Annotated in this window: 63 protein-coding genes (2 of these 63 only partly in view); 52 read left to right on the plus strand and 11 right to left on the minus strand. The window is 38.1% G+C overall.

Features of this window, described 5'->3' with window-relative positions; genetic code table 11:
- The 3 genes from SFB89_RS01170 to SFB89_RS01180 all read left to right on the plus strand — a co-directional run.
- Positions 1 to 575: the 3' portion of a sulfite exporter TauE/SafE family protein gene (locus SFB89_RS01170; RefSeq protein ID WP_331775123.1), read on the plus strand. The gene continues 169 nt to the left of window position 1, outside the view; the window shows 575 of its 744 coding nt (coding positions 170–744); its start codon lies off the left edge, out of view; it ends in the stop codon at positions 573 to 575.
- Between the two features lie 69 nt (positions 576 to 644).
- On the plus strand, positions 645 to 1,010 hold the full coding sequence (locus SFB89_RS01175) for a rhodanese-like domain-containing protein (RefSeq protein WP_331775124.1): 366 nt from the start codon (positions 645 to 647) through the stop codon (positions 1,008 to 1,010).
- Entirely contained in the window at positions 1,007 to 1,864 is an 858-nt protein-coding gene (locus SFB89_RS01180; protein WP_331775125.1) for a radical SAM/SPASM domain-containing protein, read from the plus strand. Before SFB89_RS01175 ends, SFB89_RS01180 begins: the two co-directional genes overlap by 4 nt.
- Here SFB89_RS01180 and SFB89_RS01185 read toward each other — a convergent pair.
- Positions 1,851 to 3,332, minus strand: coding sequence for a SulP family inorganic anion transporter (locus SFB89_RS01185; RefSeq protein ID WP_331775126.1), 1,482 nt, complete (start codon positions 3,330 to 3,332; stop codon positions 1,851 to 1,853). The genes SFB89_RS01180 and SFB89_RS01185 overlap by 14 nt on opposite strands.
- 192 nt (positions 3,333 to 3,524) lie before the next feature.
- On the opposite strand from SFB89_RS01185, the gene pyrC reads away from it, so the two are divergent.
- The 4 genes from pyrC to SFB89_RS01205 are packed head-to-tail and all read left to right on the plus strand — an operon-like array spanning position 3,525 to position 7,161.
- Entirely contained in the window at positions 3,525 to 4,532 is a 1,008-nt protein-coding gene (gene pyrC, locus SFB89_RS01190; RefSeq protein WP_331775127.1) for a dihydroorotase, read from the plus strand.
- Positions 4,522 to 5,181 carry a response regulator transcription factor gene (locus SFB89_RS01195; protein WP_331775128.1) on the plus strand — a complete coding sequence of 220 codons (660 nt, stop codon included), beginning with the start codon at positions 4,522 to 4,524 and terminating at the stop codon, positions 5,179 to 5,181. The genes pyrC and SFB89_RS01195 overlap by 11 nt, the downstream gene beginning before the upstream one ends.
- Positions 5,135 to 6,037: a sensor histidine kinase gene (locus tag SFB89_RS01200; RefSeq protein WP_331775129.1), complete on the plus strand. Its 903-nt coding sequence runs from the start codon at positions 5,135 to 5,137 to the stop codon at positions 6,035 to 6,037. Before SFB89_RS01195 ends, SFB89_RS01200 begins: the two co-directional genes overlap by 47 nt.
- A gap of 8 nt (positions 6,038 to 6,045) precedes the next feature.
- Entirely contained in the window at positions 6,046 to 7,161 is a 1,116-nt protein-coding gene (locus tag SFB89_RS01205; RefSeq protein ID WP_331775130.1) for a PilZ domain-containing protein, read from the plus strand.
- Here SFB89_RS01205 and SFB89_RS01210 read toward each other — a convergent pair.
- Both SFB89_RS01210 and SFB89_RS01215 read right to left on the minus strand, forming a co-directional pair.
- Positions 7,158 to 8,537, minus strand: coding sequence for a PhoH family protein (locus SFB89_RS01210; protein ID WP_331775131.1), 1,380 nt, complete (start codon positions 8,535 to 8,537; stop codon positions 7,158 to 7,160). The two genes, SFB89_RS01205 and SFB89_RS01210, sit on opposite strands and share 4 nt — an antisense overlap.
- A 158-nt stretch (positions 8,538 to 8,695) precedes the next feature.
- Positions 8,696 to 9,496, minus strand: coding sequence for a transporter substrate-binding domain-containing protein (locus tag SFB89_RS01215; protein WP_331775132.1), 801 nt, complete (start codon positions 9,494 to 9,496; stop codon positions 8,696 to 8,698).
- Positions 9,497 to 9,602: 106 nt separating this feature from the next.
- Between SFB89_RS01215 and SFB89_RS01220 the strand changes: the two genes are divergently transcribed.
- Both SFB89_RS01220 and SFB89_RS01225 read left to right on the plus strand, forming a co-directional pair.
- On the plus strand, positions 9,603 to 10,340 hold the full coding sequence (locus SFB89_RS01220) for a UDP-2,3-diacylglucosamine diphosphatase (protein WP_331775133.1): 738 nt from the start codon (positions 9,603 to 9,605) through the stop codon (positions 10,338 to 10,340).
- Positions 10,337 to 11,089 carry a patatin-like phospholipase family protein gene (locus SFB89_RS01225; RefSeq protein ID WP_331775134.1) on the plus strand — a complete coding sequence of 251 codons (753 nt, stop codon included), beginning with the start codon at positions 10,337 to 10,339 and terminating at the stop codon, positions 11,087 to 11,089. The genes SFB89_RS01220 and SFB89_RS01225 overlap by 4 nt, the downstream gene beginning before the upstream one ends.
- 22 nt (positions 11,090 to 11,111) lie before the next feature.
- Here SFB89_RS01225 and SFB89_RS01230 read toward each other — a convergent pair whose 3' ends face one another.
- From SFB89_RS01230 to SFB89_RS01240, 3 genes are read right to left on the minus strand one after another with little or no spacing between them, the layout of a single operon-like run.
- Positions 11,112 to 12,077, minus strand: coding sequence for an amino acid ABC transporter permease (locus SFB89_RS01230; RefSeq protein WP_331775135.1), 966 nt, complete (start codon positions 12,075 to 12,077; stop codon positions 11,112 to 11,114).
- A gap of 1 nt (position 12,078) precedes the next feature.
- Entirely contained in the window at positions 12,079 to 12,879 is an 801-nt protein-coding gene (locus SFB89_RS01235; RefSeq protein ID WP_331775136.1) for a transporter substrate-binding domain-containing protein, read from the minus strand.
- A gap of 26 nt (positions 12,880 to 12,905) precedes the next feature.
- A complete protein-coding gene (locus SFB89_RS01240) occupies positions 12,906 to 13,643 on the minus strand; it encodes an amino acid ABC transporter ATP-binding protein (RefSeq protein ID WP_331775137.1) in 738 nt (245 codons plus the stop codon).
- A gap of 189 nt (positions 13,644 to 13,832) precedes the next feature.
- On the opposite strand from SFB89_RS01240, the gene SFB89_RS01245 reads away from it, so the two are divergent.
- From SFB89_RS01245 to SFB89_RS01355, 23 genes are all read left to right on the plus strand, one after another.
- Positions 13,833 to 14,732: a DMT family transporter gene (locus SFB89_RS01245; RefSeq protein WP_331775138.1), complete on the plus strand. Its 900-nt coding sequence runs from the start codon at positions 13,833 to 13,835 to the stop codon at positions 14,730 to 14,732.
- Complete coding sequence (locus SFB89_RS01250) at positions 14,725 to 15,198, plus strand: hypothetical protein (protein ID WP_331775139.1); 474 nt, start codon at positions 14,725 to 14,727, stop codon at positions 15,196 to 15,198. The genes SFB89_RS01245 and SFB89_RS01250 overlap by 8 nt, the downstream gene beginning before the upstream one ends.
- Positions 15,199 to 16,044: a deoxyribonuclease IV gene (nfo, locus tag SFB89_RS01255; protein ID WP_331775140.1), complete on the plus strand. Its 846-nt coding sequence runs from the start codon at positions 15,199 to 15,201 to the stop codon at positions 16,042 to 16,044.
- 15 nt (positions 16,045 to 16,059) lie between these two features.
- Complete coding sequence (locus SFB89_RS01260) at positions 16,060 to 17,283, plus strand: OmpP1/FadL family transporter (protein ID WP_331775141.1); 1,224 nt, start codon at positions 16,060 to 16,062, stop codon at positions 17,281 to 17,283.
- Position 17,284: 1 nt separating this feature from the next.
- Positions 17,285 to 18,862 (plus strand): long-chain-fatty-acid--CoA ligase, encoded by a 1,578-nt coding sequence (locus tag SFB89_RS01265; protein WP_331775142.1) that lies wholly within the window; start codon positions 17,285 to 17,287, stop codon positions 18,860 to 18,862.
- Between the two features lie 35 nt (positions 18,863 to 18,897).
- A complete protein-coding gene (locus SFB89_RS01270) occupies positions 18,898 to 20,631 on the plus strand; it encodes an ATP-binding protein (RefSeq protein WP_331775143.1) in 1,734 nt (577 codons plus the stop codon).
- 105 nt (positions 20,632 to 20,736) lie between these two features.
- Positions 20,737 to 21,126 carry an NAD(P)H-quinone oxidoreductase subunit 3 gene (locus SFB89_RS01275; RefSeq protein ID WP_331776031.1) on the plus strand — a complete coding sequence of 130 codons (390 nt, stop codon included), beginning with the start codon at positions 20,737 to 20,739 and terminating at the stop codon, positions 21,124 to 21,126.
- Positions 21,108 to 21,617 (plus strand): NuoB/complex I 20 kDa subunit family protein, encoded by a 510-nt coding sequence (locus tag SFB89_RS01280; RefSeq protein WP_331775144.1) that lies wholly within the window; start codon positions 21,108 to 21,110, stop codon positions 21,615 to 21,617. The genes SFB89_RS01275 and SFB89_RS01280 overlap by 19 nt, the downstream gene beginning before the upstream one ends.
- Positions 21,617 to 22,414, plus strand: a complete 798-nt coding sequence (locus tag SFB89_RS01285) for an NADH-quinone oxidoreductase subunit C (protein WP_331776032.1) — start codon at positions 21,617 to 21,619, stop codon at positions 22,412 to 22,414. The genes SFB89_RS01280 and SFB89_RS01285 overlap by 1 nt, the downstream gene beginning before the upstream one ends.
- A gap of 2 nt (positions 22,415 to 22,416) precedes the next feature.
- A complete protein-coding gene (gene nuoD, locus SFB89_RS01290; RefSeq protein WP_331775145.1) occupies positions 22,417 to 23,643 on the plus strand; it encodes an NADH dehydrogenase (quinone) subunit D in 1,227 nt (408 codons plus the stop codon).
- Between the two features lie 9 nt (positions 23,644 to 23,652).
- Positions 23,653 to 23,886 carry an NADH-ubiquinone oxidoreductase subunit E family protein gene (locus SFB89_RS01295; RefSeq protein WP_331775146.1) on the plus strand — a complete coding sequence of 78 codons (234 nt, stop codon included), beginning with the start codon at positions 23,653 to 23,655 and terminating at the stop codon, positions 23,884 to 23,886.
- 1 nt (position 23,887) lies between these two features.
- Complete coding sequence (locus tag SFB89_RS01300) at positions 23,888 to 24,712, plus strand: hypothetical protein (protein ID WP_331775147.1); 825 nt, start codon at positions 23,888 to 23,890, stop codon at positions 24,710 to 24,712.
- Complete coding sequence (locus SFB89_RS01305) at positions 24,712 to 27,183, plus strand: NADH-quinone oxidoreductase subunit G (RefSeq protein WP_331775148.1); 2,472 nt, start codon at positions 24,712 to 24,714, stop codon at positions 27,181 to 27,183. The genes SFB89_RS01300 and SFB89_RS01305 overlap by 1 nt, the downstream gene beginning before the upstream one ends.
- Positions 27,180 to 28,172 carry an NADH-quinone oxidoreductase subunit NuoH gene (gene nuoH / locus SFB89_RS01310; RefSeq protein WP_331775149.1) on the plus strand — a complete coding sequence of 331 codons (993 nt, stop codon included), beginning with the start codon at positions 27,180 to 27,182 and terminating at the stop codon, positions 28,170 to 28,172. Before SFB89_RS01305 ends, nuoH begins: the two co-directional genes overlap by 4 nt.
- A gap of 9 nt (positions 28,173 to 28,181) precedes the next feature.
- Entirely contained in the window at positions 28,182 to 28,796 is a 615-nt protein-coding gene (gene nuoI / locus SFB89_RS01315; RefSeq protein ID WP_331775150.1) for an NADH-quinone oxidoreductase subunit NuoI, read from the plus strand.
- 7 nt (positions 28,797 to 28,803) lie between these two features.
- Positions 28,804 to 29,346, plus strand: a complete 543-nt coding sequence (locus SFB89_RS01320) for an NADH-quinone oxidoreductase subunit J (protein WP_331775151.1) — start codon at positions 28,804 to 28,806, stop codon at positions 29,344 to 29,346.
- On the plus strand, positions 29,343 to 29,645 hold the full coding sequence (gene nuoK, locus SFB89_RS01325) for an NADH-quinone oxidoreductase subunit NuoK (protein ID WP_331775152.1): 303 nt from the start codon (positions 29,343 to 29,345) through the stop codon (positions 29,643 to 29,645). The genes SFB89_RS01320 and nuoK overlap by 4 nt, the downstream gene beginning before the upstream one ends.
- Before the next feature lie 2 nt (positions 29,646 to 29,647).
- Positions 29,648 to 31,504 (plus strand): NADH-quinone oxidoreductase subunit L, encoded by a 1,857-nt coding sequence (nuoL, locus tag SFB89_RS01330; protein ID WP_331775153.1) that lies wholly within the window; start codon positions 29,648 to 29,650, stop codon positions 31,502 to 31,504.
- A gap of 9 nt (positions 31,505 to 31,513) precedes the next feature.
- Positions 31,514 to 33,040 carry an NADH-quinone oxidoreductase subunit M gene (locus SFB89_RS01335; RefSeq protein ID WP_331775154.1) on the plus strand — a complete coding sequence of 509 codons (1,527 nt, stop codon included), beginning with the start codon at positions 31,514 to 31,516 and terminating at the stop codon, positions 33,038 to 33,040.
- Positions 33,040 to 34,527 carry an NADH-quinone oxidoreductase subunit NuoN gene (gene nuoN / locus SFB89_RS01340; RefSeq protein ID WP_331775155.1) on the plus strand — a complete coding sequence of 496 codons (1,488 nt, stop codon included), beginning with the start codon at positions 33,040 to 33,042 and terminating at the stop codon, positions 34,525 to 34,527. The genes SFB89_RS01335 and nuoN overlap by 1 nt, the downstream gene beginning before the upstream one ends.
- A gap of 63 nt (positions 34,528 to 34,590) precedes the next feature.
- The gene (locus SFB89_RS01345) at positions 34,591 to 35,631 is read left to right on the plus strand and encodes a threonine aldolase family protein (RefSeq protein ID WP_331775156.1); all 1,041 of its coding nucleotides are present in this window, start codon (positions 34,591 to 34,593) and stop codon (positions 35,629 to 35,631) included.
- A 28-nt stretch (positions 35,632 to 35,659) separates the two neighbouring features.
- Positions 35,660 to 36,295: a LysE family translocator gene (locus SFB89_RS01350; RefSeq protein ID WP_331775157.1), complete on the plus strand. Its 636-nt coding sequence runs from the start codon at positions 35,660 to 35,662 to the stop codon at positions 36,293 to 36,295.
- A gap of 21 nt (positions 36,296 to 36,316) precedes the next feature.
- Entirely contained in the window at positions 36,317 to 38,704 is a 2,388-nt protein-coding gene (locus SFB89_RS01355) for a tetratricopeptide repeat protein (RefSeq protein ID WP_331775158.1), read from the plus strand.
- Here the strand turns inward: SFB89_RS01355 and miaA are convergent.
- Both miaA and SFB89_RS01365 read right to left on the minus strand, forming a co-directional pair.
- Entirely contained in the window at positions 38,696 to 39,595 is a 900-nt protein-coding gene (gene miaA, locus SFB89_RS01360) for a tRNA (adenosine(37)-N6)-dimethylallyltransferase MiaA (protein WP_331775159.1), read from the minus strand. The genes SFB89_RS01355 and miaA overlap by 9 nt on opposite strands.
- Positions 39,592 to 40,830: an NAD(P)/FAD-dependent oxidoreductase gene (locus tag SFB89_RS01365; protein WP_331775160.1), complete on the minus strand. Its 1,239-nt coding sequence runs from the start codon at positions 40,828 to 40,830 to the stop codon at positions 39,592 to 39,594. The genes miaA and SFB89_RS01365 overlap by 4 nt, the downstream gene beginning before the upstream one ends.
- Positions 40,831 to 40,935: 105 nt before the next feature.
- On the opposite strand from SFB89_RS01365, the gene mqnP reads away from it, so the two are divergent.
- The 20 genes from mqnP (at position 40,936) to purF (ending at position 56,302) form a co-directional block, all read left to right on the plus strand.
- Positions 40,936 to 41,820 (plus strand): menaquinone biosynthesis prenyltransferase MqnP, encoded by an 885-nt coding sequence (mqnP, locus tag SFB89_RS01370; protein WP_331775161.1) that lies wholly within the window; start codon positions 40,936 to 40,938, stop codon positions 41,818 to 41,820.
- A gap of 5 nt (positions 41,821 to 41,825) precedes the next feature.
- Positions 41,826 to 42,359, plus strand: coding sequence for a hypothetical protein (locus tag SFB89_RS01375; RefSeq protein ID WP_331775162.1), 534 nt, complete (start codon positions 41,826 to 41,828; stop codon positions 42,357 to 42,359).
- A complete protein-coding gene (locus SFB89_RS01380; RefSeq protein WP_331775163.1) occupies positions 42,356 to 42,862 on the plus strand; it encodes a DUF6115 domain-containing protein in 507 nt (168 codons plus the stop codon). Before SFB89_RS01375 ends, SFB89_RS01380 begins: the two co-directional genes overlap by 4 nt.
- Before the next feature lie 29 nt (positions 42,863 to 42,891).
- Positions 42,892 to 43,572: a uracil-DNA glycosylase gene (locus SFB89_RS01385; protein WP_331775164.1), complete on the plus strand. Its 681-nt coding sequence runs from the start codon at positions 42,892 to 42,894 to the stop codon at positions 43,570 to 43,572.
- A 125-nt stretch (positions 43,573 to 43,697) separates the two neighbouring features.
- Entirely contained in the window at positions 43,698 to 44,666 is a 969-nt protein-coding gene (gene moaA, locus SFB89_RS01390; RefSeq protein WP_331775165.1) for a GTP 3',8-cyclase MoaA, read from the plus strand.
- A gap of 2 nt (positions 44,667 to 44,668) precedes the next feature.
- Entirely contained in the window at positions 44,669 to 45,076 is a 408-nt protein-coding gene (locus tag SFB89_RS01395) for a hypothetical protein (RefSeq protein ID WP_331775166.1), read from the plus strand.
- A gap of 6 nt (positions 45,077 to 45,082) precedes the next feature.
- Complete coding sequence (locus SFB89_RS01400; protein WP_331775167.1) at positions 45,083 to 45,751, plus strand: 16S rRNA (uracil(1498)-N(3))-methyltransferase; 669 nt, start codon at positions 45,083 to 45,085, stop codon at positions 45,749 to 45,751.
- Positions 45,752 to 45,890: 139 nt separating this feature from the next.
- A complete protein-coding gene (gene rpmE / locus SFB89_RS01405; protein ID WP_331775168.1) occupies positions 45,891 to 46,091 on the plus strand; it encodes a 50S ribosomal protein L31 in 201 nt (66 codons plus the stop codon).
- 15 nt (positions 46,092 to 46,106) lie between these two features.
- The gene (rsmI, locus tag SFB89_RS01410) at positions 46,107 to 46,931 is read left to right on the plus strand and encodes a 16S rRNA (cytidine(1402)-2'-O)-methyltransferase (protein ID WP_331775169.1); all 825 of its coding nucleotides are present in this window, start codon (positions 46,107 to 46,109) and stop codon (positions 46,929 to 46,931) included.
- A gap of 33 nt (positions 46,932 to 46,964) precedes the next feature.
- Positions 46,965 to 47,648 carry a 23S rRNA (guanosine(2251)-2'-O)-methyltransferase RlmB gene (gene rlmB / locus SFB89_RS01415; RefSeq protein ID WP_331775170.1) on the plus strand — a complete coding sequence of 228 codons (684 nt, stop codon included), beginning with the start codon at positions 46,965 to 46,967 and terminating at the stop codon, positions 47,646 to 47,648.
- Positions 47,641 to 48,528: a hypothetical protein gene (locus SFB89_RS01420; RefSeq protein ID WP_331775171.1), complete on the plus strand. Its 888-nt coding sequence runs from the start codon at positions 47,641 to 47,643 to the stop codon at positions 48,526 to 48,528. The genes rlmB and SFB89_RS01420 overlap by 8 nt, the downstream gene beginning before the upstream one ends.
- Positions 48,522 to 49,337, plus strand: a complete 816-nt coding sequence (locus SFB89_RS01425; RefSeq protein ID WP_331775172.1) for a hypothetical protein — start codon at positions 48,522 to 48,524, stop codon at positions 49,335 to 49,337. Before SFB89_RS01420 ends, SFB89_RS01425 begins: the two co-directional genes overlap by 7 nt.
- Positions 49,338 to 49,405: 68 nt before the next feature.
- Entirely contained in the window at positions 49,406 to 50,620 is a 1,215-nt protein-coding gene (locus SFB89_RS01430) for an LL-diaminopimelate aminotransferase (protein ID WP_331775173.1), read from the plus strand.
- Positions 50,620 to 51,888, plus strand: coding sequence for a homoserine dehydrogenase (locus tag SFB89_RS01435; protein WP_331775174.1), 1,269 nt, complete (start codon positions 50,620 to 50,622; stop codon positions 51,886 to 51,888). The genes SFB89_RS01430 and SFB89_RS01435 overlap by 1 nt, the downstream gene beginning before the upstream one ends.
- A complete protein-coding gene (locus SFB89_RS01440; protein ID WP_331775175.1) occupies positions 51,889 to 52,212 on the plus strand; it encodes a YraN family protein in 324 nt (107 codons plus the stop codon).
- Between the two features lie 98 nt (positions 52,213 to 52,310).
- Positions 52,311 to 52,628 carry a thioredoxin gene (gene trxA / locus SFB89_RS01445; RefSeq protein ID WP_331775176.1) on the plus strand — a complete coding sequence of 106 codons (318 nt, stop codon included), beginning with the start codon at positions 52,311 to 52,313 and terminating at the stop codon, positions 52,626 to 52,628.
- Between the two features lie 82 nt (positions 52,629 to 52,710).
- Positions 52,711 to 53,157 carry a hypothetical protein gene (locus SFB89_RS01450; RefSeq protein ID WP_331775177.1) on the plus strand — a complete coding sequence of 149 codons (447 nt, stop codon included), beginning with the start codon at positions 52,711 to 52,713 and terminating at the stop codon, positions 53,155 to 53,157.
- Positions 53,158 to 53,173: 16 nt separating this feature from the next.
- Positions 53,174 to 54,106 carry a thioredoxin-disulfide reductase gene (gene trxB / locus SFB89_RS01455; protein ID WP_331775178.1) on the plus strand — a complete coding sequence of 311 codons (933 nt, stop codon included), beginning with the start codon at positions 53,174 to 53,176 and terminating at the stop codon, positions 54,104 to 54,106.
- 7 nt (positions 54,107 to 54,113) lie between these two features.
- Entirely contained in the window at positions 54,114 to 54,881 is a 768-nt protein-coding gene (gene dapB / locus SFB89_RS01460) for a 4-hydroxy-tetrahydrodipicolinate reductase (RefSeq protein WP_331776033.1), read from the plus strand.
- Positions 54,882 to 54,964: 83 nt separating this feature from the next.
- On the plus strand, positions 54,965 to 56,302 hold the full coding sequence (gene purF / locus SFB89_RS01465; RefSeq protein ID WP_331775179.1) for an amidophosphoribosyltransferase: 1,338 nt from the start codon (positions 54,965 to 54,967) through the stop codon (positions 56,300 to 56,302).
- A gap of 3 nt (positions 56,303 to 56,305) precedes the next feature.
- Here purF and SFB89_RS01470 read toward each other — a convergent pair whose 3' ends face one another.
- The 3 genes in view from SFB89_RS01470 to hisIE are tightly spaced (at most 1 nt apart) and all read right to left on the minus strand, a layout consistent with a single transcriptional unit that may run on beyond the window.
- Positions 56,306 to 56,848: a DUF2393 family protein gene (locus SFB89_RS01470; protein ID WP_331775180.1), complete on the minus strand. Its 543-nt coding sequence runs from the start codon at positions 56,846 to 56,848 to the stop codon at positions 56,306 to 56,308.
- Between the two features lies 1 nt (position 56,849).
- A complete protein-coding gene (locus tag SFB89_RS01475) occupies positions 56,850 to 57,386 on the minus strand; it encodes a DUF2393 family protein (RefSeq protein ID WP_331775181.1) in 537 nt (178 codons plus the stop codon).
- Positions 57,379 to 57,671: the final stretch of a bifunctional phosphoribosyl-AMP cyclohydrolase/phosphoribosyl-ATP diphosphatase HisIE gene (gene hisIE / locus SFB89_RS01480; protein WP_331775182.1), read on the minus strand. 391 nt of this gene lie beyond the right edge of the window; 293 of the gene's 684 nt are visible here — the last part of the coding sequence; the start codon falls outside the window, past its right edge; its stop codon occupies positions 57,379 to 57,381. The genes SFB89_RS01475 and hisIE overlap by 8 nt, the downstream gene beginning before the upstream one ends.

A 57,671-nucleotide genomic window follows, 5' to 3' on the forward strand; every position in this document is an offset into this window, starting at 1 on the left:
TGAGTGCGAGCGTGATGAATTTCTATCGCGGGGTATTAGATTTTAAATTTGTACTGCCGTTGGTACTCTCTATTTTGATTTTTACCCCTATTGGCGCCTATTTTTCTCAATATGTTGATCATAAGATTTTGATGTGGATGCTGATAGTTTTTTTATTAGTGAGTGCGACGTTGATGCTCTTTTATAAAAAAGAGGCCAAAGCACAATATACCAAACGTTGGATTTTATACCTTCTTGGTGCCGTTGTTGGTACGATTTCTGGGATGTTAGGGGTTGGTGGTGGTGCCTTGTTGATGTCCCTTTTGATACTGCTTGGTTTTGATGCGAAAAAAGCAGCCTATGGGGTGAGCTTTATCATTCCCTTTTCTTCTTTTGGTGCTTTTGTGACCTATTTGCAATTTGTCAAGATGGATTGGATTCTCCTAGCCGATGTGACGGTGGCTGCATTAATAGGAGGCTATTTGGGTGAAAAAATTATGCATTTCAAACTTTCACAATCTCAAATCAAAAAGTTAATCGGATTGGTACTTTATTTGATTGCGACCAAAATGATTTTAAAATTAGTGACATCATGATGCCCATCTGGTTCTAAAAATCGCTATAATATGCCAAATTTTTGAAAATTACAAAATAGGAGTAACGCGATGGACCAAGTAATACGTGAAGTGATGCCAAAAAATATGGCAAAAATTCGTATTGATGTGGAGGAGTTTATCACACTTTTTAATGAAAAAAAGATTGAAGTTATTGATATTAGAATTCCCAAAGAGACAGCAATCTGGCAGATGAACTTTGGGCTTAAAATCCCTGCACACGAGCTTCCTGACCATTTAGATACATTGCCAAGAGACAAAGAGTTGATTATCGTTTGTCCTTATACCGACCGCTCTAATATGGCACGATTTTATCTGGCATCCAAAGGTTTTAAAGTACGCTATCTTTATCCTGGATTGATGGCCTTGATGGATCGCCTCAAAGGGGGATTAAGCAACGATTTGATTCTATCATGAGCTTTCATAGAGCCTATATTGAAATTACCAATATTTGTGGACTTCAATGTACTTTTTGCCCTACTAAAACAAAACCTACGTGTACCATGGATTTGGATTTTTTCACCCAAGTACTCCGCGAGGTGCGCCCCTATACTAAAGAGGTAGCCTTGCATGTCTTTGGTGACCCCTTGGCGCTTTCAAATCTCAATGATTATCTTGATATCGCTCAAAGTTTGGGGATTAAAGTGATGATTACAACCAGTGGCTTATTTCTCAAAAATCACAAAGATTTGTGTCATCCAAGCATCCGACAAATCAATATCTCACTCAATAGTTACAATAAAAATACCATGCGCTGTACTTTTGAGGAGTATATGGCTGAGGTGCTAAGGGTATGCCAATCGCGTGTTGATGAGGAAGTTTTTATCAATCTGAGATTGTGGAATTTGGATAAATTAAACAGTGAAGATGCCTATAACAAGAGGGTACTCTCTCTTTTGTCTGAGTATTTTCATGTTAAAATAGATGATAATATTATGCAAAATCCTCCCAAAACACTGCGTTTAGCCAAGAAGATTTTGGTACATTTTGATCATTACTTTGAATGGCCAAGTCTGAATAATCCTCATTATGGCGATGGATTTTGTCACGGTCTGAGTGCGCAACTTGCGATTTTAGCAGATGGTACAGTGGTGCCTTGTTGTTTAGATGGTGAGGGGGTGATTCATTTGGGAAATTTGCATCATGATAGATTAAAAACCATACTCAATGCTCCAAGAGCACAAGCGATTATCGAAGGATTTGCCAATCACAAAGCCGTCGAATCGCTGTGTCAAAAATGCTCATTTAAAGCCCGATTTAATAATCCCTAGCTACTTTATACGTCGGATTATCTACCTCATGAGTGCAAAATCGACCCGCATTTTGCAAGGCTTCGATGCAGTCATCACTGAGGTGGCGGAGTTTGAGGCTTTTGCCAAGTTCCGTGTATTTTTTCGTGACCTTATCAATCGCTTCCACGCCGCTTGAATCCATCACGCGGGTATTGGTAAAGTCAATAACGACATTTTGTGGATCTTGTTTGGCATCAAAGATATCATTGCTAAATTGCGTGGCGGAACCAAAAAAGAGGGGACCGTTTAATTCATACACTTTGGTGCCATCTGCTTCTATTCGTGTACGTTTGGTGAGTTTGGCTTGTTGATAAGCAAAGACAAGTGCTGAGATGACGACACCTGAGAGTACGGCGATTGCAAGATCAAAAAAGATAGTAATAATCGTCACAGTGATGAGAATAAAGGCATCGGCTTTGTGCATTTTCTGAAGTCGTGCGACACTCGCCCACTCGAAAGTCTCGATGGAAACCATAAACATAATCCCCACAAGTACGGCGATAGGAATGGTTCCGATGATAGATGAGAGTTGTACGACAAAGGTGATGAGCAAAATCGCCGCGGTGGCACTGGAGAGTCTTGTGAGACCGCCTGAGGTGAAGTTGATAATCGATTGCCCAATCATCGCACATCCTGCCATCCCGCCAAAGAGACCACAGGTGGCATTGCCAATTCCTTGTGCGACGCACTCTTTGTTACCACTTCCTCGCTTTTCACTCATCTCATCAAGTACGGAGAGGGTAAGCAGGGATTCGATTAATCCAACCAAAGCCAAGATCACCGAATAGGGCAAAATCGTTATCAAAGTATCAAGGTTAAGAGGGGCATTAGGGAGCGCAAATTTTGGCAACCCACCACTAATATTACCCAAATCGGCTACAGTTTTTGTCTCAATCCCTGAAAAATAGACGACTAAGGTTAAAATCACGATGGCGACCAAACCGCCTGGGATGGCTTTGGTGTATTTGGGTAAAAAATACATAATCAGCATCGTGGTGAGGACTAAAAGGTACATACTCTCATGTGCTTCTTTGAAAAATCGAAATTGACTCATCGCAATGACCACGGCCAGTCCATTGACAAAACCAAATATTGCAGGTTGTGGTACAAAACGGATTAATTTTCCCAATCTCGCCAACCCGATTGTCATCTGAATCAGTCCGGTTAATATGGTCGCCCATAAGACATACTGTAAGCCATGACTTTGGGCCAAGGAAGCAAGGACGACGACCATAGAACCTGTTGCACCACTAATCATACCCGGTTTCCCGCCGATGAGTGCGGTGATAAGTCCTAGGATAAAAGCGGTATAAAGTCCCACAAGTGGACTAAAATTTGCTACTAACGAAAAGGCAATAGCCTCAGGTATGAGTGCGACAGCAACAACGGAGCCTGAAAGCAGGTCATTTTTGGTATTAGATACGTCATAATTTTTGAGTGTAAACATCAATGGGTTCCTACTTTTTGTAATGAATTTTGTTATAAATATGAATCGAATGCTTGAAGTTCGCTTTAAGAGTCATTTAAAAATGCCGCGAATTCTAACGAAGTTTGGATTAATTTTTACTAAATAAAGCTTAATTTTTCATATTACTTTGATGATTTGGTATAATATACAATCATTTTAAGGAATACCATCATGACACTAACGCTTCACTCGCCACTTGATATGCATCTTCATCTTAGAGATGAAGCGATGCTAAAAGTCGTCGCACCTTTGAGTGCCACTTCATTTGCCGGAGGGATTATCATGCCCAATCTTGTTCCTCCTATCACAACCATCAGTGCCTTGGTTGCGTATAAAAAGCGCATCATAGAGGCGATGGGTGCACACGATTTTGAGCCGTTGATGACGCTCTTTTTTAAAGATAGCTACGATTTTAAATTTTTAAGTGAAGCCAAACCTTATATCCATGGACTCAAACTCTACCCCTCAGGTATCACGACCAATTCACAAGGTGGAGTGAGTAATATGGATATAGAAGCGCTTAGGGAAACATTTGAGGCGATGATTGCGCTCGATATTCCTCTTTTGGTGCATGGAGAGAGTGATGGTTTTGTGATGGATCGTGAGCGAGAATTTGGCCTTGTATATGAGAATTTTGCCCAAAATTTTCCCAAGTTGAAAATCATTATGGAGCATATCACGACAAAAGAGAGCGTGGCCTTGCTGGATCGGTATGAGAATCTTTATGCGACGATCACCTTGCACCATCTGTTAATCACACTCGATGATGTTGCTGGTGGTATGTTGCAACCGCATCTTTTTTGTAAACCAATTGCAAAAAGACCCGAAGACCGCGAGGCACTTTTAGATGTTGCATTACGGGCCCACCCAAAAGTGATGTTTGGCAGTGATTCAGCGCCGCATCCCATTAGCAAAAAAGAGTGTTGTGGTTGCGCTGCGGGAGTCTTTACCGCACCCATTGCGTTGCAAGTCTTAGCAGAGATTTTTGAACAACACAATCAATTGGAACATTTGCAAGCTTTTGTGAGTGATAATGCGAAAAGGATTTATCATTATAGGCCTTTGGAAAAGAAGGTGATTTTAGAAAAAAGCCCTTTTTTGGTGCCTGCTTCTTATGATGGGGTGGTGCCAATGATGGCAGGGCGTAACATTTCATGGAGTATTCACAGTGTCGTGTAAAATTTTAGTATTAGAAGATAATAAACTGTTGCTTGAAACGCTCGAAGAGTTTTTGAGTGATCATGGTTACATCGTCAAAGCAGTAGATCGGGGAGTCGATGCGCTGAATGCCTCTTTTGCAGAGAGTTTTGATCTGTTTTTACTTGATGTAAAGGTGCCCGATATGAGTGGGTTTGAATTTTTAAAAAGCCTGCGTGATGCTGGCAATAATACTCCTGCGATTTTTTTGACTTCATTGACCGATAAAGAGAGTTTAACCAAAGGGTTTAATTTAGGTGGCGATGATTATATCAAGAAGCCTTTTGATTTGGATGAACTTTTGTTGCGTGTTCGCGCGATTATGGAGCGTATGTGTCATAAAAACAAGCAAGTGAAAATTGATGAGAATTTTACCATTGATTTAGATCGCAAGCGTCTTATCAAAAATGGTAAAGAATTAAATCTCAATCTCAAAGATTTTCAATTATTATGCTTACTGGTCGAAGATCGCGGAAAAGTTGTGACGACGGATATGATTGTAGATACACTTTGGAAGCATGATGAGGCAAATATCGGATCGATTCGAGTGTATGTGACAAATTTGAAAAAAATATTTGGAAAAGATGCGATATCAAATATTAGAGGCATTGGTTACCGATTTGAAAAATAGCGATCAAAAGCTTTTGCTGTTAAATACTTTTTTTGTATTTTTTCTGACGATGGTGTTTGCTTTATGTTTTTGTTCCTTTGTGGATTTTGATGTTTTTGCGACTCATCGTTATACGATTATTGTCATTTACTGTATTGTTGTGATGATATCGAGCTACTATTTATCAGCATTTTTATTGTCTAGATTTTTTAAGACCAATAATCTTTTGAAACTATTACTTAAAGATACCTTACATGAGTTAAATATCCCTCTTTCTGTCATCAAAGCCAATACTCAAATGCTGAAAAGCCAGACAGATAAGGATAAAACCTTAAAAAAACTTGAAAGAATAAATCTTGCGTGTGATGAGCTGTATGGATTGTATCAAGATGTGGATTATTATATAAAAAAAGAGACAAAATATGAAATTAGAGAGGCATTTTTTTTGGATGATTTAATTCATGATGAAAGTGAAAAATTCAAAGTGCTCTATCCTCATGTTGCTCTACGCCAAGAGGTTGAAAAGCTTCAAATATATACCGATCGAAGAGGTTTTGTCAAGGTTATTAACAACTTGATTGCTAATGCGCTGAAGTACAATCAAGACGATCATGATGTCTTCATCTACACCAGAGGAAATAATCTCATCATAGAAGACCATGGTGTGGGGATGAGTGAGTCTGAACTTTTTGTGATATTTGACAGATATTATCAAGGGAACAGTAAAAAAGATGGCTTTGGAATCGGTTTGAGCATTGTCAAAGCGTTCTGTGATGAATATAAAATACAAATCAAGATAGAATCGCAACTTGGCAAAGGAACAAAAATTTACCTAGATTTAGATAGAATACTATCACAAATTAAAAATGAGAGATAGGGAAGGAAATGGATAGTGCTTTTATAAAGAGTTTTGATACCTTTGTCGATGGTTTTAGAGGTGAATTTGAGAGTTTTCTAAGATTGCAGTGTGATTTATACGGTTATACCATGCCTCATGATAATTGCACAATTTTGGCTCAAGATATACTCAATAATATCGCAAAAAAAGATATTGATATTACCGATGACAGTATTGAGCTTTTTATCAATATCACCGGGCATCATTCGATGTCAGGATTTCTTCTCAGTAAAAGCCTATTGTATATTCTCGAAAATTATACACTTTTTTTGAAACAACATCCTGATCACAACTTTGAACATATTGGGGCATGTTTGCACTATTTTAGCAGATTTTCCTACCTTTTTGAGCAAAAAACACGTGAAAAAGAGGAGTTGAAAATTGCCGCTGTTAACTTCTCCACCAATAATGAAATCGCAATCAAAAATAATATTATAGAAATTTTTGAACAAATGAAACAAGACAAAAAACCCGTCACCTTTATGAACCTGTATCAAGGTATTCCCATCAGTTATGAAGGAAAGATTTTGGATATTGGTGATGATACGGTTGTATTTGAAGTCTCAAATGAGCTTCAAGAAATCGCGATGAAACTCAAAGGTAAAGCGCACTTTATCCAAAACGAATACCTTCTCAGACATGTGAAAGCCGATGTCGTTTACAGCAATTTTTATGACCATACCGTGACCTTGAGTAATTTTGTCTATCTTCTTAATATGCCCGCTATCAAAAGAGAGTTTGTGCGTATTTATCCTGATTTCTTTGTGAACGTGACCTTGATAGGGCATGAGAGCGAACAGATAAATGGTAATTTATATGACTTATCTCAAAATGGCATGGGACTGATTAGTAGTTATAATCCTGGATTTTATATCGGGGCTAAGGTGATTGTATCGTTTTCATTGACCTATGGAAGTTCAGAACACGAAATACGCACCAGTGGTGAAATCGTGAATATTTTAGATTATGAAAATGCCTACCGATATTGTCTTAAAATTTTTCCAAACGAAGAGCATTTGGTAGATATCATGGCATATATTGCGCAAAGAAAAAAAGATATTATCGAAACATTGCGCACGGAATTAAAAGAATATCAATTTTAATTTTTGGACTTATTTTCATAAATACGTTCGCTAAATTCTGCAAATTTACCTCTGACGGCTGTTTGTAAATCTATCGCAAAAATATTTAACTCTTGAGTCGGATTTTGTGTCTCTTTGATGAGGCTGGTTAGGCCATTGTTATATTTATTGAGATAGAGATTGTCGATTTGTCGATTGGAGCCGATGACGATGGCCATACAACTGTTGTCAAGTCTTGAGAGGATGAGCTGCGTGGTGCTTTGGGAGCTGTTTTGCCACTCATCCAAAATCACAATCGCATTGCTAAGTGTCCGTCCTCGTGCCTCTCCTGGCCATAATTTTTCGATACGGTACTTAACCATCAACTCCTCTACTTTGGTTTTGATAATATCTACATTTTCTGTGGTTTCTTGTTTTTTGAGCATAAATTTTGCGATAAATTCTAAAGTATCATAAAGGGCCATATTATAAACACGAAATTTCTCTTCATTACCAGAGAGGTATCCAATATCTGCCCCTTTATCGAGGCTTTCGATTGAATTTCTAGTATAGACGATTTTATCGTATGCCCCCTGAGATATTAATCGCATCGCACCATAAAGGGAGAGGAGTGTCTTGCCACTTCCTGCTTTGGCATCGACGACGATGAGATCATAAAGATTACTAGAGATTGCTTTCATGAGGAGTTTTTGATTGATATTGACCGGTTTGATTTTATATCCTGTAAAATCATTTTTGGTGTGTAATAAAATCTTTTTATTATGGATGATACCATACTCTTTTTTGCCCTCTTGCGTCCAAAATTCATAACTTTTATTGCAATGGCGATATTCTGGATCAAGGGTATCAATAGCATGCTCATTGAGCGTTTCTAATGTCTCTAAGTCTACTTCAAGTTTCTTGAAGAGTTCGATTTTTGGTACTTCAGCACGGTCATCACGAAGCGTCTCGGTTTCGACTTCTTTAAGCAATGCGAAAATCCTCGCATAGACATCAATGGACAAAAAGGTAACGGGATAGTTTTTATAATACTTTTTTGCGAGTTCGGCTACTTCGATAATACGTTTGTCATTGCTCTCTGCGATATTGTTATCTGTCAGCGGGGTGTCGTAACGATCTTTTGAGATGATGTCAATAATGATGGTTTGATTGGACATGCGCACGACTTTAAATCCATCATTTTGTTCTATCTTTAACACTGCGGCATTGGCTAAAAATCTAGCAAATTCTCGGGCATTATATCCCACATCATCAAGGAGCTTTTTCTTATTTTCCACTTCGATGAGAACCGTCTCTGCGATGACGATGATATTGGTGCCCTCTTGCGAGAGGTTGGTGATATTGTAAAGACCTTGTAAAATAATGTTGGTATCAACGATAAATATTTTTTTATTCATGATAAGATTATACAATAACTCCGCTCAGAAACTATCATGATAGTGTTGCTTTTTTATGATAGATGGGTAAAATGTGTAAAAACCAGAGTGAAGAAGAGGGTGGGGATAAAGTGACGACCAAAGAGGATCGTCACTTTGTTTGAGTTTTTAGGGCAAAATTATAACACTCTTTTTTGCCATGCGGAATCATTAAACCATTTGTTATACATCTTTTGATAGAGGCCATCATTTTTGATTTGATTTAAGAAATTATCCAACCAGTTGATAAAATCTGGATCTCCTTGTTTGATTGCAAAGCCTAAAGGCTCATAGGTTAAATCATGGTCTAAGTGAACGATTTTACCTTTACCTTTTGTGGCATAGAAGATAGCATTAGCAGGTTTATCATAGATAAAAGCATCGGCTTTGCCATTGATGACTTCTTGTGCCGCATCTGATTGCGAGTCAAATGTTCTGACTTTTGCATGTTTGAACATTTTTTTGGCGACGATTTCACCGGTTGTACCAATTTTTGTGACGATGGTGTATTGTGGTTTGTCAAGATCTCTCCATGTTTTGTTTGCAAATTTTTTCTGTGCTAAGAGTGTTTGTCCGACGCTAATATAAGGGGTTGCAAAACTGACTTGAAGATTTCGTTTTTGGGTAATGGTCATCCCGGCAATAATAATATCGTATTTTCCTGCTAATAACCCTGCAATAATTCCATCCCATGCTGTTGGAACGATGACAAGTTTCACTCCCATGCCTTTGGCCATGGCGCGTGCGATATCGATATCAAAGCCAATCAGTTTGCCTTTTTTGTCTTTCATCTCAAATGGCATGTAGCCCGGATCCAATCCAACACGAAGTTCCCCTCTTTGTACGATAGCGTTCAAAGTAGATTTTTGCCACAAATTGATATCATCAGCCATCGCATGAATGCCCAACATCAATAATAATGCAACCAAAACTTTTCTCATTTTTTCTCCTTATCTATTTTATGTAGAATCAATTATACAATAACTCTATGGAGAAAGTAAGTGATTTGTTGCTGTTTTGTAATCAAAACAGTGTAAAGTGTCACATATGAAATACAAAACGATATTTATATCTGATATGCATCTTGGTACACGGTTTGCAAGGGCAGAACTTTTTTTAGATTTTTTGAGAGAAAATGAGTCTGATACCTTGATTTTTGTAGGAGATATTATCGATGGCTGGGCGATTAAGAGAAAATTCAAATGGGCACAATCTCATTCTGATGTCATACAAAAAGTCATCAGAAAGGCGAGAAAAGGAACCAAAGTCCACTATATCACCGGCAATCATGATGAATTTTTGCGCCCCTTTGTGCCCCTTCGTATGGGGAATAATTTGGAAATCAAAAATGAGATGGATTTTTATGCCCTCAATGGCAAGCGCTATCTCATCACGCATGGAGATTTTTTCGATAGTATTACTATGACTAAAAGATGGCTAGCAATATTGGGCGATATTGGGTATGATTTTGTTTTGTATATTAATCATGTGCTTAATATACTAAGAAATAGACTTCACATACAAAGACAATGGTCGCTTTCCAAATACGTGAAGGATAACGTCAAAAGCTCCATTAGCTTTATTACCAACTTTGAGGAGGTGTTATCGATGCATGCAAAAAGACAAGCGTATGATGGCGTGATATGCGGACATATTCACAAGGCTGAATCTCGTATGATAGATGATATTGAGTATCTCAATTGTGGGGATTGGGTTGAATCTTGCACCGCTTTGGTAGAACATTTTGATGGGACTTTTGAGATTGTTGATTGGTTGCATCGATGACATCCATCACCCTAGCACTCTCAGGAGGTGCAGCAAGAGGGGCGTATCACTTGGGTGTTTTAGAATACATCGATCATCATGATATTTGTGTTGAGGCCATCTGTGGGACTTCGATTGGTGCTATTATTGCTGCGAGTTACTTCAGTGGTGTCACACCGAAAGAACAGCTTGAGATTATCAAATCCAAGGCATTTCGTGAGATATTTTCTTTTCATTATTTCAAAGGCTCACTCTTCCAAATAGAAGGTAATCATGAACTCTTAACACGATGGATCCCTACCAAAAATCTGGAAGATTTGAACAAACCTTTATATCTGACAGCGGTGGATCTTTATAGTGGTAAAAATCTCTATTTTGACCATGGTGACATTAAAACACTCTGCATGGCCTCTTCTGCCTTGATTCCATTTTTCCCTCCGGTTTCGTATCAGGAGTATCGTTTGGTTGATGGCGGGGTGAAAGATCACATGCCAATGCAACCACTGAAACAATATTATTATCCCATTGTGGGTGTCAATTTGCATCCTCTGTTGCCCAACGATGGAAAACAAACATTGTGGAGTACGGCCAAAAGAGCGCTATTTTTATCGATTTACGGGCATAGTGTTGAGGCAAAAAATATATGTGATTTTTATATCAGTTCTGATGAGTTAGCCAAATACAGCCTTTTTTCTTTTAAGCATTTTGATGAGCTTTTTACCATGGGGTATCATGAGGCTGAAAAAGTGTTGGATACTATTGTAGAATAAAATGAGACGGATGTAACGAGTGTTACATTCCGCCTTGTGTTTTCATACGATTTTCTAATTTTCTTCCCAATACTGAGAGTGCAAAGGTGACCGTAAAATACATCGCTGCGACGATGAGCCATGTCTCAAACGGTGAAAAGGTATTGGCAACAATTTCCCTACCGACTTTTGTGAGATCGGTGATGGAGATGACTGATACCAATGATGAATCTTTGACGAGCGCAATGATTTCTCCTACTAAGGTTGGCAATGCGCGTTTAAAAGCTTGCGGCATGATGATGCTTGACATGGTTTGAATATAGTTCATGCCCAAAGATTTAGCCGCCTCATATTGACCTTTATCGATAGATTGGATTGCTCCTCTTAGCACTTCAGCAATATATGCGGCATAAAAAAGTCCTAAAGATATGGCTCCTGCCATAAACCTTTCGAGATTGAATATGGTGGCGATTATAAAATAAAAGATGAAGATTTGCACCAAAAGGGGTGTCCCTCTGATGACTGCAATATACAAGGTCGCGATATCTTTTAAAAACTGAAAACTCGATATCCGCATAAAGGCTAATATAGAAGCCAGAATAAAAGCAATGACAACCGCCATGCCAGAGATCTTCAAGGTGACTAACAAGCCATCTATCAAAGGACCTTTTGTCCACGTTTGATATGTTGCTAAATTATCATTTTGATAGACTTCATCTCCAGAATCGACAATAATTTTGTATTTTTCTGGAATGTCCAGGGTTTTAGGACCGTCTTCTCCTCGAATCACAATTTTTCTGTTGTCCACTTTGATAGTACCATCAAATGGAGCCTCAATGGCTACAGTTTTTTCATAGGCAAAGTATTTCGGAACACTCGTCCATTTCCATATGTAATTCATATTGGATGCGGCAATAAAGAGTGAGTAGCCAAGTAATACGTAAAAAGCAATGGCCACAAAGTGACCAAATACTTTATTTTCTAACAAAGGTTTATGTTTTTTAGACAAATTACATTACCTTTTTTTGCCATGCGGTACTATTAAACCACTTGTCATAGATTTTTTTGTAAAGGCCGTCGTTTTTTACTTGATTTAAGAAGTTATCCAACCAGTTTAGGAAATCAGGATCACCTTTTTTGATAGCCCATCCCAGTGGTTCATAAGTCAAATCTTTATCTAAATAAGCCAATTTACCTTTTCCTTTGGCTGCATAAAAGATAGCATTAAAAGGTTTGTCATAAACAAAGGCATCAGCACGTCCGTTTAGGACTTCTTGAGCGGCATCAGCTTCAGTTTCAAAGGTTCTGATTTTAGCATGTTTAAACATTTTTCTTGTAGCAATTTCACCAGTAACACCGAGTTTTGTGACGATAGTATACTCAGGTTTGTCAAGGTCTTGCCATGTTTTACCTTTGAATTTCAAATTAGCAAGGATTGTTTGACCGACACTAATATAAGGTTTTGCAAAATTGACTTTAAGATTTCGCTCTTGTGTGATGGTCATACCGGACATAATGATGTCATATTTTCCCGCCAATAAACCGGCAATAATTCCATCCCAAGCTGTTGGAACTAAGACCAATTTGACACCCATAGCTTTTGCCATGGCGCGCGCCATATCAACATCAAATCCTATAATGTGACCTTTTTTGTCTTTCATTTCAAAAGGCATATAGCCCGGTTCCAAGCCGACACGAAGTTCACCTTTTTGTACGATGGAATTCAGGGTCGATTTTTGCCATAAGCTGATATCATCAGCCATTGCATGAATACCTAACATCAGTAATAGTGCTACCAAAACTTTTTTCATTTTTTCTCCTTAAGATTTTTTAGAATTTAATGTGTCAATATCTCTTGTAAAAACTTTTTCGCTCGTTCAGTTTTTGGATGAGAGAAAAACTCTTCGGGCGAGCCCTCTTCTAAGATTTCACCTTCGTCCATAAAAACAACGCGATTGCTAACTTCTTTAGCAAAACCCATCTCATGAGTCACACAAACAATCGTAAAGTTCTCAAGAGCAAGTTGTCTCATAACATCAAGAACCCCACCAATCATCTCGGGGTCTAGGGCACTCGTTGGCTCATCAAATAACAATACTTTGGGTTTCATCGCTAACGTTCTAGCGATGGCGACACGTTGTTTTTGTCCCCCGCTGAGTTCATTAGGATAGCCCTCTGCTTTTTGAACAAGCCCCACTTTTTCTAAAAGAAGCAATGCTTCTTCTTTGGCATCATGTTTTGAAATTTTTTTCACTTTCTCTTGTGCAATGGTAATGTTTTCTAAGATGGTTAAATGGGGAAAAAGATTAAAATGCTGAAAAACCATACCGGTTTCTGCTCGCAACTCATTGAGCTTAGTCTTTTTGTGATAGGCATCTATGCCATCCACGATTAACTCACCGCTATCGATATCTTCAAGTCGGTTGATACATCGAATCAATGTTGATTTGCCACTTCCACTTGGGCCACAAATGACGACGATTTCGCCTTGCTTTACTTCAAAATTTATATTTTTTAGTGCATGAAAATCTCCAAAATATTTTTCGATATTTTTCATACTGACTATAGTATCCATTCAAGCCTTTCTGCTGTAGAACTTTTTATAAAGTTTATTAGGGTCACTTTGTAAAAAGTTATTCTAGCAATAATATCTAAAAATAAGATAAATAGAAATAATATCGTGCTTAATTATTAATCTTTTGATTTTTAGTAAATAAATTTGAGTAATTTTTGATATTATTACACTTTTAGAAAAGGTTAAATGATGATAATGGCGAGAATTCGTGAATATGGAGCAGATTTTTTGCTGCTTTTGGTGGCATTGGCTTGGGGCAGTACTTTTTTTATTGTTCAAGATGCAATCCGTGACACTCCGGTATATATCTTTCTGTTTTGGAGGTTTTTATTTGCAGGCATTTTGATGGGAGTGATTTCGTACAAGCATCTTGGTGCCATTGACAAAGATACTCTCATAGCAGGGGGCGTTTTGGGGCTTTTTATGTTTTTAGGCTTTGCGTTTCAAACTTTTGGGCTTTCGTTAACATACTCTTCCACCGTTGCATTTATTACCGGACTCAATGTCATCATTGTCCCTTTTTTGCTTTTTATTATCTTTAAAAATAAAGCCTCAATTTACTCAATTTTTGGAGCTTTTTGTGCCGCATTGGGATTGTACTTTTTGACCTTAAAAAGCTCGATTGGATTTGGAAAAGGGGAACTTTATGCTCTAGTTTGTGCTTTTATGTTTGCCGCACATATTGTCTTTACGGATCGATTTTCTAAAAAATACAATGTGTTATTGTTGGTCATGATACAATTACTCACCGTCGCACTACTCTCTTTTGTAGCCGCAGGGATTTTTGACCACAAAATCATGCCACAAGCCTTTGATGGTGTCTTTTTAGACGCTTTGATTGTGACGGTTTTATTTGCTACAGTTTTTGCTTTTGGTGTTCAAACCGCAATGCAACGCTATACGACACCCGCAAAAACGGCGATTATTTTCACACTAGAACCGGTGAGTGCGGGAGCTTTTGGGTATTATTTTGCTGATGAAGTCTTCTCTTTTACACAACTCTCAGGTGCTTTTATGATTCTCTTTGGCATGCTTTTGGCGGAACTTGGAACCTATTTTAGAAATAAAAGACGAGATGCACATGCTTAAACAACTGCTCTTGGTTTTTATAATATTGCTCTTTGGTGGGTGTGGCCTCAAACAGGAGAGTATTCGCACCTATCCGTATAAGATTGTCGTGAAAACAAAAACCATTCGAATTGCAGATGCGGGGTTTTTAAAAGAATCACAAGGATATCAGAGTCTACAGATTTTTACTGCCGGCACGGCGGTATTGCGGGTAGAATTAGCAGATCGCGCGTGCCTCAATGGCCGGTGTACGACACGTGAAGATTTTAATACGCGTTTGTTTGGATATGCCTATTATAAAAATATGATGGATGATATTTTGAGCCAACGTCCCTTATATAATAGGAAAAATCTGGTAAAAATAGACGGTGGATTCAAACAGCAAATCCAATCAAAATATTATAATATTTTTTATCGAGTAGAGGGGAGAAATGTCTATTTTAAAGATACCCTCAATCATGTGTTAATAAAATTACAAAGGATTTAGATGAAATACGTAGGAGCCCATGTCAGTGCTAGTGGTGGTGTTTTTAATGCACCTATTAATGCTCAAAAAATTGGGGCCAAAGCTTTTGCCCTCTTTACAAAAAATCAGAGACAATGGATCGCAAAACCTTTGGATGAAGAGACGATATCACAGTTTAAAGAGGCACTTGAGCGTGCTGAAATTTTACCAAAGCATGTCTTGCCTCATGATAGTTATCTCATCAACCTCGGACATCCCGATGCTGAAAAAAGAGCCAAATCACTAGCGGCGTTTATCGATGAATTGGAGCGCTGCGAGCAGTTGGGATTGGATCGGCTAAACTTTCATCCGGGGAGTCATCTTAAGCTTATTAGTGAAGATGCGTGCTTGGAACTGATCAGTCAATCGATGAATGAAGCGATTAAGAGAACCAAAAATGTGAAACTTGTCATCGAAAATACTGCCGGACAAGGGAGCAATTTAGGTTACAAATTGGAACACTTGGGATATTTGGTTGATAACTGTATCGATAAAGAGCGTGTCGGTGTTTGCATCGATACGTGTCACATTTTTACAGCCGGATATGATATTAGAACCAAGGAAGCCTATGAGCAAACTATGAAAAAATTTGATACAATTGTCGGATTTAGGTATCTTCAAGGAATGCACCTCAATGATTCAAAACCTGATTTGGGAACTCGGGTGGATCGTCATGATTCTTTAGGTAAGGGCAAAATCGGTCTTGAGGCTTTTAGTCTGATCATGAATGATAAAAGAATCGATGATATTCCGATGATACTTGAGACCATAGATGAGAGTCTGTGGAGTGAAGAGATTGAACTCTTATACAGTTTAATCGAAAAATAATATAAAAGGATACGAATGAAAAAATATGTAGCAATGGCATCAATGCTAGGCCTAAGTGCGGCAACACTCTTTGGTGCAGGATACAAAATACCCGAGCAATCTTTAAACGGGGTTGCTTTGAGTGCTGCTTATGTGGCCAATGCAAAAGGTGCTGATGCGAGTTATTATAACCCTGCAAACATGGCATTTAGTCCAGCAGGAGCAGCCTTAGAAATGGGCATGACTTATATTAACTTGCCTAGCATTAAATATGAAGATGTCACTCCTGCTTATAGTGGTGATTCAAAAGTGGAAAACTTTCTTGTCCCAACATTTCACTATATCTCACCTGAAGTCAATAAGTGGAGATTTGGTCTCTCTTTTACAGCTCCTGGAGGGCTCTCTAAACGATGGGACAATGGATATTCAAAAGCGACAGCACAAGAATTTACGCTTAAAATAATGGAGCTCAATCCAACAGCCAGTTATAAAGTCAATGACAAATTTGCCATTGGTTTTGGTGTTCGTGGGGTTTACACTGATGGTATTGTAAAAAGTGATGCAAATGGTGTTGGAGTTAATTTAGTTCGAGATTTAAATGGTGATTCGATAGATTTTGGATATAACTTAGCTTTAAGTTATAAACCTATCAAAGAGATGACGCTCTCAGCAACATATCGCTCTAAAGTTGATTTAACTGTTGAAGGAAATGCAAAATTGACGAGCCCAATTGGCGGACATTATGATGGGGGTGCCAGTGTGACAATTCCACTGCCTGCAACTTTGGATTTAGCCGCAGCGTATACCTTTGATAAAACAACCGTAGAATTGGTGTATGAACGCGTTTATTGGTCTAGTTATAAAAACTTAGATTTTAATTATAATGGAACCATTACCGACCCATATTTATTGGCAAAATTTGACGCTTCAATTCCTAAAAATTGGAAAGATACTAATACTTACCGAATTGGTATTACACATCAGTATAGCGATAAATTAAAACTAATGCTGGGATTTGCGATTGATGAAAGCCCAGTACCAAGCGATACTTTAGGATTTGAATTGCCAGATTCTGATGCAAAACTCTACTCTGTGGGATTTGAATATCAAGTCAATAAAGCCACAAGTTTTGGTTTGGCCTATTTGTATGACCAAAAAAAGACCCGAACCATCACTCCGACAAATTCTGGGCATGTCAATGGAACATTTAAAGATGCTTCGGCACATCTTGTAACGGCTTCTATCAAATATAGGTTCTAAAATGCTTGAATATAAGTATCAGAATTTTTATGATATTATCCAAAATAACGCCAAAGTCGCGCCGAAGAAAACGGCGATATTTTTAGATGATAAAAAGGTATCAAACTTAGCATTAAAACAAGATATCGATACCTTTGCGAGGTTTTTAGAATTTAGCGGTATCAAAAAAGAGGATCGCGTTGCCATGGTCGTTGGCAACTCGATTGAGTTTATCGTATCTCTATTTGCGATTACAAAGATTGGTGCTATTGCTGTGCCAATCAATACTTTTTTAAAAAGAGAAGAGTTAGAATACATCATCAACGATTGTGAAGCAAGACTGCTCATTAGTAGCCCTGCGTATGCAAAAGAGACAAAAAATATTATTAATTCTACTCAGGTTGAGAAAATTGTCTGGACTGAAAAGTATGATGCCCTTGATGATAGAAACTATAGTTTTGCAGAGATGGAAGCAAGCATGGGAGAGGAAGATGAGACAAAAGAACTCCCGACACTCAATGATTTAGCCTGTATTGTCTATACTTCAGGTACTACCGGTAAGCCCAAAGGTGCCATGTTGAGTTTCAGAAACATTCTCTCAAATTCTGTAGGTGCCAATGAAGTCTTCAGTGTGCGCACCAACGACAGATTTATCGTATTTTTACCGATGTTTCACTCCTTTACCCTTTCCACTTCGGTACTCTTGCCCCTCTTTGCCGGAGCTTCGATTGTTGTGGTGAAATCAATCTTCCCATTTGCCCATGTGCTTAAACAAGTGTTGTTGCGACGGGTTACAGTATTTTTAGGAGTACCAACACTTTATACTTCACTGCTTAAAGCGAAGATTCCGTGGTATTTTATGTACTTTCACAAAGTACGATTATTTATATCCGGTGGTGCCCCTTTAAGCGAGGCAGCATTGAATGCTTTTGGAAAAAAATTCAAAAAATCAACCTTGATTGAAGGATATGGCCTTAGTGAATGCTCTCCCGTAGTTGCTGCAAATACCCTAGAGTTGCAAAAACCACTCTCTGTGGGAGCCCCAATTCCTGGATACAGCGTGAAAATTGTCAATGATGAAATGGTCGAACTTCCAATAGGAGATATTGGTGAGATTATCGTCAAGGGTGATAATGTGATGCAAGGCTACCTTAATCGACCCGATGCCACAGATGAGACGATTATCAACGGATGGCTTAGAACGGGAGATTTAGGGAAAGTTGATGAGGATGGCTATATCTTTATTGTAGATCGAAAAAAAGATTTGATTATCGCCAAAGGTATCAATATTTACCCTCGCGAAATCGAAGAGTTGATTTTAAAATACGATGGTGTGGACTCCACCGCTGTGGTTGGTTTAAAAAGCAAAGACGGTGATGAAGAAGTTATAGCTTTTATTCAACCAAAAGAGGATACAATTCTAGCCGAAATGGATATCAAAAAATATCTAAAAATGCATTTGGCAAACTTCAAAGTGCCAAAGATGATTTATATGGTTGAAGAATTGCCTAAAAATGCAACAGGAAAAGTCCTCAAGAGGGTTTTGAAAGAGCAGATTGCAAAGGGCGATTTTGCAAGAGATAAAAAGGGGCGCCACTAAAACTCAAGACGCCACTGATAAAAATAGAGGTGATTTTGCAATATTTAATTGATTTTTTAGAAAATAAAAACATACAACAGAGCAAAATATTTGAGTATCTAAAATGTTCTCTTGAAGAGGCGCTGATACTCAAATATTTGGCGAAAAACTATATCAACGGCTCTCCTGAAGTCGTTGTGCTTGATATCTTAAAAGATGTCTTTTCAAGTGACTATGAAAAGTACTTAGATTACCTACCCTTAGTCAAAAGCTTGATGGAGCAAGGTTGGATTATCCAGGAAAATTTCTTGCATGTTAATGCCTCGGAGATTACTAATTTGGAACTCCTTAACAGCTCTATTTCGCTGAGTTCTTCCTTTTTGAAAATCTTAGAAGAGGGCTCTTTAGAACTTGCATTACCAGAAATTACCCCTTATGTGGATCATTTAGAATATTTAAAAGACCAATTTTCACGTATTGATTTGTACCAAAAACTCGCACATTTGAAACAAAGTGTTGCCGGGCATTCTCCGAGTATTAGTCGGGTTAAAAATAGATTGCAAGAGCTAGAAGAACGCATTGAAGAGCGAGTGAAAGCCACTGAAGATAATATGGTCGTGGATGCCATTTTCAAAGAGCATGGTCTCAATCCAAAAGAACAGTTGATTTTTTTAGCACTTTTAAAAGAGGAATATTCTGCGGAATTTGAAAGTTTACGTGATATGAATACGCTGATTAATTTGATTAGTTTTGATGATTATGAGAAGATAAAAAACCGCTCCTTACTCGAAGATGGTTCCAAACTGATTGAATCATTATTGATTGATTATGATGAGATGCTCAATGGTTTTGGTGGGGTGTCGCGGAGCTTTTTTATCAGTGAGGAAATTCTCCAAAAGATTATGCATCCCAATAAAGAGAAAAAAAGTAAAAAAATCAAACTCGATATGCTCATCGGTGAGCAAGAGTTGTTTGAATTGATTGATCCGCGTACCAATATGGATGATGTTGTATTGCATCCAAAGACGCGAGAGGTCTTGGAATACCTGCTGAAACAAATCGATACCAAAGTGCTTAAATTACTCCGTGAATGGGGTATCAAAGAGCGCCGTAGCGGCATTGATGCGAGGGTTATTTTTTATGGACCTCCGGGGACGGGTAAAACGATGACAGCCCTTTCTTTAGCCAAAACGATGAAAAAAAGAGTGCTTAGTTTTGATTGTTCTAAAATTCTCTCCAAATACATCGGAGAGAGCGAAAAAAACGTCAGAAATATCTTTGATACGTACAAAGATTTGTGTCAGCGTACGAAAAGTGAGCCTTTGCTATTGCTCAATGAAGCCGATCAATTTTTGAGTTCTCGTGGTGTCGGTTCAAACTCAAGTGCTGATAAAATGCACAATCAAATGCAAAATATATTTTTAGAACAAATAGAAAAATTCAATGGAATCTTAATCGCCACGACGAATCTTTTAGAGACCATTGACCCCGCCTTTTCCCGACGATTTGATTACAAAATCGAATTTGCCAAACCCAATGCCAAACAACGATTAGAATTGTGGCAAAAAATGCTCCCTGAAAATGCGCTTTATAGTGAAGATTTCAGTATTGATGCTCTGGCATCCTATCCATTGACAGGGGGTCAAATTAAGGTCGTACTCAAGAATACCGCTTTGAGAGTGGCGATTAAAGAAGAGCCAATATTCTGTTTAGAAGATTTTGTCAATAGTATCGAACGTGAAACAAAAGGGGCGTTTGATGAGTCCAAAACCATGGGCTTTATGAAATAATAAAGTCGTGAAACTCTAATCTAAGGAAGTTTAAAAGAAGTTTTTTATATCATTGACTAAACGTAAATTAAAATTTTATAGAAAGAAGGACTTTCCATGACACCAATGTCGCATATGGATTTCACTCATCCCTATTTTGGTGCTTTTTTTCTACTAGTCTTTGCAACTGTTGTATTTTATGGCATTACGGTACTTGCACGGACAGTCAGTAGGAAAATGGCAAGATTAGATACTGAAAAGTTGAAATTGACGCTTTACGAATGTGGGCCAGAAGTGACAAAGCAGCCGAATAAGATTTCAGCACAATTTTACCTCTTTGCTATTTTATTTATTCTTTTTGATGTAGAGATTATTTTTATGTTTCCATGGGCTATCGATTTTAAAATACTCGGTTGGTTTGGATTCGTAGAAATGGTTATGTTTATTCTTCTACTGACAATCGGCTTTATCTATGCTTGGAAAAAAGGAGCGCTTGAATGGCACAGCATAAAATAAATTATTTACAAGAAGCAGGACTTCCTATCGCCCTGACTTCCGTTGATAAATTGGTTCAATGGGGACGAAGTAACTCACTATGGCCGATGACATACGGTTTGGCTTGTTGCGCGATTGAGATGATGGCCACGGGTGCGAGTCGTTATGACTTTGACCGATTTGGAACGATTTTTAGAGCCAGCCCAAGACAATCAGATGTCTTGATAATAGCAGGCACACTCACCAAAAAACATGCCCCTTTTATGAGACGACTTTATGATCAGATGACCGAACCTAAATGGGTCATTAGTATGGGAAGCTGTGCTAATACCGGTGGAATGTTTAATACTTATGCCACAGTCCAAGGCGCAGATCGTATTATCCCTGTGGATGTCTACCTCCCAGGATGTGCCCCTCGCCCTGAGACATTGCAATACGCTTTGATGATTTTACAAAAGAAAATTCGTAAAGAAAAAGCGTCAAGAAAATTAAAACCGAAGAGGTTGGTATGATGAGACAATATCAAGATAAAAAAGATGCACAGCCAAAACCTTACTACACGGACCGTTTTTGGGTCGCTCCTCAAATTCCAAAACTAGATATTTCAAGTGATGCCGTCTTTGAAAATGATGTGGCTGAGCTTAAAAAATCTTTTGATATTAAAGAGGCATACATCCAAAGAGGACAACTTGTCATCTATATTGCTCCTGAAGATAATGTTGCGGTACTAAGTTTTCTAAAAGAGACACTTGCCTATAATTTTTTGAGTGAACTCAGCGCCATTGATTGGTTGGCTAAACGAGGAGAATTTGAAATCTTCTATCAACTACTATCGACTTCAAAACGTAAACGAATGCGTGTAAAATTTTATATTAAAGAAAAAGAACCAATTAAATCGGTCATCAAACTCTATAAAAGTGCCGATTGGGCTGAACGTGAGATGTATGATATGTTTGGTGTCATTATCACGGGTCATCCCTACATGAAGCGTATTTTGATGCCAGAAGATTGGTATGGGCATCCATTGCGAAAAACCTATCCATTACATGGTGATGAAGAAGCTAGCTGGTATGAAATTGACAAAATTTTCGGCAAGGAATATCGCGATATTATCGGACCAGAAAATAGAGACAGTGCTCGAATTGATGAAGACGATACGTATCAGTACTCTAGAATTCATCATGAGGTTGAATTTGGACAAGCTCCTTCTAAAGAGATTGTAGAAACAGATTATCAAGAAAAAGATGGCGTATTCTTAATCAAAAAGATGAGCAAAGCGACCAGTAAAACCTTGAAAGAGAGACCATAGCGATGCAAAAGGTAAATAAACTTCAACCGTTTTTTGAAAATCTTGTTTTCGAGCGTGATGACAATACGATGATTGTCAACTTTGGGCCACAACACCCAAGTTCGCACGGTCAGTTACGATTGATTTTGGAACTCGATGGTGAAAAAGTTACCAAAGCCATACCGGATGTCGGATACTTACACCGGGGTATGGAAAAGATGGCTGAAAACATGATCTACAATGAATTTTTGCCGACGACCGATCGGATGGATTATATCTCCGCTACTTCAAATAACTATGGGTTTGCATTGGCTGTTGAGACACTCATCGGTCTAGAAGTCCCAAGACGTGCTAAAGTCATTCGGACGATGCTACTAGAATTGAGTCGTATTACTTCTCACCTCTTTTGGCTTGCAACGCACGCGCTTGATGTGGGGGCGATGACGATTTTCTTGTATGCATTCCGTGAACGCGAATATGCGATGGATTTGATAGAGGCTTATTGTGGTGCTAGACTCACACACTCTTCTGTCAGGATTGGTGGGGTACCACTTGATTTGCCTGAAGATTGGATTACGGGTTTGAGTAAATTCTTGGATAAATTACCAGCGAATTTGGCCGATTATGAGGGATTGTTAGATCAAAACCGTATTTGGAAAATGCGACTCGAAGATGTCGGTATTATCCCACCAGAGATGGCACAAACTTGGGCATGTAGTGGACCGATGCTACGAGGAAGTGGGATTGCTTGGGATATTAGAAAAGAAGAACCTTATGAACTTTATGACGAAGTAGAGTTTGATGTGCCGGTGAGTACGACTTTTGATAGTTATGGAAGGTACAAACTCTATATGGAAGAGATGCGTCAAAGTGCGCGCATTATCCGACAATTAATACCGATGTATTATAAAAGTGAACCTGAGATTATGGCGCATGCGCCACAATATATCTCCGCTCCAAAAGAGCAGATCATGACACAAAATTATTCATTGATGCAACACTTTGTTTTGGTGACACAAGGGATGAGACCGCCCGTGGGTGAAGTGTATGTTGCAACAGAATCTCCAAAAGGAGAGCTTGGTTTTTATATCAACTCCCAAGGAGGAGCCTATCCTTATAGATTGAAACTAAGAGCTCCTAGTTTCTGGCATACGAGTATTTTACAAGAATTACTTCCCGGACTTTATTTGGCTGATGTCGTGACGATCATCGGTAACTCAAATATCGTTTTTGGCGAAATTGACAGGTAGGGAGAGACGATGCAACGATATGATTTAAGACATTTGGGTGATAACTTTTATGACAGAATGTTGGAGATAATAGAGACAACCAAAGAGGGTGAAGTCTCCATCTTTATGTTTGAAATCGGAGATTTTTCACCGATACAAAAAAGTGCGGATGTCATCAAAGAGGCGGGTCATGAACTGATGAATTCACTAAAATTCAATGAAGCTGATTGGACTCTGGTTGTCAAAAAAAAGACAGGGGCCTAATTTGAAAGAACATTTTATGTCGCTTTTGAAGATTAAAGACCAAGATAAAATCATCAACAATTTAGAGGGTGATTTTTTGCTCATGATAGGGATGATGCCATCACGAGACCCTGAACTCTTCAACAAGCTCAAAGATAAAAAAAATGTCGTACATCTTAGCGTGATTGAAGACAGCAAGATGGCAAATATCGCCCGTATTCAAAGCCGTTATGAGGCGGGTAGTGAAGAGGGTGTTTTGGCGATTTTGGCAAAAGAGTTTCTCTCTCATCAAGACCTTGATACGCGTGCAGAAACATTTTTTGAAGCATTAGATTCAGGATATTTGAGTGCCGAATCTAATTTTGGTGAAGAAGAGATCGAAGAAATCTTCCATCTCTATGAACAGGCACAAGATCCTATTTTGGTCATTGGATATGATTTTTATAATCATCCAAAAAACCAGAATTTAGCCAAATTAATCAGCCTTCTTGTGAAATATGGCAGATTCAAGCTATACGCACAAGCAGATGAGATTGCCGTGAATGATAATGATGATGTGATTATTGATGATATTGGAGAATTGCATAGCTTCGATGGGTGTGTTGTTTATGCGTGTCCGAGTATCGATCATGAAGAAGAAGAATACCTTATAGGTTCGGAACAATTCATGAGAGCAGCAAAGATTACGGATAATCAAGAAGTCTTTGTAATCACCGATAGCGGAGAATATTCAAGACGATTTTTATTGGATAATGGACTAAAAGGCACTGTCGCATTAATGCCAAATGCTAATAGCGATGGATCGTATTACTATAAGATAGCAAAAATTATTAAGCGAGAAAATTAATGAGTGATATTACAATAACGATTGATGGAATAAAATGTGCAGCAAAAGAGGGTGAATATGTACTCCAAATCGCCAGAAGAAACAATATCTTCATCCCGGCAATGTGTTATCTGACAAATTGTTCTCCTACTTTAGCGTGTCGTTTATGCCTAGTGGAAATTGATGGTAAACGTGCTTATTCCTGTAATGCCAAAGCCAAAGACGGTATGAACGTGACGACGAAAAATGAAGAGATTGAAACTGAACGCAAGGCGATTATGCGTGTGTATGATCTCAACCATCCACTTGAGTGTGGGGTATGTGATCAAAGTGGTGAGTGTGAATTGCAAAACTATACCCTTGAGATGGGTGTGGATTCACAGCATTTTGCCATCGCGGATACGAGCAGGCCGACACATGATTGGGGCTTTATTCATTATGACTCTTCTTTGTGTATCGTTTGTGAGCGCTGTGTCACTGTTTGTAAGGATATGATTGGGGATGCTGCTCTTAAAACCGTACCACGCGGGGGAGCAGTGCTAGATAAAGAGTGGAAAGAGAGCACTCCAAAAGATACTTATGCGATGTGGAACAAACTTCAAAAATCGCTAATTGGAATCGCAAGTGGGGCGGAGAGTTTGGATTGTACCAATTGTGGTGAGTGTACTGCAGTGTGTCCGGTGGGTGCGCTTGTGGGAAGTGATTTCCAATATAAATCCAATGCCTGGGAACTCACAAAAATACCAGCTTCTAATCCACACAGTAGTGATTGCTCCTTGATGTATTATGATGTGAAACATAGTAGTATCAAAGACCCTAACCCCAAAATTTATCGTGTCAATAGTGATTTTAATTTTGCACCATTACATGGAGGTATTCGATATGGATATGACTTCCAAAATGATGCCACTGGCAAAGATGAAAAAGCATTTGCCAAAGCCGTAGCCTTTTTGCAAGAGGCCGATACGATTGCCTTTGATAGTTTTATCACGAATGAAGAAGCATTAATATTGCAACGATTGAAAGAAAAATTTGGATATAAACTTATCAATGAAGATGCCCTCTCTTATAAAAAGTTCTTAGAAGGATTTAGGGCTATGAGTGGCAAGAGCTTGTATGGCGCTGATCTCAATAAAATCCGAAGCAGTAATTTCATCATTAGTGTGGGATCCGCATTTAAAACCGATAACCCTAATGTGGGGTATGCTATTAACAATGCCTTGACGATGAACAAAGGTGCCGGCATTTATTTTCATCCGATTCCAGACAGCGTGGTTGAGGGATATTCTAAAAATTTCATGAGTGTTAACCATAAAGTTGGCGTAGAAGAGAGTATTTTATACTTGATTTTAGATCTATTTGCCGATAAAGAGAAATTACCACAAGACATCATCACCTATTTAGAACAATTTCACCAAAAACAGACAAAAACGATTACCGAAGTGGTGAAAGAACAAGTCAGTGAACGTGTCAAAGATGAAGAGAGCGGTGAAGAGAAAGAAGTCGTAAAAACCATCAGCAAAAATGTTGAAAAAGAGATCGAAGTGATACACAATACACTGTTAGATCACATTGGTATGGAGGCAGATTTTACAGACAAATTAGAAAAATTATTAGCCAAAAAAGATCGTTTTTCTTTAGTCGCTGGAGAAGATTTATACAATCATCCACAATCTTCAAACCTCTCAAAGTTGCTGGGATTGATTCAGCGTATCACCCCTTTTGAAGTGCTGCTGATTCCATCTAAAACCAACACTTTGGGTGTCTCTTTGATTTGTGATTTAGATGAAGAAAAAGGCAAACAAGTTCTTGGCTACAATGTAAAAGGTGATGTCACTCTCAGTGCATTGGGCAATGGAGATTTGGATATGCCAGCACTGAATCAGCAAGAAGGCACTTTCACTTCAATGAACAAACGGGTTGTCCCAACCAATGTAGCCGTACCTTTTAAAGGCTATTGTCTCAATGATATTGCCAACGCTTTAGGAATGAGAGCCAAATATACGATTGATTATACAAAAGAACTCGGCACGATTCCTTTATACCAAAGTGCAGAATTTGATGACCTGCCAAATGAGTTTGATAATTCAGGTTATGAAAATAGAGGCTATTTGTTAGCTGAGGAAGATTGCGAAGTCACAGCAGAAACCATAGCACCTATTGAAGCAGTGGATTTTGAATCAAGTACGGTGATTTATCTTGCGAATCCTGTCATGCAGTTTAGTCCTTTTACCAATAAAGCGCACCAACTTAATGAAGCGGGTGCTTTATATGTATCGAGTGAATTTTTAGAACAACACGATCTCAAATCAGGGTCGATGGTACTCATCACTAATGGTGATGTGAAACTCATCGTAGCAACAAAGTTAGACCATCAGATAAAAGGACTCATCCCTTATCTGCCGACATTTGATACGAAGTTAGATGTGATGCCGTTTTTTGCGGATGGTTATAGGTTTTCAAAAGTAACGATAAAAGGTGCGGAAAAATGAATGAAACAGCCTTAATAATAGAAACAATAGTAAAAGCAGTGATTGCATTAGCCGTTGTTGCGGCTATGGGTGCATTTGCTACATTTATTGAACGTAAAGTTTTGGCTTTTATGCAACGACGTCTTGGGCCGATGCATGTGGGTCCTTATGGTTTATTGCAATTAGTAGCAGATGGTATTAAACTCTTTACAAAAGAGGATATTATCCCGCAAAATGTTGTGAAACCAATCTTTATTTTGGCGCCTTTAGTCGGGGTAGTATCGGCATTTGTTGCCATTGCTGCGGTGCCTTATTTCCCTGAGTTTACGGTATTTGGATATACCGTACATCCCATTGTATCTGATATCAATGTGGGCTTACTTTTTATCATGGGAGCAGCATCAGTTGGGATGTATGGTCCTTTGTTAGCGGGACTGAGTAGTGCCAATAAATGGTCACTTCTTGGTGGTGCGCGTGCGGTGGTACAACTTTTGAGTTTTGAAGTGGTGAGCGGACTCTCTATCTTGGCTCCTATCATGATGATTGGATCTTTGTCCTTGATTGATATCAATGATTATCAAATCGGAGGCATTGCCAATTGGTTGGTATGGAAGCAACCGCTTGCATTTTTACTTTTTGCCATTGCAGGATTTGCAGAGACCAATAGAACGCCATTTGATTTAGTAGAGTTTGAAGCTGAAATTGTCTCCGGTTATGCTACTGAGTATTCGGGCATGAGATGGGGCTTGTTTTTTATCGGTGAATATGCCAATATGATTACCATATCGGCTTTGGTTAGTATTATCTTTATGGGAGGTTATAACCCACTTTGGATTATACCAGGGGCTTTGATGATGCTATTGAAAGTTTCATTTTGGATATTTTTATTTTTATGGGTAAGAGCTGCATGGCCACATATTAGACCCGATCAGCTTATGTGGGTATGTTGGAAAGTGTTGATGCCATTGGCGCTTTTGAACATATTAATTACCGGTATCATTTTGGTTTAGGAGTAGAATATGGAATTAAGAGGCTTTAAAAATAGAAATGCGACTCCTGGCTATATTTATTATGAAGGGGAAGCAAAACCAGAAACAGGTTGGGAACGATTTCAAAGAGTTCTAAATCGTGCCGTAAAAGGCGAACTTTTTGTAGGGCTTTGGATTGTGCTGAGAGAAATGTTTAAATTCAACATTCATACGGTTCAATATCCAATGGAAAAACTTGAAATGAGCCCAAGATACCGAGCAGTTCATAAATTATTACGATTGTTTGAAAGTGGAAGTGAACGTTGTATCGGTTGCGGATTATGTGAGAAGATTTGTATCTCAAATTGTATCAGAATGGACACTCATATTGATGAAAAAAGTCGTAAAGAGGTCACCCAATACAGTATCAACTTTGGTCGTTGTATCTTTTGTGGATATTGTGCTGAGGTTTGTCCTGAGCTTGCGATTGTACATGGTGATGATTATGAGTATGCAAGTGAACAACGGGCAAGTTTTGGACTCAAAGAGGACATGCTAACACCGCTTGATAGTTTTAGAGCAAAAAAACAAAAAGAGTTCCCGGGATTTGGTGCATTAAGTAAAAATGCTGATGAATTTGTCAAAAAAACTCCATTAGCGTATTGAGGTAGATATGTTTGAAGCAATAGCGTTTTATATGTTTTCGATTTTAGTGATAGGGATGTTTGGCATCGTTGTCTTTAGTAAAAATGCTCTGTATGCATTGAGTGCATTAGCTGGAGGTATGATTTTTATCTCTGGATTTTTCTTTTTACTTAATGCTGAGTTTTTAGGTGTGGTGCAGATTGTGGTATATACTGGCGCCGTTATGGCCGTGTATGCGTTTGGTATGATGTTTTTCGATACCAAAGTGGATGTAAAAGAAAATATCAAATACAAAAAGATTATCTATACCCTCTCCATGCTTTCTGCAATTTTTACCATTTTTGTTTTCTTAGCACCTATTTATTCATTAAAAATAGAATCATTTTATCCGACGATTGAAGGGGTGAGCAATATCAAAATGATTGGTCTCATTTTGTTTACAAAATATCTGGTTCCATTTGAACTCGCTGCGATTATGTTGCTTGTTGCGATGATTGCCGGTATTGTTTTGGTAAAAGTTAAAATGGACGAAACTCCGACGAATTTAGAAGTAGCAAGGGGTGAAAAATGATAACACTAACGCATTATCTCGTATTGAGTGGCATTTTATTTTCATTGGGTGTTGTGGGGATTTTAAGAAGAAAAAATCTACTCATGTTGTTTTTTTCTACAGAAATCATGTTAAATGCTGTCAATGTAGGATTTGCGGCTGTATCACGCTATTATGGTGACCTTAGCGGGCAAATATTTGCATTTTTTATCATTGCGATAGCAGCAAGTGAAGTCGCTGTGGGACTTGGGTTGTTGGTACTTTGGTATAAAAGAAGTGGTACCATTGATCTTGATAGCTTACATATCATGAAAGGGTAATGATGGAAAAATACTTATACGTCGCACTGTTTGCTCCACTTGTTGGGTCACTCTTTAGTGCTTTTTTTACAGCTCAGAAGAAAAACGTTATTACAGGATTGATGACTTCAGCTCTGTTATTAATCTCTTTTGTTTCATCCTTGACCCTGATGTTTGCAGTGCATGATGGATTATTGCTACATGTTACCATGATGGATTGGATTAGTGCAGGAAATCTTGTATTACCTTTTGGATTTACCGTAGATAATGTCTCTGTTGTCATGATGGTGACTGTGACCTTGGTATCCACCGTTGTCAATGTCTATTCCATGGGGTACATGATGCACGATGAAGGATATAATAGATTCTTTACCTACATCTCCGCCTTTGTTTTCTCGATGTTGATTTTGGTCATGAGTGATAACTTCGCAGGATTGTTCATCGGATGGGAAGGTGTTGGTCTTTGTTCTTGGATGTTGATTGGATTTTGGTACAAAAAACACAGCGCCTCTTGGGCGGCCAATGAAGCCTTTATCATGAACCGTATTGCGGACCTTGGTATGTTGATGGGACTTTTCTTGATTTATTGGCAATTTGGCTCATTTCGTTATAGTGTGGTTTTCTCAGGAATTGCAGATATTAACCCCAGTGTTGTGACTACGATTGCTTTGCTTTTATTCGTCGGTGCGATGGGTAAATCAGCACAATTTCCATTTCATACATGGCTTGCCGATGCGATGGAAGGCCCGACTCCGGTTTCAGCTCTGATTCACGCGGCGACTATGGTAACCGCAGGGGTATATCTTATCGTGAGAGCCAGTCAGCTTTTTATTTTAGTGCCAGAAGTGGGTTATATCATCGCCAGTTTGGGTGCATTTGTAGCCGTCTTTGCAGCGTCTATGGCGCTGGTCAATCGGGATTTGAAGCGTATCATTGCCTATTCCACCCTTTCGCAACTTGGTTACATGTTTGTGGCTGCAGGTTTAGGGGCTTATTGGATTGCACTCTTTCACTTGATGACGCACGCTTTTTTCAAATCATTGCTATTCTTGGGTGCAGGAAATGTGATGCATGCGATGGATGATGAGTTGGATATTAAGAAAATGGGTGGTCTTTTTTCTAGTATGAAATATACTGCGATTTTGATGAGTGTCGCCTCAGTAGCACTTTGTGGTATCTATCCATTTGCAGGATTCTTTAGTAAAGATATGATTTTGGCTGCGGCTTTTAATGAACATGCTTATTTCTTATGGTTGGCACTCTTTATCGGTGCGGGTATGACGGCATTTTATAGCTTTAGATTGATTATGTTGGTATTTTTTGGTGAAAAAGTACATGAAAAGTTGGGTTTTCATCCTCATGAAACGTATCCTTTTGTTTTATGGGCGTTGTTGCCACTTGGTATTCTTTCTGTGATTGCCGGTTTTTTCGAAAAATCATTTGAAGAATTTACAACAAAGATTTTATCAAAATATGAATTGCACATGACACACAGTGTTGAATCAATATTGATTTTAGCAACTTCAGTGATGGCAATAGGAGGCGTTTTGTTTGCGATTTACAAATATAAAAGAGGCGGTTTTAGCAAAGAAGTAGAGGCATTACCTCTTTATAAGCTACTCATAAATCAATATTACATTCCGAAGTTTTATGAGGTAGCAATCTTGAAACCCTATTATATGCTGTCGAAATTGGCATGGCAGAAGATTGATGTTAAGATTATTGATTTTACGGTTGACTTGATTGCAAGGACGCTTTACAAGATGGGCTCAAAAAGTAGGAAAATGCAAAGCGGTAATTTATCGGATATGTTACGATGGATGGCTGTGGGTATTGTAACCTTGTTGGCACTTGCCATATTTTATAGACCGATGATGTAGGGGGGCGTGATGGAACATATATTAACCTTAATTGTCTTTTTTCCTTTTGTCGCCGGTTTGTTTGGTTTCTTTGTCAATAAAGAGAGTATTAAAGTATTTGGAATTTCCGTGGCCGTCATTGAGTTTTTATTGACCGTTATTTTGTGGATTGGTTTTGACTCAAGTAATGCAGGCTATCAATTTGTTGAATACTTTCCGTTAATCTCACAATTTGGTATTAATTACTATATGGGTGTCGATGGTATCTCCCTCTTTTTAGTTGTCCTTAGTACGTTCATGACTTTGGTCGCTTTGATTGGATTGAGTATCACCAAAGATATCAAAAATCTCATCATTACCGTGTTGTTTTTAGAGATGACACTTGTGGGTGTATTTTTGAGTTTAGATATGATACTCTTTTATATCTTTTGGGAACTCTCCCTCATTCCGATGCTCTATATCATCGGCGCATGGGGAAGTGGACAGCGCATTTATGCCGCGATTAAATTCTTTTTATATACCTTTGCTGGGTCTGCTTTGATGCTAGTAGGGATTTTGTATTTAGGATACCAATACTACTTAGCTACTGGTACTTGGAGCTTTTCTGTTCCTGATTGGCATTTGTTAGTCTTGCCTTTTCACACGCAATTGTGGCTTTTTGGTGCATTTTTCTTGGCATTTGCTGTCAAGGTTCCTATGTTTCCATTCCATACGTGGTTGCCTTATGCTCACGGACAAGCGCCAACCATCGGTTCTGTTTTATTGGCCGCGGTGATGTTGAAAATGGGAACGTATGCATTTGTTAGATTCTCGTTGCCACTTTTCCCTGATGCGTCATTGTATTTCTTATATCCGATTGCGATTATCGCGATTATCATGGTGATTTATGCGGCGATGGTGGCATATGCACAAGAAGATATGAAACAGGTGATTGCTTACAGTTCAATCTCTCATATGGGGATTATCATCTTAGGTATTTTTGCCCTCAATGCAGAAGGTATTACCGGAGCGATATTTTTGATGTTGAGTCACGGAATCGTGAGTGGGGCACTCTTCTTGCTCGTGGGTGTCATTTATGATCGACGTCATACGAAGATGATGAGTGAATTTGGTGGTCTTGCGACAGTCATGCCGCGTTATGCAACCATCTTTGGTATTGTATTATTTGGTGCAGTTGGACTTCCTTTGACGATTGGATTTGTCGGAGAATTTTTATCCCTTCTTGGATTTTATAAAGTCAGTTGGTTGATGACATTATTGGCAGGAACGGGTATCATCCTAGGTGCTGTTTATATGTTGGTTTTATTTAAAAGATCATTTTTTGGTGAAGTCACTCATGAGGAAAATAGAAAGTTAAAAGATTTGGATAAAAAAGAGTATGTGGCACTGATTCCTTTGGTTGCATTGGTCGTGGTATTGGGTATTTATCCAAAACCAATCTTACATGATATCGATATGAGTGTCAAGAAAATGATTGTATTGATGGAACACAAAGCTTTATTGCCAAAGACCAAAGAGTTCCTGATTCGAGTGAATAGCACAGGAGGTACAAAATAATGTTAGAGCCTATCTCAATTAGCCTATCAAGTTTAAATATGGACTTGCTCATTCCTATGGCGGTTTTAGCTTTTGGGGCATTGTGTATCATCTGTATTGATATTTTTACAAAGAATTTAACAAAAAGTTTTTATGTGGCATTTACGTTGTTATTCCTCTTCTTGGATTTTACGGCGTTGATTAGTATTAAAGGGCCAGATCGAGGATTTTTTAATGTCTTGTTAGTAGATGGAATCTCGGTCTTAGGGCAGGGAATTATTTTGATTACCTCGGCACTCTTTATTTTGACCGTTTTGAGTAATAAACCGTTTAAAGAGTTCAAAAAAGCAGAATACTATGCCATATTTTTATTCATGATTGTCGGATTCCAATTTATGGTAGCCAGTGATAATCTGATTTTGATATTTTTAGGCTTAGAGACAGCCAGTCTCTCATTGTATGCGTTGATTGCGATGCACAACCGAGATAAAGCATTTGAGGCGGCGATTAAATACTTCACGATGGGAGCACTTGCGAGTGGATTTTTTGCCATGGCATCGTTGATTTTTTATACGTTAACAGGAAGTATCGAACTCTCAACAATATCGAAAGTATTAGTAGCCAACTCTTTTTCTCCAGGCTTGTTGATTTTGGCGGGAGTATCCTTTATGCTTATTGCACTTGGGTTTAAACTCTCCATTGTACCGGTACATACATGGTTGCCTGATGTTTATGAAGGAAGTTCGGCGCCACTTGCGGGTTATATCGCCGTTGTTCCAAAAATCGCAGGACTTGTGGTTGCGGTGAGATTTTTTGATATCTTTTTAGCACACCATATTATGTGGGTTGAAAATATCTTGATTTTAGTCTCAGTCATCACCATGACACTTGCCAATATTACCGCATTAGTGCAAGAAGATGTCAAAAGAATGCTTGCCTTTAGTTCGATTGCGCATGCAGGTTTTGTGTTGACTGCCATCATGGTAGGAAATACCCAAGCCTATTCTGCTATATTCTTATATTGGATTCTCTTTATGTTTACCAATATGGGTGCCTTTACGATGCTTTGGATTGCTCGACACAAAAGAAATCTTTGGGATTCAAGATACCAACATCCCTTTGTAAAATTCTCCGGTATGGCTAAAGTGGCACCTATGATGGCGACGATTTTTGGGCTTTTTATGTTTACGCTCGCGGGGATGCCTCCCTTTTCAGTCTTTTGGGGTAAATTATATGTGTTAGGTACGGTTGTCAATAGTGGCCATGAGGGCTTGGCTGTCATTATGGTAATCAATAGTGCGATTGCGGTATATTACTATATGAAACTGATGGTCTATATGTTCTTAAAAGAACCCATCACTGAAGATGGTAATATTTATGAAGCGAATATGACGGTCTCTTTGAAATTGATTGTGGGGGCGACGATTATCTTCACCATCACTGCATCACTTTTTGTTGAGCCGATTTTAAACTTGATTACCCGTCTTATTGGAACCAGTTCTATATAAAAAACAGGGGAAGTATTCCCTTGTTTTTTATCTCATGATAATAAATCTCAGCAAGGCAATGACGTGAAAATAAAAAATGAAGAACAATATGCCAGTGATAATTATTCAGGAATCTCTCCTGAAGTATTACATGCAATCAAAAAAGCAAATGATGGCTCTATTCGGGCTTATGGTGAAGATATTTATACCAAAATGGCTACTGATAAAATTCGAGAAATCTTTGAGTGTGATTGTGAAGTTTTCTTTGTCTTTAATGGTACATCGGCCAATGCCTTATCTTTGGCGCACATGTGTCAATCGTATCACAGTGTGATTTGTCATGAGTTGGCACATATTGAAACCGATGAGTGTGGCGCATTTGCTTTTGCCTCCAATGGTTCAAAATTACTCTTAGCCAAAGGTGAAAATGGCAAACTCATTCCTGCTGCGATTGAGGAGTTAATCACAAAACGTGAAGACATACACTATCCTAAACCCAAAGTAATCAGCCTAACCCAATCCAATGAAGTCGGTGTGGTTTACACCATAGATGAGATTAAAGCCATCAAAAAGATTGCCAAAAAACATGACCTCAAAATTCATATGGATGGGGCAAGATTTGCCAATGCCGTGGCGTCACTAAAGTGCCATCCGAGTGAAGTCACCTGGAAGGCAGGAGTCGATGTACTCAGTTTTGGTGGGACGAAAAATGGTATGGCATTTGGTGAAGCGGTCGTATTTTTTAAAAAAGAGTTAGCCGAAGATTTTGAATATCGGGTCAAGCAAGCAGGTCAATTGGCATCTAAGATGCGATTTATTGCAGCGCAATGGTTGGGTCTTTTAGAAGAAGACGTTTGGCTCAAAAATGCACGTCACGCCAATGAAATGGCACAATATTTTGTCAGTAAAGTGGAAGATTTGCATGGGGTTAATTTGATGTTTCCTTGTGATGCCAATGAAGTTTTTTTGAAATTAAAACCAGAAATCGAAGTAGAACTGCGTAAAAAAGGCTGGGAATTTTACGGATTTATCGGCGTTTCAAATCGATTTGTTTTTTCATGGAGCAGTACACAAAAACGCGTGGACAAACTGATTCATGATATCACCTTAGCCAGTCAACACTAATACATCAAATTGTATTGAAAAAAGTATCATGAGCGCCATTATCAGTCTGTCAGTTTTGACTGTATTTATCCCCACATTTTTCTTGGTCTCTTTGACTCCGGGAATGTGTATGACTTTGGCGATGAGTTTGGGGATGAGTATTGGTCTCAAACGGACACTGGCGATGATGGCAGGTGAACTTGTTGGTGTTGCTATTGTCGCACTCTCTTCGGTGATTGGGGCTTCTGCGATTATGTTGCGTTATCCTGAAGTTTTTGTGATGCTTAAGACCATCGGCGGTCTGTATCTGATTTATATTGGTATCATGATGCTTAAAAGCAAAGGAAAATTGGCATTATCAGAGTGTGGGGCGTCACAATTTTCTCATCTTAGCAATAAAAATTTAGCATTTCAAGGTTTTATCACTGCGATTGCAAATCCCAAAGGTTGGGCCTTTTTTATTTCACTACTGCCCCCTTTTATCAACAACAATCACCCCATCCTTCCTCAAATCATGATACTGTTGAGTATTATCTTGTGTCTGGAATTTACCTGCCTTATGATTTATGCAAGCGGGGGCAGTGGACTCAAAAAATTTCTACAAAAAAAGGACAATGTCAAAGGGATGAATAAGATTGCAGGATGCCTGATGTGTGGTGTTGGAATTTGGCTGATATTTGATTAGATAATATGCTATAATAGCCCTATGAAAGTTTTACTGCTATTGCTCATTTCGAGTATTCAAATTTTTGCTTTAAATATTTTTTTAAATAGTGCTAAAGAGAAGCAATCCTCTTATGCTGTGCTGCATATTATAGATCACGAACCCATAGATTGCAAAACAGTACCTTTGCCGCTGGATAAAAAAGAGTATTTATGTGAATTTAATAAGACGATTGATAGCCCGATAGAAAGTAAAAAATTAAAGCTGGTTGATATCGATTTTCTCAATAAAAATGATAGATTTTTTCTCAAAATAATTCCCAAAGTTGCATCACGTATTAGTGTCATCAAAGCACCACTTTATAGTATGAAAAACGTGCATCAAGCACAAAATCATAAAGGCGCAAAACACTGGGTGATTGTCCTTTATAACAAGCCACCATTTGGTCAAAAAGACCATGCTGAAGGCATTAATTTTCCGATTACTTACGAACAATACCAAATGCCTTATATCGGGCCAGTTGATTTAAATGGAGCACCGATTTCGTACGCAGCAGGAGATGATATCAATGCGTATTTGACAATACAAAAAGAGTATGAAAACAAGGATTATATCAGTACGATTCGTGATGTGGAGAGTGCCTTAAAAAAATACCCAAGTACGATTTTTAAAAGCGACTTATGGCGCTACAAACTCAATGCATTAGATCATATACTAGAAAATGAATCCGATGAGCGGAGCAATCATTACAGTGATGCGGATTTAGCAAAAGAGGCAAAAGCTTGGATTCGAGAATTTTCTTCGAGTGAAAATATCCCTGAAGTGCTGTATCTTTTGGTGAAAGATTATCTAAGAATTGGCTCTGGTGCAGATGTTGAATATTTTCTAGATATCCTCATGAATGAACATCCAGAAAATCCCTATACCAAGAAAGCCATCTTAGCGTTTGCTGATTCCCTATACCAAAAAGGGAAAAAAGAAAAAGCCATCCAACTCTATAAAGACGTCCTTTACAGTACGAAAGATTTAGATATTGCATCTGAAGCGGCCATCCATTTGACCAATAGTAATATTGACATGGGCAACCTCCAAGAAGCTAAAGATTATCTTGCTAAAGTATTGGATGCTAATAAAAACTATCTACTTCAAGATACCCTCGTAACCCAAAAATTAGCAGAAAAACTAGCCGCAAATCGATTAGCGGGAATGGCCGCAAAATTGAGCGATATGTTACTGGAGAATTTAGGAAAAGACCCAAATGCCCAACGTGAGTTATTGCTAAAAGAGAGCGGAGATTGGCATGCAAAACATGGGGATATCAAAGAGGCATATGCCCGCTATGAAGCGTATAAAAAACGTTATCCTTATGGAGATTATATCGATCATGTCAATCGCGCGCTTGATGAACTCTTCTTTGAGACCGATGAAAACAATGAGACAAAACTTTTAAATTATTATAATGTTTTAATTGGAAAATATAATAATTTTATCAAAGATAAAGCCATCATTGAAAAAGCAAAATTACTCATAAAAAATGGGCAATATGCTGAGGTGTTAAAGATGAAAGACCTCCTGATGAGCATAAAAAATGAAGATAAAAATAGCTCCAAAGCATTGTTATATCAAGCAGGATATGCTCTTGTGGATCAAGATCTCAAGAATCACGCATGTGAGCGTGCTATCTTGGTGCTTGAAACACACAAATTAGAGTTACATCATATTCAAGATAAAGCCAAACTGTTCACCTGTCTGATGCGTACATCAAGGTATCAAAAGGCGAATCAACTCGCACAATCAATGGCCACAGCTGGTGATTTGAATCACAAATTTGGGTGGTTAGAGCGTTTGATTAATGTCAAAGCCAAGTTGTTAGCCTACCAAGGGATTCCTTCATTGGAAAAAGATTTGATGGCCCTGTCAAAAATCTTGAAAAAGAGTCCATCAGAGACAACGTATCGAAGCCTTTTTAGAACCTATTACAGTCTAAAGCAATACAATAAGGCGCTCAATATTTTAGATAGCATAACAAAAAAATGGCCCAATAATATTAAAAATACCGAGTTGTACTATCAAATGGCACTTTATGCTAGTCGTAAACAAGATGATTTGTTATTGATTAAATATGCACGCGATATTATGGCCTTGCAAGATAAATATCAGATTTTACTACACAGCCCTAATATTGAATTCTTATTGATTGATGCGCTAAAACGCATCGGAAAACCAAAAGAAGCCCTAGCGGTGGCCGAACGTCTAAAAACGCAAAAATTAGATGATAATGACAAGGCACGAAGTCTCTATGAGTTGGGTGAATTAAGTGTCAAACTCAAAGATGATTCTGGTGCAAAATCATATTTTGAGACTTGTTCTAAAATCAAGGGCGCTAGTGCTTGGAAATCTCTTTGTATTGAAAACATGAGTCTACTTTAGAAACTCTTTAGCTACTTTGCTTGCAATCTCTTCAAGTGAGCCTTTGGTAATATTTTGAAATTGTGTCTGATTAAAAGTCCGCTGTCTCTTGGCGAGTTTTAGCGTATTCATCGTAATATGCTCTTCGAGTTCCTCTTTGGTGTAGAGTCCATCTAGGTACGCTAAAGTCTCTTTGATTCCGATGGATTTGAGTGCATTGGGCGCTCTTGTATATCGCTTTTCAAGATAGGCAACTTCATCGATTAATCCTTGCTTGACCATCTCATGCGTTCTTTTGGAAACACGCGTGGCAAGATAATCCCTTGGTACGTCTATATTAAACAAAGGGAGGGTGTCATTGATGAGTGGTTTTTGTTGATGAGTGCTAAAGTAGGTGCTGGCATCGAGTCCACTTTGTATAAATATCTCCAACCATTTTTCGATACGATAGGAATCATTGGGAGAGATTTTTTGTGCATATTTTGGGTCATTTTGAACCATGATGTCGTAAGCGTGACTTAAATTTTGCATGATTTGTGTGACTTTAGCACGATTTTGTGGGGAGAGTTTAGGTTTTTCACTCAATCCGCAAAGCAATGATTTTAAGTAAAAACCGGTACCGCCTACGATGATGAGGTCTTTGTGTTCCTTGATAGAGCATGCTTGTGCTTTTTTGTAGATATCAAAATATAAAGAAACATTAAAATTTTCATGAGGATAAATCTCATCAATTCCAAAATGTTTAATGTCCCCACGCTCTTCAAGTGTCGGTTTTGCAGAGGCTATATCTATTTCTTTATAAATACTTAAAGAGTCTAAAGAGAGAATATTGGCGTTGAATTTACGGGCCAAATCGAGTGATAATGCCGTCTTCCCTGAGGCTGTTGGACCTAATATTGCTAAGATTTTCATGATCCTTGATAAAATCCTGAAAAGAGTAAGATATCGGTATTTTCCTGGTTTGTTTGATTGCGGACTACCATCTCACTGATAATCTCACCGATTGCTGGTCCAAAAGTCACACCAAGCCAGCCAAGTCCGGTGGCATAGATGAGATTTTTGTACGTTTCATCGCGGCCGATGAGCGGCATGTCATTAGGGGTCAAAGGACGAAATCCCGCCCAATGTTTTTGATTTTTCATCTCAAAGTCGATGCTATATTTTTTGAAATTCTTAATAATGGTATCAATCTTTTCGCGCTCAACAAAGCGATTTTTGTTGGCGATTTCAAGTTTACCAGTAATTCTCATATCCTCTCTTCTAGGGGCACAGCCGATAAATTGATCGGCAAAAATAATAGGCACCTTAGGCTTGAGTGCAGCATCCATTTCAAATGTGATGCTATAGCCTTTGGCAGGGGTGAGCATCAACTCCGTACCCGTTTTGCGAGCAATTGCTGTGTGTGCTCCAGTCGCAAAGATAATCGTATCGGCTTGGTAGCTGTTTTTGGTGGTCATGATCTTCTCGACTGCGTCAAAGCGCAACTTAAAATCAATCACTTCTTCTTCTAATATAAACTCCACACCAGAGTCCTCAAGGTAGTGATGAAGGGTGCGCATCATCAAGCCTGGGTCTAAGTGGGCATTACGCTTTAAAAGAACGGAGCCTTGAATATCATTATTCGCAAAGGGAACCAATTTCTGAGTTTCAGATTTATCCAAGATTTCACACGTGGAGCGATTTTTGGCTTGTTTAATCTGTTTTTCAAAAGATGCCTCTTGCGTATAGAGCATCATGAGACCATTTTGATGAAAATCAAAATCCATACCACTCTCTTTTAGCATTTGTTGATACAATGAGAGGGTAAGATGACCATAGCGCTCAAATAGAGCATGAGTCTTTTTCACGCGCTGTTGGGTTGCATTCATCAAAAATTTCAAAAGCCAACGATGTATCATGATATCCATCGTAGGATAGATTTTGAGTGGACTTTGACCTTTGAGCATGAGGGCTAAGGTATCGCGTAAAATGCCCGGTCTTGAGAGTGGATTTTCATCAAAAGGAGAGAGAATTCCAGCATTTCCAAAAGAGGTTGCATCGGTGATATTGCCTTTGTCTATGATGGTGACCTTTCTGCCTTTTTTATGTAAAGCATAAGCACACATCAATCCCGCAACACCGCCTCCGACAATGATGACATCTCTCATATCTCTCTCCCTTATCAGCAAATTATCGTGTATTTATACGAAATTATAACACTTTTAATCTCATTTATTGTAAAATTTGTGACTAAAATTTGTAAAAGGGAAACATTGAAGAAGTATCTAGATATTTTAAAAAGCATCAATGAACTGATTGTCTTTAAACACTCCATTTTTGCGCTACCGTTTATATTTATTGCGATGATAGTCTCATCATCGTTGTTGCATCATACCATGTGGTTTGGCTGGAAATTGTTGATTTTAGGACTTTTGGCTGCGGTGAGTGCCCGAAGTTTTGCGATGGCATTTAATCGATGGGCGGATAAAGATATTGATAAATTTAACCCCCGAACCAAAGAGAGACCCAGTGTTGATGGTCGCGTAGGTGAGGCCAATATGCTAGGGTTTATTGCTATTAATGCTTTGATTTTTATTGTCGTGGCATATTTTATCAATACGTTGGCGTTTTATCTCTCTATTCCAATTTTAATAGTGCTTGGAGGGTATTCGGTCTTTAAGCGCTTCTCTGAAACGGCCCATCTGGTTTTGGGACTCTCTTTGGGATTGGCACCGATTGCAGGCGCTGTGGCTGTGAGCGAATCCATCCCGATATGGGCGGTGATGCTCTGTATCGGTGTGATGTACTGGGTAGCAGGATTTGATTTGTTGTACTCATTACAAGATATGGAGTATGATAGAGCTCATAATCTTTTTTCGATTCCATCAAAATATGGCAAAGAGGCGACCTTTTTTATATCAAAACTCTTTCATGCACAAACTATTTTATTTTGGATTTTGTTTGCGTATCTAGCCAATTTGGGTATATTTGCTTACCTTGGGATTATAATATCTGCTATAATACTTTATAAAGAGCATCGCATTGTTGCAAAAGATTTCTCCAAGATTGATAAAGCATTTTTTACGCTCAATGGCTATCTTGGAATCATCTTTTTTATTTTTATATGGATGGATAGATTTTTTATGAACGGAGTGTAGCGATTATGAGTGATATTCGTTTTGTAGCGGCCCCTTTGAAGATTGTCTTTGATGAGATTGATAAACAAGATGAAAAATACAAACGGGAGTATGACCAACTTTCCAATGCGGATGAGGATACTGTAGGACAATGGCTGAAACTTGCCAAAGCAAGAGGAGAGACCACAGAGAGTGATCCGGTATTGTTGACACTTTTAATAGAATTGCACCGAAAAATCGATGATTTGAGTGCTTATATCAAAGATGAAAAACCAGATTTCTTGCCCCTCTCTCTAGCGGCAAATATCGAGGCTATAGGTTTTGAACACTTTCGTCTCCAAGAGGCGAGTTTGCTTCCTAATGTGAAATATTATGGTAGAGTGTTGATGCCAGTTTTTCCCAAGCGGGAAATTCCGATATTTTTTGTTGCGCTGGATGAAAAGATTGCTAAAATCTTTTTGATTCATGATAAAGACAATAAAGATTGGAGTGCGTATCTTAGTGCACGAGAACGTGCATTGATTCGTGAGATGAAGGCCATGAAAGAGGGAATATCATGAATATTGAATTTGCAGGATTGATTGCATTAGGGATTTTGGTGGCCGTATTGTTTTTTATTATGATGCTTCGTGACCAAGAAGTCGCCAAAAAATTGAGTATTTATGAAAAAATCATCGAAGATCTCAATCATGAACATCACCAACTCTCCAAAGAGATTCAAAACCTATCCAAGAGCAATGATTTTGATTTGGAGGCTTTTAGAACCGAAGTAGCCCAGCAAGTTGCCTTTGAAGTGCAAAATTCTTTGACCCCAATTATCCAGTCTATCAAAGAAATCGATGAGATTATGCAAACGTTTCAAGATGAACAAACCAATCGTATTGATGCTTTGGAGCATCGTACAAAAGAGAAAAACTTTTCTCAAATCAATAATACCGAATCCAATGAAAAAACGATTATTTCTCAGTACAAATCTGGAAAAAGCGAAGCCATGATAGCCAAAGATTTGCGCATCGGTATTGGAGAAGTTGATTTGATTTTAAAACTAGCGAATTTGAAGTGATGATGGTCCATCCTTCTTGGCAAAAAATTGTGCGGGCATGTTATGATGCTTTGGACCAGCCGTATCGAGAGTTTCTAGAACAAGATCGCGGGTATTTTCCTCATCATGATACCTTTCTCAATGCCTTTAAAACTCTGCGACTTGAAGATACAAAATACATCTTATTTGGGCAAGATCCCTATCCTAGAAAAGAGAGTGCCATAGGCTATGCTTTTATTGATGGATTGGTGGATGAGATCTTCACCGATACGGGCTTATCAAAGCCGGTCAACAAAGCGACAAGTTTGAGAAATTTCATCAAAATGCTGTGTGTGGCACAGGGCGTATTGCCCCATGATAATACATCGCAGCAAGCCATCTCACAACTTCCTAAAGAGGGATATATTAGAACGATTTTTGATTTAAAAGAAAATTTTGAAAAAAACGGTGTTTTATTGCTCAATACTTCTTTGATTTTTACATCTAAAAAAAATACGATGCGACATGCCCGTGCCTTTTTGCCCTTTATGGATACATTGTTGCAAACATTGAAAGATAGAAATATCGAAATTATTCTCTTTGGTAATACGGCCAAAATGCTTGAAAAGAAATTACCATTCCTCCAAACGTATACGCTTCACAAGATGCCACATCCGTATAATGTCAGCTTCATAAAAGACCCCACAGCACTGACTTTATTTGCCCCTATGAAGTTGCTAAATTTGTCATGATATATGACATAATTCTCACAGAAGTAATATAATTTTTTATTTTATATAATTGTTAGCTGATAAAGGTATAATTCGGTTAATTTAGTTTAGTGAAAAAATCGATCGATTATATTAAAGGATTCATTATGTTAGTAGATGGATATGGTAGAAACGTAAATTATTTGAGGATTTCAGTCACAGAACGTTGTAATTTTAGATGTCAGTATTGTATGCCTGAAAAGCCCTTTTCTTGGGTACCAAGAGAGAATTTACTCAGTTTTGAAGATCTATTTTTATTTATAAAAGTAGGGATAGATGAGGGAATCAACAAAATTCGTATCACAGGAGGAGAGCCATTATTGCGTGCAGATCTTGATACATTTATCAAGATGATTAGCGATTATCGTAGTGATATTGACCTAGCACTCACCACCAATGGTTTTCTTTTGAAACAGTGTGCCCAAAAGCTTAAAGATGCGGGATTAAAACGTGTCAATATTTCTCTTGATTCACTCAAGCCGGAAATCGCGATGAAAATTGCGCAAAAAGATGTTTTTAAACATGTTATGGCCGGCATTGATGAAGCGCAACGTGTCGGTTTGGGTGTGAAGATTAATACCGTACCACTCAAAGGCATTAATTCTGGCGAAGTGCTTGATCTTTTGGAATTTGCAAAATCACGAGGCATGAGTATTCGTTTTATTGAATATATGGAAAACAAACATGCCAAAGATAAATTGCAAGGCCTAAAAGCAGAAGAGATACAAGCAATCATCGCGCAAAAATATCCTTTTAAAGCAGTGGGGCGTGTCGGGTCTTCTCCTGCTCATCTGTTTGAGCTTGAAGATGGGTATCGCTTTGGTATTATTGACCCGCATAAGCACGATTTTTGTGAAGATTGCAATCGTATTCGCTTGACGGCGGAGGGGATGTTGATTCCGTGTCTCTATTTTGATGAGGCGATGAGTATTAAAGAATCTGTACAAAAAGGTGATATTCAAGGAGCGACAGAGGTACTCAAGACAGTATTGAAGAACAAGCCTGAGAAAAACAAATGGAGTGAAGATAATGAAAATGAGACTTCAGAACGTGCTTTTTATGAAACAGGAGGGTGACAATGGATGAAACGTTTATGATGACACTGCATTTACACAGTGCTTTGGTTGGCATCACGCTGATTTTTGCTGCGGTGAATTATTTTATTATTAATAATAAATTAGATTATGATGGATTAGTGAAACGTTTTCGCGGTATGTTACCGTTTTATTACCTCGCATTAGCTACGGTGATTTTTACGGGATTGGTGCTACTGGGATTGGCAAGATTTAATTTTCAATACAGTGAATTGTTGATGATTGTGGTGTGGTTTATCATCTTGATTAGTACGATTAAACGCTACAAAAAGTTTAAATCCCTGCGTCGTGATGATACCGTGCGATTGGGTCGATTTATAAAATTTTCAAAAAGAAAGCATTTGATTGATATGGCACTAATCATCATTACAATGGCTGTTGCTTATATGTGAGGATAGATGCAATTTTTATATCATGAGCTGGCAAAAGATGCGACACTAACCCTAGATGCCAAAGCCTATTCCCATGTTCTGAAAGTCAGACGCGCCAAGATTGGAGATAGGCTTTTTGTGCGAAATATGATTGATGATATTTTGTATGAGTACACGATTACATCTATCAATAAAAAATATGCCAATTTGGATTTAATCGGAGAAAAATATCTCAAAATTGAAGCAGAAAAAGCCATTCATGTGGGTTGGTGTGTCGTAGACCCTAAGATGATTGAAAAAACACTTCCTTTTCTCAATGAACTGGGCGTCTCAACCATCAGTTTTGTATATTGTGAATTTTCACAACAACAATTTAAGATTGACTTAGACCGCCTCAAGCGTATTTTAATCAACTCGTCACAACAATGTGGACGAAGCCATTTGATGCATCTCGAAGTTTTTGATACTTTAGCCGCATATGTCGCGCGTTATCCTGATAGTAAGATTATAGATTTTAGTGAAAATAGACTCAAAAATGAAACAGATGGTACAACATTTTTGATTGGGTGTGAAGGAGGATTTTCGTCTGCTGAGCGGGATTTATTTCCCCCTGAAAAAAGGGTGGGCTTGCAAACGCCGATGATATTAAGAAGCGAAACGGCACTTTTAAGTCTCTGCTCCCATCTATTAACTTGAAATCTTAAGAGTATTGTGTTATAATTTCGTTTCCCCTCCCCCCTATATAGCGGTGGGCCTTAAAAAGCCTACTGCTAAGTTAATGTTAATTATTACTAGGATACTAGGGCACTTTATATAAATTTGAAGGAAGATAAGAATGAAAAAAGATATTCACCCTGAATATGTCGCTTGTACGGTCAGTTGCGCTTGTGGAAATAAATTTGAAACAATGTCTAATAAACCAGAAATCAAGATCGATATCTGTAATGAATGCCATCCTTTTTTCACGGGCAGTGAAAAAATAGTGGATGCCGCCGGTAGAGTTGAAAAATTTAAGAAAAAATATAATTTAAAATAGTTTTTCTAAAATATTTTGGTATATTTAATTCCTACACCGATAGGAAATATAGATGATATCTCACTTAGAAGTTTAGCGCTTCTTAGTGAGATACAAATCCTCTTTTGTGAAGATACCCGCGTTACAAAAAAATTACTCAATCTACTCTCCATTAAACATAACTTAGAATTTAAAATCGACCAATATATAGCCTTTCATTCGCATAATGATACTAAAGTGCTTCAAGAGATAGACCCTGATATTTTTTCTAAAACCGTTGGGTTTATGAGTGATGCGGGGATGCCTTGCGTGAGTGACCCTGGTGCTGTATTGGTTCAGTATTGTCAAGAACATCAGATTGATTATGAAGTCCTACCTGGTGCCAATGCGGCTCTTTTAGCTTATGCTTCAAGCGGATTTGATATGTCACAATTCCTTTTTCATGGCTTTTTGCCCCACAAAGGCAACGATAGAACACAGGCGCTCTCTTCTGTGATTGATTCTATTTATCCTACGATACTCTATGAATCTCCGCATCGTATTGCCAAGTTGTCGCTTGAATTAGCCAAAATGTGTCCGGATAGAAAATTATTTGCTATTAAAGAAGCAACCAAAAAATTTGAGACAAAATTTTTCGGTTTGTGCTGTGAGTTTCCAGAATTCTCAAATACGATTAATGCCAAAGGCGAGTGGTCTTTGGTCCTAGAGCCTAAAGCCAAGCAACAGGGGGAACCCATCACGGAGATGGATATTCAAGCACTGGACATACCTCCAAAACAAAAAGCAAAATTATTGGCAAAACTCACAGGAATGAGTATTAAAGCATGCTACAAAAGTGTCTCTAAAATAGACAATTTATAGTACTTTTTAAGCTATTTTAGATACAATAAATGCATGATAATATACGGAAAACAACTTTTTTTACATGTACTAGAAAAATATCCAAATAAACTGATTAAAGTCCAATTAGCCAAGAAGTGCGATCAAAAACTTTTTTCAAAAATAACACGGGCGTGCTCGGATGTGAGTTTGGTCGATAACATGAAAGCGCAAGCATTATGTCATGGTGGCAATCACCAAGGATTTATTGCGCATATCGAAAACTTACAATTTGCTCGCTTTGAGGATGTCAAAAAAGATGCTTTTATTATAATTTTGCAAGGGATTACTGATGTTGGTAATATCGGAGCGATTATCAGAACGGCATATGTTTTCGGAGCGGACGCTATTATCATCAGCGGCATTAAAAATATTCAATTAGAATCGCTAATCCGCACGAGTAGCGGTGCTATATTTGAGATTCCAATCGTACTGTATAGCAATACGCTAGATTTAATCAATGAACTAAAACAAGTCGGCTTTACACTTTATGGTGCTGACATGAATGGGGAGAATGTAAGAGGGTTTGAGTTTAATTCTAAAAAAGCTTTGATGATGGGAAGTGAAGGGGATGGCATACCGGCTAAGGTAAAATCCAAACTAGATCATATCGTTTCGATTCATATGGCTCGACAATTTGACTCTTTAAACGTGGGTGCAGCAACCGCAATATTGTGTGATAGGATAGTGAATGGATAGCATAAAGGTTCTGGAGGAGATAGGCTTAAAAGAGATTTCAAAGAAGACACATATTGAAATTAAATTTTTAGAATACATCATCAATTCAGATTTCGACAAGCTCAATAAGACAAATTCTATCGGGTTTGTAAAAATCATATCGCGAGAATATCAGCTGGACTTGAGCGATTGGCTGGACGAAGCGCGGGCATATTGGGATGCGCAAATACCAGAGCCTGAAGAACAAAAGATTTTTATTGCCCCAAAAAGTAAGAAAATTCCGAAATCTGTCGTATCACTGTTAGCCTTTGTGATATTGGTAGCTATTTTGTATGCGGCTTATATGTTTTTGGATAAAAAACTGAATTTTTTTGAAAATACCGTCTTAAAAAAAGATATCAATTACACCTATGAAGAGACTCCTGCTGTGAGTGAAGCGAAAAAAACATTAGCGCAGGAAATCATCGTGCCTGAGACAAATACTACCGCGGTGATAGAAGAGAATCAAAGTGATGTCAATCAAAGCGTTGCCCCTTCGGTGAATGCAACAGAGACAGAGACGATTGCTATCAACCAAAATGAAACCAAAAAAACCAATGAAGTGCCTATTACTCCTGTGGATAAAAAGAGTTTTATCGAGCCGAATAAAAAATTATGGATTGGTATTATCGATTTAAATACCTACAAAAGAACCTCGTATGTGGGAGATGGTAATTATTCGATTGATCCGAAAAATGACCAATTAATTACAACCGGGCATGGAGATTTTACGATGCATTTCAAAGGGGTGAGCACGGAGTATACGAGGATGGAGCCACTTGATTTTCTGATCAAAGATGGAAAACTCACTGAAATATCAAAAGAAGAATTCAAAAAACTTAATCGAGGCACTCTTTGGTAAAAAATATCTTTTTAGTATTACTTTTGAGTACCTTTGCATCGGCAAATCTACAAGAAAAAATTATCAGTTTTATGGGGCAAAAAAGTTATGCCAAGCAAGAAAATTTGATAAAAATCTTGTTTAAAAATCAAAATAGTTTTTATAAACAATCTGATGGTAATATCAACAGTCTCAAGGTCATACAAGTCTTACAAGATAATGGTTTATTGAAACTCTCTTATGCGAGGCCGATGTCGTTGCATATTACTTTTGTCACAGATAAAAACCCACTGATATTTACGCGTATCGTGAGTGAATCGCTTGAGGCGGTGGGATATAATTATTTTCTAACCCAAGAGGCAAAAAAGAGTACTGAGCAATTTCGTTGGACTATTAACTTAAAAACAAAGCGTATTATCAATCCGACCTTGTTTGCTAAAGAGCTTGAAAAAAGAGGCTGCAAGATAGTGGATATTGTAAAACAGAGTGATGAACAATGGGTGTATGAGATTGATTCTCATGATGCAAAGCTTAATGCCTTGCACTTAGAACCAAATACAAGAGTGGATCTATCCAAACCAATACAACCGTATTGGATTGAGAGTGATCAGGCAGAATCTATTAAGATTAGAACCAGTTTAGCGGACCATTGGTTTCCTTTGGTGTTGTTTTTGGATAAAGGGTTGCATTTAATCTCTCAAACAAAAATAGATGAGAGAACGTATGCGATTACGTTGCGTGTTCCTGAGAATTGCAAATACATCAGGATTAGTGATATTTATACTTTGGACAATATAAAGCGCGGGTTAAGCGTATATCTGAAAAAATAACCGCTAGAGAATAGACACAATCACGATAGAAAATGATAAAAAGAACTTTTTGAAAGAGGATTAGAACGATGTTTGACGAAATTAGATTTAACACGATTGAGAGATTACCAAATTATGTATTTGCAGAAATTAATGATATAAAATTGGCAGCCAGAAGAGCGGGCGATGATATCATAGACTTTTCAATGGGGAATCCTGATGGTAAAACGCCTCAGCATATTATTGATAAATTAGTAGATTCTGTTAGCAAAGATAAAACACATGGCTATAGCGTGAGTAAAGGGATTTACAAATTACGTTTGGCTATTTGTAACTGGTATAAAAGAAAATATGATGCCGATCTTGATCCGGACACGGAAGCGGTTGTGACATTAGGGAGTAAAGAGGGCTATGTGCATTTAGTGCAAGCGATTACTAACCCTGGTGATGTGGCTGTTGTGGCTGATCCTGCTTATCCGATACACTCTCATGCCTTCATTATTGCAGGCGGGAATGTTCATAAATTTGGCTTAGATTATAATGAAAAATTTGAGTTAGATACGGAGATGTTTTTTGAAAAATTAAAAAAAGCATTTCGGGATTCTGTTCCAAAACCAAAATTTGTCGTTGTCAATTTTCCACATAATCCGACAACCGTTACTGTAGATCTCTCATTTTACGAAAGGTTGGTAGCGTATGCAAAACAAGAGCGATTTTATATTATTAGTGATATTGCGTATGCAGAGATCTCTTATGATGGTTATAAAACACCATCGATTTTTCAAGTCAAAGGGGCCAAAGACGTCGCAGTAGAGAGTACCACACTCTCAAAAAGCTATAATATGGCCGGATGGAGAGTAGGATTTATCGTGGGAAATCCAAAACTCGTTGGAGCATTACAAAAAATAAAATCATGGTTTGATTATGGTATTTTTACACCCATACAAGTAGCGGCCACAGTGGCGCTTGATGGACCACAAGAGTGTATTGGCGAGATTGTTGAAAAATATCAAAATCGACGTGACGTATTGTGTGAAAGTTTTGCAAATGCCGGTTGGGATATGGGGAAACCTAAAGCGACCATGTTTATCTGGGCAAAAATACCTGAGGTAGCACAACATCTTGGCAGTATGGAATTTTCAAAACAATTACTAAAAGAAGCAAAAATAGCAGTCAGTCCGGGGATTGGTTTTGGTGAACATGGGGACCAATATGTACGGATTGCATTGATAGAAAATGAAAACAGAATACGACAAGCTGCAAGAAATGTAAAAAAATATCTGAAGAATTTAGAGGCAAAATGATGGTGAAAGTTGGAATAATCGGAGTCGGTACCGTAGGAAGCAGTGTGGTTAACATTCTGCAAAAAAATAGAGATATTATCAAAGCACGCGCAGGTAAAGAGATTGTTCCGGTGTTGGGAATTGTCAAAAATCTTGATAAAACAAGAGATTTAGACATCAAACTTAGTGATAATATTGATGATGTTTTGGAAGATGAAAGCATTGATATTGTAGTAGAACTAATGGGTGGCGTCGAAGCACCTTTGGAAGTGGTCAAAAAAGCGTTAGCTAAAAACAAAGCGGTTGTGACTGCAAACAAAGCGATGTTAGCATACCACCGTTATGAATTGCAACAATATGCCAAAGAGATTCCTATTGGATTTGAGGCCAGCGTCGCAGGGGGTATTCCGATTATTAAAGCCCTACGAGAGGGATTAAGTGCCAATCATATTGAGTCTATTAAAGGCATCATGAATGGGACGTGTAATTACATGTTGACCAAGATGATGAAAGAGGGCGTGGCTTTTGATGTGATATTAAAAGAAGCGCAAGACCTCGGATACGCAGAGGCCGATCCGAGTTTTGATATTGGAGGTTTTGATGCCGCTCACAAACTTTTGATTTTGGCGAGTATTGCTTATGGTATTGATGCAAAACCTGAAGATATTCTCATCGAAGGAATTGAAAATATCAACAAAGAAGATATCTTTTTTGCCAATGAATTTGGATACAGTATTAAATTATTAACGATTGCCAAAAAGACAGATGATGCGGTTGAATTACGGGTACATCCTGCATTGATAGATCGCAACGCAATGATTGCAAAAGTCGATGGCGTGATGAATGGCGTGAGTGTTGTTGGTGATTGTGTGGGTGAAACCATGTATTATGGTCCCGGAGCAGGGGGCGATGCGACGGCGAGTTCCGTGATTTCTGACATCATAGATATCGTGAGAAACGGTAGCAATTCCCCAATGCTAGGTTTTAAGAATATACTCGAAAACAGTGTGCTCAAACTCAAAAAAGCTGATGATATTTTTACAAAATATTATATTCGTATTGAGGTAGAAGACCGCATTGGTGTCTTATCTAAGATTTCCAATATTTTAGGCGATCATGATATCTCTATCAACAGTTTTATTCAAAAACAAAGCAGTGATACCCAAAATGCAACACTTCTTTTCTCGACGCATCAATGTTTTGAAAAGAATATTCAAAATGCGATACACGATCTTGGAGCGTGTGATTTTATCAGAAAAAACCCCGTCATGATACGGATAGAAGAGTAGATGAGTCTTGAGATTGGGAACAAAGCAGAAGAGCGTGTCACACGCTATCTTCAATCACAAGGCTATACGATTATTGATCGAAATTTTCATTCTAGATTTGGAGAGATTGATATTATCGCAGAAAAAAATTCTGTTTTGGAATTTATCGAGGTGAAATACTCAAAAGAGTATGACCCCCTTTATAGAATTACACCAAAGAAAATGGAAAAGATTATCAAAACGATTCATTATTTTTTGATGTTGCACCCTCAAGATAAGGATTATCAAATTAGTGCTGCACTGGTGAATGATGAGCATATTGAGTTTTTAGAAAATATAAGTTAGTCATAGCGCTTAGGAATTAACCATTTAGTCTATGGTAACTTTAAAGAAATATTTGTATAATATAACATATAAAATAAGTCACAAACATAGGAGATATAATGGGAAAATATACAGAGTTAAATGCATCAAATTTTGATGAAACTGTAAGTGAAGGCGTAGCATTAGTTGACTTTTGGGCACCATGGTGTGGTCCTTGTCGAATGATAGCCCCAGTTATTGAAGAATTAGCAGAAGACTTTGAAGGTAAAGCTAAAATTTGTAAAGTCAATACAGATGAAGAGCAAGATGTTGCTGTAAAATACGGAATTAGATCAATACCAACAATATTATTCTTCAAAAATGGAGAATTAGTTGATCAAATGGTTGGTGCTTCTTCAAAACAAATTTTGGCAGATAAGATTAATTCATATCTATAATGCTCATACTGTCATTGCATAGTACAGAAAGATTTTTGATGATGTATCAAAGGAATATCTTACTTGCAAGATGGATAACACGATGAAAGGAGGGAGAAATCTATTCTCCCTCAACTATATTTTTGCCTCTTTTTTCGGCGCAGCACTCATCGCTGCTGCTTTTGCATATTTTAACTATCGTTTTTCTGAATATAAATTTATAGATTTTAATCAATGGACTTTTTATGAGAAAAGTGATATTTTTGTTCCAAAACATGATAAATATATCGTAGTGGTATATAGCTCCAATATGCAAAATATTGATAAAATTTTAACTAAAATAAATAAGACATATCCTATAATAGCAGTTGATTTATATCAACACAGAAGAGGCCAAAGTCATGAAGTCTCTTATATCACTTCGGGTATGAATTCTCTTTTGAAATTTATCCAGAGGTTTAATATTTATGAAGTTCCCAGTCTATTTTTAATCAAAAAAAGTCATGGGAGTCTTTACAAACAAGATAGTCAAATAGAAATAATAAAATAATAATAAAAGGAAAGACATGTTAGATTTAGCAATTATTGGTGGAGGACCCGCTGGATTGACTGCAGGATTGTATGCAACACGAGGGGGACTAAAAGACGTCGTGATGTTTGAAAAAGGTATGCCGGGGGGTCAAATTACGAGTAGTAGTGAGATTGAAAATTATCCTGGAATATCTGAGGTGATGAGCGGATTGGATATGATGCAAAATTGGCCAGACCAATGCATGCGATTTGGTATGAAACATAGAATGGATGAAGTCAGTAGAGTCTCTAAAAGAGAAGATGGTATTTTTGAAATCAAACTCTTAAATGACGAAATAATAGAATCCAAAAGTGTTGTAGTTTGCACCGGTAGCACACCAAGACGATCGGGTGTCAAGGGTGAAGATAAATTTTTTGGACGGGGTGTGAGTACGTGTGCAACGTGTGATGGATTTTTCTATAAAGACAAAGAAGTCGCTGTTTTAGGTGGTGGTGATACGGCACTAGAAGAGGCATTGTATCTCGCTAATATCTGCTCAAAAGTGCATTTGATACACAGAAGAGATGCATTCCGTGCGAGCCCTGTGACGGTAGAAAAAGTGAAAAATAATGCCAATATTGAATTAATTTTAAATGCAACAGTGGATGAGATTTACGGCGACAACAGTGGCGTGATGGGTGTGAAAATTTCCCAAAAAGATGGCGGAAAAATAGATTTAGCGGTACCGGGTATTTTTGTCTTTGTTGGTATGAATGTTAATAATTCAATTTTGATGCAAGAAGATGGAACACCATTGTGTGAATTAAATGAAAATGGTAATGTGATTGTAGATCTTGAAATGCACACCTCGGTCAAAGGATTGTTTGCCGCAGGAGATTTGAGAATCAAAGCTTCAAAACAAGTTGTGTGTGCAGCCGGAGATGGTGCCACAGCGGGAATTCAAGCATTGGAGTATGTTAATGACTAAAGAAAACATGTTGCGCGTAGGAATACATGGCTCAACGGGGAGAGTGGGACAACTTTTGGTGGAAAATCTAAAAGGTGATGTGCTTGCATATCCCCACATGTTGCATGCTATTGAAGCCTATCCTGGAGTCTTGCCAGAGGGTGCTGTTTTGACAGAATCTTATGACCAATTGCTAGATAATAGCGATGTTGTGATTGATTTTACGATTGCGTTTGCGACGGAATCTTTACTTGAAATGGCATTAGACAAACCGACTCCCTTAGTGATTGGTACAACAGGATTAAATGAACATCAAAAAAATCTTCTTCATGAAGCCTCACAATTGATGCCGATATTGTATTCAACCAATATGTCACTAGGCGTGGCAGTACTCAATAAGCTTGTCGCAATAGCTTCTAAAAGTTTGAGCGATTTTGATATTGAGATTGTAGAACAACACCATCGTTATAAAAAAGATGCCCCTAGCGGTACGGCGATAACTTTGGGTGAGCATGCCGCTAATGCAAGAGGTTTGAATCTTGAAGATGTGAGAGTCAGTGGGCGTAATGGACTTATTGGTGAGCGAAGCAAAGATGAAATCGCGATTATGGCACTTCGTGGTGGCGATATTGTAGGTCGTCATACGGTTGGATTTTATAATAATGGGGAATTTATAGAATTGAATCATACCGCAACCAGTCGTGATACATTTGCCAAAGGGGCCATCAAAGCCGCCAAATGGATACTCAACCAAGATAAAGGATTATATACAATTAACGATTGTATTGGGTTATAATCGCATCAATTTGCGAATACTACTGATATTTCGTTGATTTTGATCACTGATGATGAAAATAAATAATTAAAAGAAGGTATTTTATGTGTGCAATAGTCGGCGTTTTTGGTACAAGTGATTCTGCTAGAATCTCTTATTATTCTCTTTTTGCTATGCAACATCGTGGCCAAGAAGCCTCTGGTATTAGTGTTAGTGATGGACATATTTTAACAAAAGTAAAAAAGAAAGGATTGGTGACAGAAGTATTCACAGAAACAGCACTGAGTCACCTCCAAGGCCATTGTGCTATCGGGCACAATAGGTATTCTACCGCTGGCAAAAAATCAACCGTAGATGCGCAACCGATTCATGCCAGTTATAAATTAGGTGAGATTGCCGTAGTGCATAATGGTAACCTCATCAACAAAGATGAAGTGCGTAATGCCTTGATTGAAGAGGGTGCGATTTTTCAATCTACTATGGATACGGAAAACATCATTCATTTGATTGCACGAAGCCATCAAGAGCATTTACGAGACAGAATTATAGAAGCGATGAATATTATCAAAGGGGCATATTGTCTTTTAATTCAAAGTCGACATAAAATGTTTGCCATCAGAGATAAATACGGTGTGCGACCACTCTCTTTGGGAAAATTGCCCGATGGTGGTTATATTGTGGCGAGTGAAACGTGTGCTTTTGATCTTGTGGGGGCTGAATTCATACGAGATATTCAACCCGGTGAGATGATTATTTTCGACAATGAAAAAGAACACTATGAGAGTGTGCAACTCTTCGAACCAGAACCTAGAATTTGTGCTTTTGAATTCATCTACTTTGCTAGACCCGATAGTGTGATTGAAGGAAGAAGCGTTTATGCCGCCAGAAAAGAGATGGGACGAGCCTTAGCACGTGAAAGTGCTATTGATGCAGATTTGGTCATTCCCGTTCCTGATAGTGGCGTGAGTGCAGCGCTAGGCTATGCAGAAGAGAGCCATATTCCTTTTGAGATGGGAATTGTGAGAAATCATTATGTAGGCAGAACCTTTATCGAACCAACGCAAGCCAAGCGAGATATGAAAGTAAAACTCAAATTATCTCCTATTTCAGCACTGCTAAAAGACAAAAAAATCGTCGTTGTGGATGATAGCATTGTCCGAGGTACGACAGCAAGACGGATTATCAAGATTTTAAAAGATGCTGGTGCCAAAGAGGTTCATATGAGAATTGCCGCACCGCCGATTAAACATCCTGAAAAATATGGTATTGACACCCCAAGTTACGAAGAATTAATCAGTGCCAATAAAAATGTTGAAGAGGTTCGCACCTATATCAAAGCAGATTCATTACACTTTCTAAGCATAGACGCATTAAAAAAGAGTATTGGCGAAAATCGTGAGTATTCTCTTGTGAGTTTTGATGGAGATTATTTTATCAAATAGAGACTATCGACAGCGTAATTTATAGATCAAGTTTGGTTTTTTAAAATACGCTGGATAGTGCATAGAAACACTAAAATTTCTAAATTCTTTGACTCTGAGATTTTTTGCGATGACAAAATCTTCTGTGATCGTTGATTGTTGTTGGTTCTCCGCTTTATTGGTAAAGAAGTCAAGTCCTGACGATTTATAGAGGGTGCTACCGGTTAGATTATTGGAATTAACCGCATTATTAACCAATTTGACGACAATGGAGCATTGTGAAATATTGAATTTCCCTACATTTCTTACAATACCAGATATAACAAGAGATTCGTTGATTAAAATTCTCGCGTGTGTGACATGTTCTAAAACCGCCTTTTTTGTATATTTATCTAATACAAACATAGAAAAAAGAGCGAGCATGGAGATGACTAAAAAATTTGAGAAAATCATCGCGTATAAGACTTTTTTTCGTGTCTCCTTAAACGATAAAACCAATAAAATAAGAAATAACAAAAAGAAAAGCACCAAGGTGATGATGTGCGCGATTGTAAAGTAAGACACCATTTTAATAACACTCCGTTTTAATAGATATATCCGATACATTTATATCGTCATTATTGTTAAAATTATTAAAAATCTCACGATTTTCAATCACCTCATTGGGCTTCATGATACGGCTTGTATAAAACGTTTTTTGCAAAATGATATCAGATGGATGAATCAACTGCGACCATATCGAGTCATCTGACTTATCGATGGTGACTATAGTTTTACAATCTTTAAGCGGTGTTGCGGCGAGATTTTGCACTTTCCAATTCAAGATGAGGGTTTGAGAAAAATGCAAACGCTCAACACGAATGTCGTTGATTTTAATAGGACGTATCGCAGTCGTTAGCATGGATTTTAGTGTGGGTGGACCCGCAAAGAGAAAAACCAACGCCAGCATTATAAATAAAAACGAAACCTTAGGAGATCTGCGCACCAATAATACAGCGAGAAATAACAGTAAAAAAAACGTGACCAAAAGCCAACCATAGGCGATGTAGTCATAGATCGTAAAGTGATGGATGTAGAGCAGTATCGAAGATCTTAAATCATCCATCTTTTCTGCTGTTTTTTTCCTCGATGCCACTCATCCCAAAGCGTCTTCGTAACTCTTGTTTAACACGTTCAGGATCGATATTTCGATACCCCAGTGCTACGAGGGTATGAAAGGCAAGATCGGCGGCTTCATAAACAATTTCATCTTCCTCTTTGTCTTTGACTGCAAAACAAAATTCCCCTGCTTCTTCTACGACTTTTTTAAGTACAGAATTTTCACCCTTTTTAAACAATGACGCAACGTAGGATTTTGATGGATCTGCTTTTTTTCTATCTTGTATGACAT

This window comes from Sulfurospirillum sp. 1612 (genome assembly GCF_036556685.1).
Classification (GTDB): domain Bacteria; phylum Campylobacterota; class Campylobacteria; order Campylobacterales; family Sulfurospirillaceae; genus JAADIZ01.

Bases quoted from the DNA above. Each gene is read 5' to 3' on its own strand.
- SFB89_RS01175 (WP_331775124.1), top strand. From the start codon at position 645: ATGGACCAAGTAATACGTGAAGTGATGCCAAAAAATATGGCAAAAATT.
- SFB89_RS01180 (WP_331775125.1), top strand. From the start codon at position 1,007: ATGAGCTTTCATAGAGCCTATATTGAAATTACCAATATTTGTGGACTT.
- SFB89_RS01185 (WP_331775126.1), bottom strand. From the start codon at position 3,332: ATGTTTACACTCAAAAATTATGACGTATCTAATACCAAAAATGACCTG.
- pyrC (WP_331775127.1), top strand. From the start codon at position 3,525: ATGACACTAACGCTTCACTCGCCACTTGATATGCATCTTCATCTTAGA.
- SFB89_RS01200 (WP_331775129.1), top strand. From the start codon at position 5,135: ATGCGATATCAAATATTAGAGGCATTGGTTACCGATTTGAAAAATAGC.
- SFB89_RS01205 (WP_331775130.1), top strand. From the start codon at position 6,046: ATGGATAGTGCTTTTATAAAGAGTTTTGATACCTTTGTCGATGGTTTT.
- SFB89_RS01210 (WP_331775131.1), bottom strand. From the start codon at position 8,537: ATGAATAAAAAAATATTTATCGTTGATACCAACATTATTTTACAAGGT.
- SFB89_RS01215 (WP_331775132.1), bottom strand. From the start codon at position 9,496: ATGAGAAAAGTTTTGGTTGCATTATTATTGATGTTGGGCATTCATGCG.
- SFB89_RS01220 (WP_331775133.1), top strand. From the start codon at position 9,603: ATGAAATACAAAACGATATTTATATCTGATATGCATCTTGGTACACGG.
- SFB89_RS01225 (WP_331775134.1), top strand. From the start codon at position 10,337: ATGACATCCATCACCCTAGCACTCTCAGGAGGTGCAGCAAGAGGGGCG.
- SFB89_RS01235 (WP_331775136.1), bottom strand. From the start codon at position 12,879: ATGAAAAAAGTTTTGGTAGCACTATTACTGATGTTAGGTATTCATGCA.
- SFB89_RS01240 (WP_331775137.1), bottom strand. From the start codon at position 13,643: ATGGATACTATAGTCAGTATGAAAAATATCGAAAAATATTTTGGAGAT.
- SFB89_RS01245 (WP_331775138.1), top strand. From the start codon at position 13,833: ATGATAATGGCGAGAATTCGTGAATATGGAGCAGATTTTTTGCTGCTT.
- SFB89_RS01250 (WP_331775139.1), top strand. From the start codon at position 14,725: ATGCTTAAACAACTGCTCTTGGTTTTTATAATATTGCTCTTTGGTGGG.
- nfo (WP_331775140.1), top strand. From the start codon at position 15,199: ATGAAATACGTAGGAGCCCATGTCAGTGCTAGTGGTGGTGTTTTTAAT.
- SFB89_RS01260 (WP_331775141.1), top strand. From the start codon at position 16,060: ATGAAAAAATATGTAGCAATGGCATCAATGCTAGGCCTAAGTGCGGCA.
- SFB89_RS01265 (WP_331775142.1), top strand. From the start codon at position 17,285: ATGCTTGAATATAAGTATCAGAATTTTTATGATATTATCCAAAATAAC.
- SFB89_RS01275 (WP_331776031.1), top strand. From the start codon at position 20,737: ATGTCGCATATGGATTTCACTCATCCCTATTTTGGTGCTTTTTTTCTA.
- SFB89_RS01280 (WP_331775144.1), top strand. From the start codon at position 21,108: ATGGCACAGCATAAAATAAATTATTTACAAGAAGCAGGACTTCCTATC.
- SFB89_RS01285 (WP_331776032.1), top strand. From the start codon at position 21,617: ATGAGACAATATCAAGATAAAAAAGATGCACAGCCAAAACCTTACTAC.
- nuoD (WP_331775145.1), top strand. From the start codon at position 22,417: ATGCAAAAGGTAAATAAACTTCAACCGTTTTTTGAAAATCTTGTTTTC.
- SFB89_RS01295 (WP_331775146.1), top strand. From the start codon at position 23,653: ATGCAACGATATGATTTAAGACATTTGGGTGATAACTTTTATGACAGA.
- SFB89_RS01305 (WP_331775148.1), top strand. From the start codon at position 24,712: ATGAGTGATATTACAATAACGATTGATGGAATAAAATGTGCAGCAAAA.
- nuoH (WP_331775149.1), top strand. From the start codon at position 27,180: ATGAATGAAACAGCCTTAATAATAGAAACAATAGTAAAAGCAGTGATT.
- nuoI (WP_331775150.1), top strand. From the start codon at position 28,182: ATGGAATTAAGAGGCTTTAAAAATAGAAATGCGACTCCTGGCTATATT.
- SFB89_RS01320 (WP_331775151.1), top strand. From the start codon at position 28,804: ATGTTTGAAGCAATAGCGTTTTATATGTTTTCGATTTTAGTGATAGGG.
- nuoK (WP_331775152.1), top strand. From the start codon at position 29,343: ATGATAACACTAACGCATTATCTCGTATTGAGTGGCATTTTATTTTCA.
- nuoL (WP_331775153.1), top strand. From the start codon at position 29,648: ATGGAAAAATACTTATACGTCGCACTGTTTGCTCCACTTGTTGGGTCA.
- SFB89_RS01335 (WP_331775154.1), top strand. From the start codon at position 31,514: ATGGAACATATATTAACCTTAATTGTCTTTTTTCCTTTTGTCGCCGGT.
- nuoN (WP_331775155.1), top strand. From the start codon at position 33,040: ATGTTAGAGCCTATCTCAATTAGCCTATCAAGTTTAAATATGGACTTG.
- SFB89_RS01350 (WP_331775157.1), top strand. From the start codon at position 35,660: ATGAGCGCCATTATCAGTCTGTCAGTTTTGACTGTATTTATCCCCACA.
- SFB89_RS01355 (WP_331775158.1), top strand. From the start codon at position 36,317: ATGAAAGTTTTACTGCTATTGCTCATTTCGAGTATTCAAATTTTTGCT.
- miaA (WP_331775159.1), bottom strand. From the start codon at position 39,595: ATGAAAATCTTAGCAATATTAGGTCCAACAGCCTCAGGGAAGACGGCA.
- SFB89_RS01365 (WP_331775160.1), bottom strand. From the start codon at position 40,830: ATGAGAGATGTCATCATTGTCGGAGGCGGTGTTGCGGGATTGATGTGT.
- SFB89_RS01375 (WP_331775162.1), top strand. From the start codon at position 41,826: ATGAGTGATATTCGTTTTGTAGCGGCCCCTTTGAAGATTGTCTTTGAT.
- SFB89_RS01380 (WP_331775163.1), top strand. From the start codon at position 42,356: ATGAATATTGAATTTGCAGGATTGATTGCATTAGGGATTTTGGTGGCC.
- moaA (WP_331775165.1), top strand. From the start codon at position 43,698: ATGTTAGTAGATGGATATGGTAGAAACGTAAATTATTTGAGGATTTCA.
- SFB89_RS01395 (WP_331775166.1), top strand. From the start codon at position 44,669: ATGGATGAAACGTTTATGATGACACTGCATTTACACAGTGCTTTGGTT.
- SFB89_RS01400 (WP_331775167.1), top strand. From the start codon at position 45,083: ATGCAATTTTTATATCATGAGCTGGCAAAAGATGCGACACTAACCCTA.
- rpmE (WP_331775168.1), top strand. From the start codon at position 45,891: ATGAAAAAAGATATTCACCCTGAATATGTCGCTTGTACGGTCAGTTGC.
- rlmB (WP_331775170.1), top strand. From the start codon at position 46,965: ATGATAATATACGGAAAACAACTTTTTTTACATGTACTAGAAAAATAT.
- SFB89_RS01420 (WP_331775171.1), top strand. From the start codon at position 47,641: ATGGATAGCATAAAGGTTCTGGAGGAGATAGGCTTAAAAGAGATTTCA.
- SFB89_RS01430 (WP_331775173.1), top strand. From the start codon at position 49,406: ATGTTTGACGAAATTAGATTTAACACGATTGAGAGATTACCAAATTAT.
- SFB89_RS01435 (WP_331775174.1), top strand. From the start codon at position 50,620: ATGGTGAAAGTTGGAATAATCGGAGTCGGTACCGTAGGAAGCAGTGTG.
- SFB89_RS01440 (WP_331775175.1), top strand. From the start codon at position 51,889: ATGAGTCTTGAGATTGGGAACAAAGCAGAAGAGCGTGTCACACGCTAT.
- trxA (WP_331775176.1), top strand. From the start codon at position 52,311: ATGGGAAAATATACAGAGTTAAATGCATCAAATTTTGATGAAACTGTA.
- SFB89_RS01450 (WP_331775177.1), top strand. From the start codon at position 52,711: ATGAAAGGAGGGAGAAATCTATTCTCCCTCAACTATATTTTTGCCTCT.
- trxB (WP_331775178.1), top strand. From the start codon at position 53,174: ATGTTAGATTTAGCAATTATTGGTGGAGGACCCGCTGGATTGACTGCA.
- dapB (WP_331776033.1), top strand. From the start codon at position 54,114: ATGTTGCGCGTAGGAATACATGGCTCAACGGGGAGAGTGGGACAACTT.
- purF (WP_331775179.1), top strand. From the start codon at position 54,965: ATGTGTGCAATAGTCGGCGTTTTTGGTACAAGTGATTCTGCTAGAATC.
- SFB89_RS01470 (WP_331775180.1), bottom strand. From the start codon at position 56,848: ATGGTGTCTTACTTTACAATCGCGCACATCATCACCTTGGTGCTTTTC.
- SFB89_RS01475 (WP_331775181.1), bottom strand. From the start codon at position 57,386: ATGGATGATTTAAGATCTTCGATACTGCTCTACATCCATCACTTTACG.